This window comes from Limnothrix sp. HT2024 (genome assembly GCF_059138625.1).
In genome coordinates this window covers 2,908,863-2,965,027 of the sequence record NZ_CM181121.1, presented here as the reverse complement: position 1 = coordinate 2,965,027, position 56,165 = coordinate 2,908,863, and the positions used below count along the sequence as shown (strand labels likewise).

Annotated in this window: 55 protein-coding genes and 1 pseudogene; 29 read left to right on the top strand and 27 right to left on the bottom strand. The window is 55.7% G+C overall.

Annotation, left to right across the window (positions count from 1 at the left end; genetic code table 11):
- Positions 1 to 23: 23 nt before the first annotated feature.
- On the bottom strand, positions 24 to 986 hold the full coding sequence (locus AC2IAX_RS12020) for an ABC transporter permease (protein ID WP_494387696.1): 963 nt from the start codon (positions 984 to 986) through the stop codon (positions 24 to 26).
- 131 nt (positions 987 to 1,117) lie between these two features.
- The gene (gene bioU / locus AC2IAX_RS12015; protein WP_494390378.1) at positions 1,118 to 2,122 is read right to left on the bottom strand and encodes a (S)-8-amino-7-oxononanoate synthase BioU; all 1,005 of its coding nucleotides are present in this window, start codon (positions 2,120 to 2,122) and stop codon (positions 1,118 to 1,120) included.
- A gap of 682 nt (positions 2,123 to 2,804) precedes the next feature.
- Between bioU and AC2IAX_RS12010 the strand changes: the two genes are divergently transcribed.
- The 8 genes and pseudogenes from AC2IAX_RS12010 (at position 2,805) to AC2IAX_RS11975 (ending at position 10,465) form a co-directional block, all read left to right on the top strand.
- Positions 2,805 to 3,017 (top strand): DUF2997 domain-containing protein, encoded by a 213-nt coding sequence (locus AC2IAX_RS12010; protein WP_099532398.1) that lies wholly within the window; start codon positions 2,805 to 2,807, stop codon positions 3,015 to 3,017.
- A gap of 127 nt (positions 3,018 to 3,144) precedes the next feature.
- The gene (locus AC2IAX_RS12005) at positions 3,145 to 3,531 is read left to right on the top strand and encodes a DUF1257 domain-containing protein (RefSeq protein WP_099532397.1); all 387 of its coding nucleotides are present in this window, start codon (positions 3,145 to 3,147) and stop codon (positions 3,529 to 3,531) included.
- Positions 3,532 to 3,798: 267 nt separating this feature from the next.
- Entirely contained in the window at positions 3,799 to 4,257 is a 459-nt protein-coding gene (locus AC2IAX_RS12000) for a ferredoxin (RefSeq protein ID WP_494390377.1), read from the top strand.
- A 244-nt stretch (positions 4,258 to 4,501) separates the two neighbouring features.
- Entirely contained in the window at positions 4,502 to 5,056 is a 555-nt protein-coding gene (locus AC2IAX_RS11995) for a GNAT family N-acetyltransferase (protein WP_494387695.1), read from the top strand.
- A 599-nt stretch (positions 5,057 to 5,655) separates the two neighbouring features.
- A complete protein-coding gene (locus AC2IAX_RS11990) occupies positions 5,656 to 6,669 on the top strand; it encodes an ABC transporter substrate-binding protein (RefSeq protein WP_494387694.1) in 1,014 nt (337 codons plus the stop codon).
- The gene (locus AC2IAX_RS11985; protein WP_494387693.1) at positions 6,657 to 9,008 is read left to right on the top strand and encodes an ATP-binding protein; all 2,352 of its coding nucleotides are present in this window, start codon (positions 6,657 to 6,659) and stop codon (positions 9,006 to 9,008) included. The genes AC2IAX_RS11990 and AC2IAX_RS11985 overlap by 13 nt, the downstream gene beginning before the upstream one ends.
- An 89-nt stretch (positions 9,009 to 9,097) precedes the next feature.
- Positions 9,098 to 9,472, top strand: a pseudogene (locus tag AC2IAX_RS11980) (response regulator); the annotation flags it as partial.
- Positions 9,473 to 9,565: 93 nt separating this feature from the next.
- Positions 9,566 to 10,465: a sensor histidine kinase gene (locus AC2IAX_RS11975; RefSeq protein ID WP_494390376.1), complete on the top strand. Its 900-nt coding sequence runs from the start codon at positions 9,566 to 9,568 to the stop codon at positions 10,463 to 10,465.
- 82 nt (positions 10,466 to 10,547) lie between these two features.
- On the opposite strand, the gene tsaD is transcribed toward AC2IAX_RS11975, so the two are convergent.
- The gene (tsaD, locus tag AC2IAX_RS11970) at positions 10,548 to 11,639 is read right to left on the bottom strand and encodes a tRNA (adenosine(37)-N6)-threonylcarbamoyltransferase complex transferase subunit TsaD (protein WP_494387692.1); all 1,092 of its coding nucleotides are present in this window, start codon (positions 11,637 to 11,639) and stop codon (positions 10,548 to 10,550) included.
- A 224-nt stretch (positions 11,640 to 11,863) separates the two neighbouring features.
- Here tsaD and AC2IAX_RS11965 point away from each other — a divergent pair, with 224 nt between their 5' ends.
- The 3 genes from AC2IAX_RS11965 to AC2IAX_RS11955 all read left to right on the top strand — a co-directional run bounded on the left by AC2IAX_RS11965 (position 11,864) and on the right by AC2IAX_RS11955 (position 13,348).
- Positions 11,864 to 12,346 carry a Photosystem I reaction center subunit III gene (locus AC2IAX_RS11965; RefSeq protein WP_494387691.1) on the top strand — a complete coding sequence of 161 codons (483 nt, stop codon included), beginning with the start codon at positions 11,864 to 11,866 and terminating at the stop codon, positions 12,344 to 12,346.
- Between the two features lie 257 nt (positions 12,347 to 12,603).
- Positions 12,604 to 12,729, top strand: a complete 126-nt coding sequence (gene psaJ / locus AC2IAX_RS11960) for a photosystem I reaction center subunit IX (RefSeq protein ID WP_099532391.1) — start codon at positions 12,604 to 12,606, stop codon at positions 12,727 to 12,729.
- Between the two features lie 136 nt (positions 12,730 to 12,865).
- A complete protein-coding gene (locus AC2IAX_RS11955; RefSeq protein ID WP_099532390.1) occupies positions 12,866 to 13,348 on the top strand; it encodes a photosystem I reaction center subunit XI in 483 nt (160 codons plus the stop codon).
- A 172-nt stretch (positions 13,349 to 13,520) separates the two neighbouring features.
- Here the strand turns inward: AC2IAX_RS11955 and AC2IAX_RS11950 are convergent, their stop codons facing one another.
- Together AC2IAX_RS11950 and AC2IAX_RS11945 are read right to left on the bottom strand one after the other, a co-directional pair.
- Positions 13,521 to 15,152 (bottom strand): FAD-dependent oxidoreductase, encoded by a 1,632-nt coding sequence (locus tag AC2IAX_RS11950; protein ID WP_494387690.1) that lies wholly within the window; start codon positions 15,150 to 15,152, stop codon positions 13,521 to 13,523.
- A 218-nt stretch (positions 15,153 to 15,370) separates the two neighbouring features.
- Positions 15,371 to 16,252, bottom strand: a complete 882-nt coding sequence (locus AC2IAX_RS11945; RefSeq protein WP_494387689.1) for an NAD(P)-dependent oxidoreductase — start codon at positions 16,250 to 16,252, stop codon at positions 15,371 to 15,373.
- A gap of 454 nt (positions 16,253 to 16,706) precedes the next feature.
- Here AC2IAX_RS11945 and AC2IAX_RS11940 point away from each other — a divergent pair, with 454 nt between their 5' ends.
- The 3 genes from AC2IAX_RS11940 (at position 16,707) to AC2IAX_RS11930 (ending at position 19,647) form a co-directional block, all read left to right on the top strand.
- Positions 16,707 to 17,075, top strand: coding sequence for a hypothetical protein (locus AC2IAX_RS11940; RefSeq protein WP_494387688.1), 369 nt, complete (start codon positions 16,707 to 16,709; stop codon positions 17,073 to 17,075).
- A 110-nt stretch (positions 17,076 to 17,185) separates the two neighbouring features.
- A complete protein-coding gene (locus tag AC2IAX_RS11935) occupies positions 17,186 to 17,383 on the top strand; it encodes a DUF2283 domain-containing protein (RefSeq protein WP_494387687.1) in 198 nt (65 codons plus the stop codon).
- Positions 17,344 to 19,647 carry a tetratricopeptide repeat protein gene (locus AC2IAX_RS11930; protein WP_494387686.1) on the top strand — a complete coding sequence of 768 codons (2,304 nt, stop codon included), beginning with the start codon at positions 17,344 to 17,346 and terminating at the stop codon, positions 19,645 to 19,647. Before AC2IAX_RS11935 ends, AC2IAX_RS11930 begins: the two co-directional genes overlap by 40 nt.
- 14 nt (positions 19,648 to 19,661) lie before the next feature.
- Here AC2IAX_RS11930 and AC2IAX_RS11925 read toward each other — a convergent pair whose 3' ends face one another.
- The gene (locus AC2IAX_RS11925; protein ID WP_494390375.1) at positions 19,662 to 20,048 is read right to left on the bottom strand and encodes a transposase family protein; all 387 of its coding nucleotides are present in this window, start codon (positions 20,046 to 20,048) and stop codon (positions 19,662 to 19,664) included.
- A 28-nt stretch (positions 20,049 to 20,076) separates the two neighbouring features.
- Positions 20,077 to 20,490 carry a transposase family protein gene (locus AC2IAX_RS11920; RefSeq protein WP_494387685.1) on the bottom strand — a complete coding sequence of 138 codons (414 nt, stop codon included), beginning with the start codon at positions 20,488 to 20,490 and terminating at the stop codon, positions 20,077 to 20,079.
- A gap of 84 nt (positions 20,491 to 20,574) precedes the next feature.
- On the opposite strand from AC2IAX_RS11920, the gene AC2IAX_RS11915 reads away from it, so the two are divergent.
- Positions 20,575 to 20,901, top strand: a complete 327-nt coding sequence (locus tag AC2IAX_RS11915) for a hypothetical protein (RefSeq protein WP_494390374.1) — start codon at positions 20,575 to 20,577, stop codon at positions 20,899 to 20,901.
- A 290-nt stretch (positions 20,902 to 21,191) separates the two neighbouring features.
- Here AC2IAX_RS11915 and AC2IAX_RS11910 read toward each other — a convergent pair whose 3' ends face one another.
- The 3 genes from AC2IAX_RS11910 to rpsP form a co-directional block, all read right to left on the bottom strand.
- Entirely contained in the window at positions 21,192 to 22,148 is a 957-nt protein-coding gene (locus AC2IAX_RS11910; RefSeq protein WP_494387684.1) for a PhoH family protein, read from the bottom strand.
- A gap of 2 nt (positions 22,149 to 22,150) precedes the next feature.
- A complete protein-coding gene (locus AC2IAX_RS11905) occupies positions 22,151 to 22,525 on the bottom strand; it encodes a KH domain-containing protein (RefSeq protein WP_494387683.1) in 375 nt (124 codons plus the stop codon).
- 166 nt (positions 22,526 to 22,691) lie between these two features.
- The gene (rpsP, locus tag AC2IAX_RS11900) at positions 22,692 to 22,949 is read right to left on the bottom strand and encodes a 30S ribosomal protein S16 (RefSeq protein ID WP_099533799.1); all 258 of its coding nucleotides are present in this window, start codon (positions 22,947 to 22,949) and stop codon (positions 22,692 to 22,694) included.
- A gap of 398 nt (positions 22,950 to 23,347) precedes the next feature.
- Here rpsP and bchM point away from each other — a divergent pair, with 398 nt between their 5' ends.
- Together bchM and AC2IAX_RS11890 are read left to right on the top strand one after the other, a co-directional pair.
- The gene (gene bchM, locus AC2IAX_RS11895; RefSeq protein ID WP_494387682.1) at positions 23,348 to 24,052 is read left to right on the top strand and encodes a magnesium protoporphyrin IX methyltransferase; all 705 of its coding nucleotides are present in this window, start codon (positions 23,348 to 23,350) and stop codon (positions 24,050 to 24,052) included.
- A 1,581-nt stretch (positions 24,053 to 25,633) separates the two neighbouring features.
- Positions 25,634 to 25,834, top strand: coding sequence for a replication restart DNA helicase PriA (locus tag AC2IAX_RS11890; protein WP_234406970.1), 201 nt, complete (start codon positions 25,634 to 25,636; stop codon positions 25,832 to 25,834).
- Positions 25,835 to 25,902: 68 nt separating this feature from the next.
- On the opposite strand, the gene AC2IAX_RS11885 is transcribed toward AC2IAX_RS11890, so the two are convergent.
- The 11 genes from AC2IAX_RS11885 to bioB form a co-directional block, all read right to left on the bottom strand.
- Positions 25,903 to 26,394 carry an SH3 domain-containing protein gene (locus tag AC2IAX_RS11885; RefSeq protein ID WP_494387681.1) on the bottom strand — a complete coding sequence of 164 codons (492 nt, stop codon included), beginning with the start codon at positions 26,392 to 26,394 and terminating at the stop codon, positions 25,903 to 25,905.
- Positions 26,395 to 26,612: 218 nt separating this feature from the next.
- Positions 26,613 to 28,124, bottom strand: coding sequence for an AAA family ATPase (locus tag AC2IAX_RS11880; RefSeq protein ID WP_494387680.1), 1,512 nt, complete (start codon positions 28,122 to 28,124; stop codon positions 26,613 to 26,615).
- Positions 28,125 to 28,622: 498 nt separating this feature from the next.
- Complete coding sequence (locus AC2IAX_RS11875) at positions 28,623 to 29,285, bottom strand: ABC transporter ATP-binding protein (RefSeq protein WP_494387679.1); 663 nt, start codon at positions 29,283 to 29,285, stop codon at positions 28,623 to 28,625.
- An 11-nt stretch (positions 29,286 to 29,296) separates the two neighbouring features.
- Entirely contained in the window at positions 29,297 to 30,559 is a 1,263-nt protein-coding gene (locus AC2IAX_RS11870) for an ABC transporter permease (RefSeq protein ID WP_494387678.1), read from the bottom strand.
- 139 nt (positions 30,560 to 30,698) lie between these two features.
- Positions 30,699 to 32,231 carry an efflux RND transporter periplasmic adaptor subunit gene (locus AC2IAX_RS11865; protein ID WP_494387677.1) on the bottom strand — a complete coding sequence of 511 codons (1,533 nt, stop codon included), beginning with the start codon at positions 32,229 to 32,231 and terminating at the stop codon, positions 30,699 to 30,701.
- Positions 32,232 to 32,458: 227 nt separating this feature from the next.
- Positions 32,459 to 33,103 carry a TetR/AcrR family transcriptional regulator gene (locus AC2IAX_RS11860; RefSeq protein WP_494387676.1) on the bottom strand — a complete coding sequence of 215 codons (645 nt, stop codon included), beginning with the start codon at positions 33,101 to 33,103 and terminating at the stop codon, positions 32,459 to 32,461.
- Positions 33,104 to 33,247: 144 nt separating this feature from the next.
- Complete coding sequence (locus AC2IAX_RS11855; RefSeq protein ID WP_494387675.1) at positions 33,248 to 35,014, bottom strand: N-acetylmuramoyl-L-alanine amidase; 1,767 nt, start codon at positions 35,012 to 35,014, stop codon at positions 33,248 to 33,250.
- Positions 35,015 to 35,833 (bottom strand): DsbA family protein, encoded by an 819-nt coding sequence (locus AC2IAX_RS11850; protein ID WP_494387674.1) that lies wholly within the window; start codon positions 35,831 to 35,833, stop codon positions 35,015 to 35,017.
- 177 nt (positions 35,834 to 36,010) lie between these two features.
- Positions 36,011 to 36,490 (bottom strand): signal peptidase II, encoded by a 480-nt coding sequence (lspA, locus tag AC2IAX_RS11845; protein ID WP_494390373.1) that lies wholly within the window; start codon positions 36,488 to 36,490, stop codon positions 36,011 to 36,013.
- A gap of 124 nt (positions 36,491 to 36,614) precedes the next feature.
- Complete coding sequence (locus tag AC2IAX_RS11840; protein ID WP_393011290.1) at positions 36,615 to 37,172, bottom strand: biotin transporter BioY; 558 nt, start codon at positions 37,170 to 37,172, stop codon at positions 36,615 to 36,617.
- 106 nt (positions 37,173 to 37,278) lie between these two features.
- Positions 37,279 to 38,394 carry a biotin synthase BioB gene (gene bioB, locus AC2IAX_RS11835; protein WP_494387673.1) on the bottom strand — a complete coding sequence of 372 codons (1,116 nt, stop codon included), beginning with the start codon at positions 38,392 to 38,394 and terminating at the stop codon, positions 37,279 to 37,281.
- Positions 38,395 to 38,744: 350 nt separating this feature from the next.
- Between bioB and psb27 the strand changes: the two genes are divergently transcribed.
- From psb27 to AC2IAX_RS11810, 5 genes are all read left to right on the top strand, one after another.
- Positions 38,745 to 39,149: a photosystem II protein Psb27 gene (gene psb27 / locus AC2IAX_RS11830; protein ID WP_494387672.1), complete on the top strand. Its 405-nt coding sequence runs from the start codon at positions 38,745 to 38,747 to the stop codon at positions 39,147 to 39,149.
- 146 nt (positions 39,150 to 39,295) lie between these two features.
- Positions 39,296 to 40,873, top strand: coding sequence for an ATP-dependent DNA helicase (locus AC2IAX_RS11825; protein WP_494387671.1), 1,578 nt, complete (start codon positions 39,296 to 39,298; stop codon positions 40,871 to 40,873).
- Between the two features lie 215 nt (positions 40,874 to 41,088).
- The gene (locus AC2IAX_RS11820) at positions 41,089 to 41,304 is read left to right on the top strand and encodes a DUF2839 domain-containing protein (RefSeq protein WP_099532373.1); all 216 of its coding nucleotides are present in this window, start codon (positions 41,089 to 41,091) and stop codon (positions 41,302 to 41,304) included.
- A gap of 815 nt (positions 41,305 to 42,119) precedes the next feature.
- A complete protein-coding gene (locus AC2IAX_RS11815; RefSeq protein ID WP_099532372.1) occupies positions 42,120 to 42,512 on the top strand; it encodes a DUF1815 family protein in 393 nt (130 codons plus the stop codon).
- A gap of 313 nt (positions 42,513 to 42,825) precedes the next feature.
- On the top strand, positions 42,826 to 43,569 hold the full coding sequence (locus AC2IAX_RS11810) for an FHA domain-containing protein (protein WP_494387670.1): 744 nt from the start codon (positions 42,826 to 42,828) through the stop codon (positions 43,567 to 43,569).
- A gap of 57 nt (positions 43,570 to 43,626) precedes the next feature.
- Here AC2IAX_RS11810 and AC2IAX_RS11805 read toward each other — a convergent pair whose 3' ends face one another.
- Complete coding sequence (locus AC2IAX_RS11805) at positions 43,627 to 45,267, bottom strand: Ppx/GppA phosphatase family protein (RefSeq protein ID WP_494390372.1); 1,641 nt, start codon at positions 45,265 to 45,267, stop codon at positions 43,627 to 43,629.
- Between the two features lie 156 nt (positions 45,268 to 45,423).
- Here AC2IAX_RS11805 and AC2IAX_RS11800 point away from each other — a divergent pair, with 156 nt between their 5' ends.
- Positions 45,424 to 47,004, top strand: coding sequence for an FAD-dependent oxidoreductase (locus AC2IAX_RS11800; protein ID WP_494387669.1), 1,581 nt, complete (start codon positions 45,424 to 45,426; stop codon positions 47,002 to 47,004).
- 12 nt (positions 47,005 to 47,016) lie between these two features.
- Here the strand turns inward: AC2IAX_RS11800 and AC2IAX_RS11795 are convergent, their stop codons facing one another.
- The 3 genes from AC2IAX_RS11795 to AC2IAX_RS11785 form a co-directional block, all read right to left on the bottom strand.
- On the bottom strand, positions 47,017 to 47,619 hold the full coding sequence (locus tag AC2IAX_RS11795; RefSeq protein WP_494387668.1) for an ExbD/TolR family protein: 603 nt from the start codon (positions 47,617 to 47,619) through the stop codon (positions 47,017 to 47,019).
- Between the two features lie 93 nt (positions 47,620 to 47,712).
- The gene (locus AC2IAX_RS11790) at positions 47,713 to 48,123 is read right to left on the bottom strand and encodes an ExbD/TolR family protein (protein WP_099532368.1); all 411 of its coding nucleotides are present in this window, start codon (positions 48,121 to 48,123) and stop codon (positions 47,713 to 47,715) included.
- A gap of 51 nt (positions 48,124 to 48,174) precedes the next feature.
- A complete protein-coding gene (locus AC2IAX_RS11785; RefSeq protein WP_494387667.1) occupies positions 48,175 to 48,921 on the bottom strand; it encodes a MotA/TolQ/ExbB proton channel family protein in 747 nt (248 codons plus the stop codon).
- A gap of 436 nt (positions 48,922 to 49,357) precedes the next feature.
- On the opposite strand from AC2IAX_RS11785, the gene AC2IAX_RS11780 reads away from it, so the two are divergent.
- The 6 genes from AC2IAX_RS11780 (at position 49,358) to AC2IAX_RS11755 (ending at position 55,054) form a co-directional block, all read left to right on the top strand.
- A complete protein-coding gene (locus tag AC2IAX_RS11780) occupies positions 49,358 to 49,537 on the top strand; it encodes a hypothetical protein (protein ID WP_494387666.1) in 180 nt (59 codons plus the stop codon).
- A 664-nt stretch (positions 49,538 to 50,201) separates the two neighbouring features.
- Positions 50,202 to 51,179 carry a PstS family phosphate ABC transporter substrate-binding protein gene (locus AC2IAX_RS11775; RefSeq protein WP_494387665.1) on the top strand — a complete coding sequence of 326 codons (978 nt, stop codon included), beginning with the start codon at positions 50,202 to 50,204 and terminating at the stop codon, positions 51,177 to 51,179.
- 174 nt (positions 51,180 to 51,353) lie between these two features.
- Positions 51,354 to 52,280, top strand: a complete 927-nt coding sequence (gene pstC, locus AC2IAX_RS11770) for a phosphate ABC transporter permease subunit PstC (RefSeq protein ID WP_494387664.1) — start codon at positions 51,354 to 51,356, stop codon at positions 52,278 to 52,280.
- Positions 52,280 to 53,221 (top strand): phosphate ABC transporter permease PstA, encoded by a 942-nt coding sequence (gene pstA / locus AC2IAX_RS11765; protein WP_494387663.1) that lies wholly within the window; start codon positions 52,280 to 52,282, stop codon positions 53,219 to 53,221. Before pstC ends, pstA begins: the two co-directional genes overlap by 1 nt.
- 17 nt (positions 53,222 to 53,238) lie before the next feature.
- Positions 53,239 to 54,018 (top strand): phosphate ABC transporter ATP-binding protein PstB, encoded by a 780-nt coding sequence (gene pstB, locus AC2IAX_RS11760; RefSeq protein ID WP_494387662.1) that lies wholly within the window; start codon positions 53,239 to 53,241, stop codon positions 54,016 to 54,018.
- A gap of 115 nt (positions 54,019 to 54,133) precedes the next feature.
- Positions 54,134 to 55,054 carry a hypothetical protein gene (locus tag AC2IAX_RS11755; protein WP_494387661.1) on the top strand — a complete coding sequence of 307 codons (921 nt, stop codon included), beginning with the start codon at positions 54,134 to 54,136 and terminating at the stop codon, positions 55,052 to 55,054.
- A gap of 77 nt (positions 55,055 to 55,131) precedes the next feature.
- On the opposite strand, the gene AC2IAX_RS11750 is transcribed toward AC2IAX_RS11755, so the two are convergent.
- Together AC2IAX_RS11750 and queF are read right to left on the bottom strand one after the other, a co-directional pair.
- On the bottom strand, positions 55,132 to 55,545 hold the full coding sequence (locus AC2IAX_RS11750) for a peptide chain release factor 1 (protein ID WP_494387660.1): 414 nt from the start codon (positions 55,543 to 55,545) through the stop codon (positions 55,132 to 55,134).
- A gap of 21 nt (positions 55,546 to 55,566) precedes the next feature.
- The gene (gene queF / locus AC2IAX_RS11745) at positions 55,567 to 55,980 is read right to left on the bottom strand and encodes a preQ(1) synthase (RefSeq protein WP_494387659.1); all 414 of its coding nucleotides are present in this window, start codon (positions 55,978 to 55,980) and stop codon (positions 55,567 to 55,569) included.
- Positions 55,981 to 56,165 lie beyond the last annotated feature (185 nt).

Here is a 56,165-nt window from a genome sequence, read left to right as displayed (position 1 = left end):
AATCGGGTTGGGATGACAGCGGCCTAGCGATCGAGCCGCACCCTCGGATCCAAAACCCCATAGAGGCCATCCGCAATCAGATTGAACAGCACAATCAAAATCGCATAGATAAACGCGATCGCCATCACCACGGGCGTATCGTTGCGCTGGATGGAGTCCACCAGCAAGGAACCAATGCCCGGCACACGGAACACCTGCTCCGTCACGATCGCCCCCGTGAACACCGCTGGCACATCAAGCGCCACCAGCGTCACCACGGGAATCAAGGCATTGCGCAAAATATGCCGCCCCACCACAATCCATTCCGGCAGTCCCTTCGCCCGAGCCGTTCGCACATAGCCCTGATAAACCTGCTCCAGCACCGAAGCGCGGGTGAACCGCATCAGGCCAGCCGTTTGAAACAGGGCCAACACCCCGATCGGCATAATGGACTGCTTGAGCTGCTCTCCCAAGCTAGCGAAATCCACCACTTGCAGGTTGCTGTCATAGATAAAGGGCAGCCAGCGCAGTTGCACACTGAACAGCAAAATCACCAGCAAACCCGTGAAAAAGGGCGGCAGGGAAAAGCCAATGAAGGAAATGAGCGTGGCCGTGCGATCGACCCAACCATGGCGCTTGAGGGCGGCAATTAGCCCCAAGGGCAGGGCAATGAGGGCGCTGAATCCGTAGGCCACTCCCACTACGGCCAGGGTGGTGGGTAACCGTTGGCCAATCAGTTCCAAAACGGGCACTCGGCTGACGAAGGAGTAGCCCAAATCGCCCCGCAGCAGAGACAGCAGCCACTTGACATAGCGGATGTGAACGGGTTGATCCAGCCCCAGGGAGGCGCGAATTTGCGATCGAACCTCGGGGGAGAGGGCCCCGTTGGCGGCAAATTCACCCAAGGGGTCGCCGGGAGCCAGGGCCAGAATGCCAAAAATAATCAAACTGATGGCGAGCAGCGTTGGAATTGCCACCCCAATTCGTCCGAGGAAGTAGCGCCCCATGGGTTTAATAGCGGTTGATCCGGTTGCTGGATCAAATGATTGATCAAACTGATGATAGGCCGTTGGAATCGATCGCCCCGTAGCCAGCGAGACCCGCCTTGCAAGCGGTTTTGGGCGGGTATCGCTTGGCCTTAACGAACAAATTGGGGCATGATTTCGGCGGCGGTGAACAGGCCAAATTGCCCGCGCCGTTGCAGGGAAACGCCGGCCTTCAGGTAACCAAAGGCGGGGCCGCAAACATTGGCAGCCATGCTGGTTTCGTCACCGAGGGTGAAGGTGTGGGTGGAGATTTTGCCCTCGAAGGTGCGGCCCGTGACTTGCACGTTGGTGCTGAGGGGTTTTTTGGCGTTGCGCGTATCCACCACACCACCGACGGTGACCCGATCGCGGCTGCAAATGCCCGCCAACTCCAGCATCAGATCATCGGCATGTTCCATGTTTTCCAAGGCTAGGATGCCGTTGGTGGTGTCGAGGAGAGCTTCGACTTCCGCATCGGTCATCAGCCGGGCCCGCTCGGTGTCATAACCGGGCATGTGGGCGATGTCTTCGCGGATGGTGGCGCGGTAGGCTTCCCAGTTGGCGATGCCGACTCCGAAGGTAATTTTGACGCTGTGAACTTCCGCGTAGCTTTGGGCGGCGATCGTGGCGGCGGCGGTCAGCAGGCCGGGGGTGGCTCCGCAACCGGTGAGGTAGGTGATGCCGGCGTTGGCGAGCCGATCGCCCAGGGCCAGGATCTGTTCCATGGCGCTGGTGCGTTTGAGGGCATCCACCAACACGCCGCGCCAACCGGAGGCGATGATTTGTTCGACAACTTCGGCCATGAAGGTGTTGGGCAGGTTGGGCAGGGCCAGGAAGAAGCCATCGACGTTACCCTTGGCGGCTTCGATCGCCTCCAGGATGCTGGTGGGGCTGAGGGAGCCACCGGGCAGATGGCCCACGGAACCCCGATCGCGGTAGGTGGCGATCGCCCGATCGGGATCTAGCCCTTCGGGGTTGTAGGCAAAACCATCGCGATCGACCGCTGCCACCAGCAGCATTTCGCGCTTGGGAGCCAGCACCCGCGCTGCCGCTTGGCCCAAACCGCCAAAGCCCATCACCCCAACCCGAATTGCACCGGCCTTGTCCGAATTCACCATTTGCGCCGATGCCAAGTCCACAACCGAATGACTCATAACGGAATCCCCAAACTGAACGGGTCAATCAACTTCCAACAAATTCCAACAAACAGATTCCAACCAATTCCCAGCGCGGGAAAACGCGGGAATAAAGATAACCCCCAATCATTGCAGTGATCGGTAAATCTCAGCAATCGCGATCGCCGGGTCACCGGCCCGGACTCGGTGGGTTTTGATCGATATTGCTTGGGTGGTGGGTTGCCCAAACCAGTAGCTGACAATACTTTCGAGCGATAAATGCTGGGTGCTCAGTGACCGATCAATTGCCCCAAACCCTTGCCAATGCGTCCCTTGACTGCGATCGGAAGTTACGCCACACTATCAAAAAGGCAAAGTCAGCGCTCCTATCCAATTTAAACAATTGTCAAGAAGCGTCTCGAAATGGATCGTTTTTGGGCGATCCGCATCGATCGACCCTCGATCGACATTTCAGACCCTCGGTAACTCGGTGAAATCCCGATTCTAAAAAGACCATGGTTTGCTCGGTTGGCGCTTTCCGCCGCCCGGAACTCCCCCGTTGGGTTCTCCGTTGCGGAGCGATCGCCCGAGTCAGTGCTCAAACATCTGTACGAGTTATCCCCGATTGGGGACTTGTGCAAAGGCCTTGAGACCGCCTGTTGGCCGCCTAGTCTGGAAACCCTGCATGGAAACCCTGGAATTCATCATTTACCCCGATGGTCGGGTACAGGAGAAAGTCACCGGTATCATCGGGGCCTCCTGTGCCGAAGTGACCGCCGCCATTGAAGCACAACTGGGGCGGGTCATCAGTCGCGAGGTAACTTCCGAAAACTTTGCTCGGGCCCAAGCGGATCGCGAGGCCTCGATCGAAGCCCAAACAACCTTCAGCGAGTGGTAGCACTCTGGGATTTCTAAGGCGCAGCTTTCGAGCCATTCGGGAGCGGCGCTTTAAAAATTTCAGCCGCGCTTGCTCCGGGGGGTCTGCATCGTTCAACCCGTTCAGATCGCTGTTAACGAAAACCACCATGTCGCACTTTAGCCAAATCAAAACGCAACTTCGCAACCTGACTTCCTTGAAAGCCGCCCTCACGGATCTGGGCATGGATTGGAAAGAAGGCCCCGCCACCGTGCGTGGTTATCAGGGGCAAACGGAAACCGCCGACGTGGCGATCGAACAGCCCAACGGCTACGACATCGGCTTTGCCTGGAACGGCCAGGAATATGCCCTGGTGACCGATATGCAATTTTGGCAACTGAACGGCTCGGTCGATCGGTTCCTGAAGCAAGTGACCCAGCGCTACGCCTTCCACACCGTGATCAACAGCGGTGCTGAACAGGGCTTCCAGGTGGCCGAACAGGTCAAGAATGAGGACGGATCGATCCGTCTGGTGTTGCAACGCTGGAATGGTTAAGGTTCGTTAAGGGAGAGGCTTTGATCCTTTCTACGCAACGACTCAACCGGCCGCGTCGTCTCCATTGTCTAGCGCTGGCTTTGCCCAAAGCAGTGGCGATCTCGCCAGATTTTCTCGCTTGCGATCGGGGCAGGTTCTCAGAGTCCACAAACTCAGAACTTGCCCCGATTTGTTTTTTCCGATTGTCGGCTTGCTATGCCACTAGAGGCAGGAAAAACCATGGATCAGGAACCACAAGCACCAATGGAATCCGCAATGGGATCCGCAATGGGATCCACCGAGCCGGGGGCCGACCATGACGCGGGCCCAGGGTTTGCACCAGAACTGGGCGGATCATTGCGCGGCCTGGGCGATCGCACCGGATTTGAACCGGAGCTGGGCGGTCTGGTGCGCCAAAAGGGTGTCTATGTGGACGAAATTACTTGCATTGGCTGCAAAAACTGCGCCCACGTGGCTCGCAACACCTTTTACATTGAGCTGGAATATGGCCGGGCCCGAGCCATTCGCCAAGACGGCGACCCCGAGGAGCTAATCCAAGAGGCGATCGACACCTGCCCGGTGAACTGCATTCATTGGGTTCCCTTTGCGGAACTGAAACGCCTCGAAGAAGAGCGACGATATCAAGAAATTCCCACGGCGGGCTTCCCGATCGATAAATCCGTGATTGCGGCTAATTTGCGCCGTCGCAAGGAAGCGGCCAGAAAACGGCGATCGGAACAGGCTTAGAGGATGTCTGAAAAGTGTCTTTTGGCACGGGCAATGCACCAATAGTCGTGGGGGCAAGGGGCTTGAGCATCTTGTCTTCGTCGATCGATGAGGCGTGCAGAGTATCGATTTTGGCTTTTCAGACATCCTCTTAGACAACAGCTAGGCCAAAACTAAGCCCAAGCTCAACAGTCGATCGCCCCTAGCCGATCGGCCAACCCCGTTTCCCGAATTGATGGTTCCCGAGCCGAAAGCAAATTAACCCATGGCCGATCAACCCATGGACGATCGCCCCATGGCCGCGCGGCCGATGGCGATCGTCATTCGCCCCAGCTTGCCCAGCGATGCAGCGGCAATTGCCCGACTTTTTCACGATACGGTGCGAGAAATTAACAGTCGTGATTACAGCTTGCGGCAGGTGAAAGCTTGGGCCCCGGATGATTTGTCGTTTTGCAACTGGGCTGAACGCAGCCAAACCCGCTGGACAATCGTGGCGGAAGATCGGTCAACCCCCGATCGCTACCTGATCGCGGGTTTCTGTGAATTGGAACCCGATGGCCATATTGATTGCTTCTACTGCCACAAAAACTATCAACGCTGTGGTTTGGGTCGGCAGCTTTACCAGGCCCTAGAAACCGAAGCACTCGATCGTTCTCTTCAACAATTGCAAGTTGAATCCAGCATCACAGCGCGCTCTTTTTTTGAAGCGATGGGCTTTGTTATGCTCTCTCCGCAGACTGTAAGTGTTCGAGGCGAAAGTTTTGTGAACTACAAGATGGTTAAAGCACTCAGCCCAATTCCCAAAAGCAGCATAACCTAAGATTTAAACAAGCAAGATTTGCATCTTTATCATGCAATTTTTCTTGATGAAAATTCGAGAATTAATCACTAACCGGCTTGTGATTGAAAAATACGTAATCAGTTAATTAATTTCAATTAAGTCAATTCAGTTCTAGCCTGAGAATCATGGAGCAAATGTTGATTGTTGATTCCTGAATTGAGAACTTAGTTATAAATTTTGTCAACTGCTGGGATGAGATTCTAGCAATGGAGAAACGGGCGTGCTACCTTGAAAGTCCGGAAAAACTCGGAAATTAGTTCGAGGATTTTGAAGCACTACCCTTGCTGATTTCCTGTCTCTGTCACGATCTTGCCCCCTTGATCCCGATATGTTGGTATCAATTTAAACCAGAAAATCTGTATTGATCAATCCTGGTTCTTCCGGTATTGCTTGTAAAGCGGCCTGTGAAAGCTAAATCCTAAGGCTATGAATCAGAGAAAACATAAAATAATCCTAAAAAACTTGAATTGCCATCTGTTGTTGTGGTTCGGTCTGAATGACCGATCGGCCCTCGGCTTAGAGTGAGCCTGCCACTCACTGCGCTTTTCCTCTTCACTGCTGAAACTGATGGCTCCAAAATGATGGCTCTCCAAAAATTTCGACCCAAACGGTTCCCACAATTTCTGTTGGTTTGTGCATTCGTTCTGAGCTTGGTGATCCATGGCTGCTTAGCCGGTGGAAATCGCGAGCTGCCGACCTTGCGAGTGGGGATGAATAATTGGCCCGGCTACATGGTTGCTCTTTACGCCAAAGAAGCGGGCCTCTTCCAAAAGCGCGGTCTCCAGGTGGAGTTAGTGCGCTTCACCAATCAGCAAGATAATATTCGAGCGACCATTCGCGGTTCGTTGGATGCCAGTTTTGTGCCCCTCTGGGAGGCAATGCAGGTAGACCCGGGAAACGATCGCCCCGCCTATGTGATGGTGGCGGATATTTCCCATGGTTCCGATGGGATTGTGGCGAGATCGTCCGTGCTCTCAGTGAAAGATTTGCGGGGCAAAACCGTGGCGGCCAAGTTGGGAACCGTCAGCCATCTGATCTTGCTAGAGGCTTTGCAGTCTCAGCAACTGAAGCCAACGGACGTGAAAATTAAAGATGTTTCCAACGATATTGCCGTGCAGTTGTTGTCCAAAGGTGAAGTGGATGCGGCGGTGGTTTGGGAACCGTTGCTGAGTGAAACGGCGGCCAAAATTAAAGGCAAAGTGATTTTTACCACCAAAGATGTGGACAGTTTGGTGATTGATGGATTGGCCACGCGGGCTAGCTTTGCAGCGGATCATCAAGCGGAATTAACCCAACTCATGTTGGCTTGGTTGGATGCCATTCATGCGGTGGATACCCAGCCCGATCGCGTGTTTGCCAGCATTGCGCGTCAGTTGGGCCAAACGCCAGAATCCGTTGCTAAGGACTACTCTGGCCTGCTCAAGGGAGGAGTTGAATTGAATCGCCGGATGTTTGAGGGTCGTCTTGAAGCGGCTAAAAATGAAATTGTGCAGTTGCTGAAGTTAGACCCGCGCCATCGCCAGGTTATTCGTGAAGATATTGAATTCGATCGTGGGCCAATGATGACTGCAATTGAACAATGGAAACCCTAATTTCAAGCCAAAACCCAGACCAAAAGTCCAGAACAATCATCATTGGCCCCTTGCCCAAATCTCCCAAAGTGGTTGCTCCTGCCCGCAGCCTGGCTCGGCAGCTCCTCAGCAAGCTGGGAATTTCCCTGATGGCAATTGGGGTGACCATTTTGGGCGTGAACTATCATCTCATTTCGGCCCAACTGCAAAACCAAATAGGCAAGCGGGCCTTTGCTATTACCCAAGGGTTGCAGTTTGCCACGGAAGGACTGCTGGAAATTAGCCAAGAGAGCATTTTGCGGCGAGTGGTGCAAAATTATGCCACCCTGCCAACGGTGTTGGAAATTGCTATTTTGCGACCCGATGGCACGGTTTTAACCCATAGTTCCGGCTTCCTAGAAAACCAATCCTATGCTGCGAAATACCCCGCCCTGGCGGAACCGATTCAAGGTGCGTCTGCCTCGGGAGTCGAAGCCAGTTACCCTCTGCAATTGCAGGGGAGATCGGTGTTGGTAAGCCTGATGCCCTTTAGCAGCACGCTCTTTCAGGTGCAAGGGAAGCGAGGTTTGGCCGTGGTGATGCTTGATCAAGAGCAAACGGCCTTGGAAATTCGCCAGAGTTTTCTGACTTCCATGGTGACTTGGGGGGCCGGCATCATTGGCATTTTGGGTTTGGGAACTCTGCTGTTGCAGCGCTTGGTGTTGCGGCCTTTGAATCAGCTTCAGCGGGCGATCGGGGTCAGCCAGGGGGGCATGACTTTCACCTTGCCTCCGCAAATGCCTGACCACGAGATTGGCTTTTTGGCAAAGACATTTGAGCAGATTTTTACCCAAAATATTGCTTTGCTAAATCAAGCCCAACAGCAAACGGTGGATTTAGCCAAAGCCAAAGAAGCGGCGGATGTGGCCAACACGGCCAAGAGTGAATTTTTGGCCAATATGAGCCACGAATTGCGAACACCACTGAACGGCGTTTTAGGCTATGCCCAAATTCTCCTGCGATCGCGCACCATGACCGAAAAGGAGAAGCATGGGTTAACAGTGATTTACCAATGTGGCTCTCATTTGCTGAATTTGATTAATGACATTTTAGATCTGTCCAAAATCGAAGCACGTAAGCTGGAAATTTTGCCGGCTCCGGTGAATTTTCCGGCCTTTTTGCAAAGCGTGATCGAAATTTGCAAAATCCGTGCTGAACAAAAGGAACTCAATTTTATCTATGCAGCCGATCGCCCTTTACCGGAAGGGTTGTTGCTGGATGAAAAACGCCTGCGTCAGGTACTGATTAATTTGTTGGGAAATGCGATTAAGTTCACCGATGCGGGGTCGGTGACGTTGCAGGTGCAATGGGTCGATCGACCCTCGGAATCCACTGCGCCACCCCACAACTCCCAACAGCTTTGCTTGCGGTTTGTGGTGCAAGACACGGGCATTGGCATGAGTGTTGATCAGTTGGGGCGCTTGTTCACCGCGTTTGAGCAGGTGGGCGATCGCCGCAGAAACGCGGAAGGAACCGGTTTGGGCTTGGCCATCAGCCAGCAAATGGTGCAGTTGATGGGAGGCAATATTCAGGTACAGAGCACCTTGGGGGTGGGGAGTATTTTTTCGTTCCAGTTATCATTCCCGGCAACCGATCGCTGGCAAGTGCCGTTGCTGGAGTCCCGCAATCAGTTGGTGGTGGGCTATGAGGGGGCAAAACTGAACCTGTTGATTGTGGACGATCGCCCTGAGAATCGATCGGTTCTGGTGGCATTTCTAGAGCCATTGGGATTTGGTGTGACCGAAGCGGAAAATGGAAAAGTGGCTTTGAATGATTTGCGATCGCGGCTTCCCAATCAGCTTCCGGACTTGGTAATCACAGATTTAGCTATGCCTGTGATGGATGGCTTTGAAATGCTGAAACAAGTTCGTCAGGATCCGCTGCTTTGTCACCTAAAGATCTTGGTTTCTTCTGCTTCCGTGACGCAACTCGATCGCCAAACCAGCATTGAAGCGGGCGGTGATGATTTTTTGGTCAAGCCCGTGTTAATGGCCAATTTGTTGGAAAGTTTGCAGCGCCATTTGGGCGTGGTTTGGCGCTATGAATCGGAGGATGTTGCTGCGGGTTCTCAGCCCGAGGTAGCCCATTTAACAAATGAATTTGCCGAACAAAAAGCAATTCATTTACCCGATCGCGCAACCCTAGAAAACCTGCTAGATCTGGCCCAGCGGGGACGCTTAAAACAGCTCTTAGCTGCCATTGACCTTCTGCAAACGCAAGATCCGCAAATGCAATCCTTTTTGAGTGAACTGCGATCTTTGGCGAAAACCTTCCAAGCGGAACGGATTGAAACTATTTTGCAGGCGGCACTGGCCAGTTAAGAGCAATCGTTGCCCAGCGAAGATCATACTGAGCTGACCATTGCTGGGTCAGCAATTACCAGTCAGCCATCAACCTTTGGAGAGTTCTCATGACCAATATGCTATCGGGTTTGATTTTGATTGTGGATGATACGCCCACAAATCTAGATGTGGTTTGTGAAGCGTTGAGCGATGCGGGATTTGAGGTGGCCATTGCCACTAGCGGTGAACGGGCGCTGCAACAGGTGCAGCGGGAACTGCCGGATTTGATTCTTTTGGATGTGATGATGCCGGGAATCGACGGGTTTGAAACTTGCCAGCGTTTGAAGGCCGATCCCTTGACTCGATCGGTTCCGATTATTTTTATGACCGCGCTTTCGGATACGGATAGCAAAATTAGGGCCTTAGATTTAGGAGCCGCCGATTACATCACGAAGCCCTTCCAAGAACAAGAAGTGCTCGCAAGGGTCAAAACCCATCTACAAATTCGATCGCTGACCAAAGAATTAGAACAGGATCTGGATCAAAAAAATGCGGCTCTGCAAGCTTCCCAGTTGCACCTGATTCAAAGCGAAAAAATGTCTGCGCTGGGAAACCTGGTGGCCGGAATTGCCCATGAGATTAATAACCCGATCGGGTTTTTACGCGGCAGCATTGAGCATATTCAAGACTATTTGGAAGATTTGATGGAGCATTTGGACTGTTATCAACAAACCTACTCGGAGGCGAGCGATAGGATCTTGAATCATGCGGAAGATATTGAGCTGGACTTGATTCGCGAGGACTTACCAAAAATTCTGGATTCTATGAAATCCGCTAGTCATCGAATTGCGGAAATTAGCACCAGTTTGCGAACCTTTTCGCGATCGGACAGTAATAACGAAGATGCGCAGGTGATGGCGGATATCCACGAGGGTTTGGATAGTACGCTGTTGATTTTGAAATATCGCCTGAAAGCGAGCGATCACCGCCCAGAAATTTTGGTTCAAAAACTGTATGGGAACTTGCCGGAAGTGCCTTGCTTTCCGGGACAGCTCAACCAGGTTTTTATGAATTTGTTGGCCAACGCGATCGATGCCTTCGATGAAGCCACCCATCAACAATCCTTTGTGGAATTGGCAACTCGGCAGCCCGCCATCACGATCGAAACCCTCCTAGCACCCGATCAACAATCGGTGGAAATTTGGATTCGTGATAATGCCTTCGGGATGAGCGAGGCGGTGCGGCAGCGAGTTTTTGACTGGGCCTTCACCACCAAAGGGGTGGGGCGTGGCACGGGGCTGGGCTTGGCGATCGCCCGTCAAATTGTGGTCGATCGACATCAGGGCGAGCTGACGGTGAACTCAACCTTGGGAGAAGGCACTAGTTTCTGTTTGCGGTTGCCGCTGTCCTCAACACTCTCTGACTTGACTCGGGAAAGTGGCGTGACGATGGGGATATTGTCGCCCAGCCCGTTGGTAGAGTCCCATTGTTCTTGAGGGCCACCGTTCTTGCTCAATTAGCCGAAAATCGTCCCTGTGGATCTGGCTCAGATTGTTCAACGGGAATTGCCCAACCTTCCTAGATCTCCAGAGATTCCAACACCCAGGGAGATTGCTTCGGGGGTTCCACCTGCGGATAGAGCGTTAGCACTTGCTCCAAGCCCAGACGCGATTGAGCAGCGGTGCTGAGGGGTGATTGTCGCTCCCGATCGAAATGTTCACCGGCCGCACAGGCAATCATGGCCGCATTGTCTGTGCAGAACTTCATGGGCGGGAACAAAACCCGTAGCCCCAAGGGTTCCGCCGCTGCCGCCAGGGTTGCCCGCAAGCCCCGATTGGCCGCCACCCCACCCCCGATCGCGATCGTTGAAAACCCCAAATCCTGGGCCGCTGCGATCGCCCGCTTGGTGAGGGCATTCACCACCGCCGTTTGAAAGCTGGCGGCCAAATCCGCCAAAGGCAATTCAGGGGATTCCGCTTGCAGTTTTTGCACCAATCGCAACATGGCCGTTTTCAGGCCGCTGAAGCTGCAATCGTAGGGATGAAAGCCCCCGTCCGGCAACGAAACGCGCCCTTCTGGCAACTTGAAAGCCTTGGGATTGCCTTCGGCGGCCAGGCGATCGATCACGGGCCCGCCCGGATAGCCCAAGCCCATCAGCCGCGCCACCTTGTCAAAGGCCTCTCCCGCCGCATCATCCCGGGTTTGGCCCACCGTTTCATAGACACCCGAGTCGCGCACCGCAATCAAGCTGGTGTGGCCCCCAGAGACCAACAGGCACAGGAACGGCGGCTGCAACGTTGGCTCCATTAAATAGGAGGCGCAGATGTGACCTTCCAGGTGATGCACCGCCAAAAAGGGTTTTTGGTGCAGCATGGCCAGAGTTTTGCCCGCCGTCAACCCCACCAACAGGGCCCCAACCAAACCGGGCGCACTGGTGGCGGCCACCGCATCGATCGCCCCCCAGTCGAGACCCGATTCCTGGAGCGCTTGGGCGATCGTCCAATTAATCGTTTCCACATGGCCCCGGGAAGCCACCTCCGGCACAATGCCGCCGTAGGGCTGGTGGAGGGCAATTTGCGACGAGACCACATTGGCTAGCACTTGACGATTCTTTACGATCGCCACCGCCGTCTCATCACAACTTGTTTCAATTGCTAAAGCAGTCGCCATCGTTGGGAATTTGGCTGATATGGTGAGGGGCAGTATTGGCCATTTGTTGAAGTCTAACTGGTTTCGGCCGAAGACTTCAAACGCGCCCTCTGCCTAGCCTTGCGCGGTCTGGTGTTCCTCCTTAAAGGGATCCAAACCCACGGGGCGATCGGGCAAAGTTCTCGCGACAAATTGCCGTGATTTGTAACAGAAACGTATTGTTTCATAAAGAAAGGAAACAATCTATGCGTCAGTTGTTTGCAATTGCGCTAGCGGTTTGCCTCTGGTTTGGGTTTGCTGCCCCGGCTAAGGCAGATTACTACGCTAACCTGACCCCCTGCGGCCAGAACGCTGCCTTCGTGAAGCGCGCCAAAGCAGCCACCACGCCCGAGGCGAAAGCTCGTTTTGAAAAGTATTCCACCCTGCTGTGCGGTGAAGAGGGTCTGCCTCACTTGATCACCGATGGCAACCTGTCTCACCTGGCAGAATTCACGATTCCGAGCTTGGCTTTCCTGTACATCGCTGGCTGGATTGGCTGGGCTGGTCGTTCGTACCTACAAGCCGTCAAGAAGGGTGACAGCCCCGAAGAAAGCGAAATCATCATCAACGTGCCTTTGGCTGTGAAGTGCTCCTTGGGTGGTGCGGCTTGGCCCGCAGCGGCCTTGGCTGAATTCGGCAGCGGCAAGTTGTTGGCCAAAGAAAGCGAAATCACGGTTTCGCCTCGCTAAACCCGGTTGGTTTACCGGGGTGCGGTAAGGGCACAGGTTTTATGGTGACAAATCGGATGACGACCCCGATCGGTCAGCCTCCGTTGCTGGCAAACAACTGATTCTGTGAGCGATCGCCTGGGGCTGGGAGGCACAACCAACCGGTCCGGTGATCGCTTCCCTGTTATCAGCGATCGCCCCGTTTCCGTTCCCGCCTGGGCCATGGCCGATCGACCCCCACTCCCCTGTTTTTAGAGATCTGGATTCGGAGACCATCCATGAAAGACTTGCAGCGCTATTTGTCCTCGGCTCCCGTGTTGGCAGCCGCTTGGGTTACCTTCACCGCTGGCCTGTTGATTGAATTCAACCGGTTCCATCCGGATTACTTGGTGCCGCCCTTCTAAACAAAGGGCGATCGCGGTTTGGGCGTTGGGTTGGGTCTGCCAAAGGGCAGCCAGAACACCGGCCCACGATCCAAACAACCAGTTTTGAAAATGCTTTGTCCCGCTGATTGCACGCTTAACCTCTAGAGGGAAAACTATGGCTTTGGACGTGGTTTCTCATAACGGCGATCCCCAGGTCGGCGATCTGGTGACTCCGATCTCCGGTTCTGGTTTTACGAAGGCTTTGATTCAAAATCTGCCGGCCTACCGCAAGGGCCTGTCGCCGATTCGTCGTGGTTTGGAAGTGGGCATGGCCCATGGTTATTTGCTGTTTGGGCCCTTTGCCTTCACGAGCCAATTCCGCAACACCAGCTACGGCACCTTGGTGGGCTTGATTGAAGCAATTATTTTGGTGACGATTCTGTCGCTGTGCCTGTCGGTCTATGGCAACGTGACGACCAAGGCTCCTTTGGCCTCCGTGGCCGTGTCCGAAGTGCCCGCTGAGTTGGGTACGAAGGAAGGCTGGAGCGAGTTCGCTGGCGGCTTCACGATCGGTGGCATCGGCGGCGCAGCCTTCGCTTACGCGGTCTATTCCGTGGTGCAGTCGGGCGTGTTCCAAACCTTTGCGAACGGTCTGTAATTGACCCGGCCCTTGGTTTTCAACCTGAACTTTTAAGCCCAAAAAGGCGGTGGTCTCAATGGCCATCGCCTTTTGGTTTTGGGTGGTTATTGAATTTTGGGCCGCTTTTCTGGGCGCTGATTTCTGGATTTTCTGGATTTGGGTTTTCTGGATCTTTGGGTTTTCTGGATCTTTAGGAGTCGATCGCGGCGGGCAAATCCGCCAGCCAGCCGGCCGCCTGTTGCCCATTGCTGGGGCCGCTGGCCAACCCCCAAGACCCGGTTCCCGTAATCACAAACCCATTGGGGCCACAGGGAGCCACCGTCGATTGGCCATCGGCATGAACCGGCCGCGCCCCCACCCAGGGTTGCAGAGTCGCCAACGCCGCCCAATCCAGGGACTCGGAGTCTAAACCAGGGCAGCCATGGAGCACCCACAGTTCCGGAAAGAACTGCGCCGCCGCCCTCAGTTGCGATCGCAGGGCCCACCGTGCGCCGGGATGTTGCAAATTGAGGGGCCGATCGACCCCGGGATAGAACTTGCAGCCGCCGATCCGAATTTCCCAATCTCCAGCGGCGGCTCCCAGGGCTTCCGGCTGGAATCGATCGAGCCGACGCGGATCCAAAAGATCCAGGGGAATGAGCCGATCGCCCCAGGCCGCGGCCCAGGTGCGATCGAGCCAATCGGTGGCCTCCCCGCTCATATCCAACGCCAGGCGATCGAGCGCCCGCTGCTGATCCAACCAATCGAGAAAAGCCGCCGCCGGAATCAGGGTGGGGCTGATCACCAACGGCCCGGCGCTGCCGTCCTGTTTCCAGGCCCGGCGGGGAAAAGTCAGGCCCTGGGCGATCGCCGATCGGGGAATGGCAAAGGTAATCGATGTGCCCGCGATCGGGAAGAGCGGTTGGCTCACCGCGCCGCTTTGCTCCAGCAGCGGATCAAACCCCGTGGCAAAGATAAACCGATCGGTGGCGCGGCCGAGGGTGATCGCCTTGCCCCCTTGGTGGGCCCGCAATTGCTGGATTTGCCCGCTCGCATCCCGATCGATGCCGGTAATGTCCGTGTTTAGTTGCCACTGAATCCGCCCCATTTGATTCAGCCGATCGGTCAATTCCGCCACCAGCCGTCCCGCATGGATCGCGCCCCCCGGTTGGCGGGTGATTTGGCCCGCAAAATCCGCCGCCCCCAAGAAAGGAGCCAAACCGGGATTCAGGGTCAAGGCCTCCGCCACGGACACCAGGGCCGCCAGGTCGCGATCGCCCGTGGCCCGATGCAGCCGCGCCACTTCTTGGCTCGCTTTGACAGCGGCTTGGGAACCCTGATAAACCCGCAGTTTTGCCCCCAGTTGCAAGCCGGTGCGAGCCGCCAAAGCGGGATCCTGTTCCGCCAGCTCGCGCCAGAGGTGCAAATTGCGGAACCCCAATTGCAGCATCGCCCGCTCCCGATCGGCTGCTGCGGGTTCCTGGGCCCGGGCCCGCTCCAAAAATGCCCCGATCGCCGTTCGATCGGCCCCTTGGGCCACAAACCCCGGATAGGCATAGCCCCCTTGATCCACGGGTGTTTCAAAGGCTTGGGCCAATTGCGTGGCCGTGAGACCCCCGGCCACCAGCCCTTCGGTGGCCGTCAAGCTGCGCCCATTGCCGGCCGTCAAACCAGCCCCCGGCGTGGCAGCGCGATCAACCATCACCAGGGGCAGTTCCGTTTGGCCCGCTTGGCGAATGGCCCAAGCGGTCAACAAACCCGCCACGCCCGCACCGACGATGTAGACACGACGGGCGCGGGGCCCGGTGGTGCGATCGACAGGATTCAACAGAACAGAGGACATGGCAACGGCTTGAGGTTTAGGGGATGGGAGCAGACAGGTCGATCGGGCGGGCGATCGAGTGTAATAAATTTAGAATAACTATTCAACGATGAATCGATGAAAGCTTCAAGGGCTAAACAGCGGTCACCATGACCGTTGGCAACGGCCGCTGTAGCCCGAAACTCATTTTAAAAACGATCGCCCCAACGATCGCCCATTCGCGCCGCTGCCCGATCGGCCTAAGGTTCCGGTTCCGTCGCCGGAGCGATCGCCGCAAACAGCGCCGAATAGTCCGTGTTGCCCAACCCCAGGGCGATCGCCCGTTCCACCACTGCCCGCACCGCCTGCACCGGAGCCGTATCAATTCCTTGGGCCCCCGCCGCCTGGGCAAACAAGTCCAGATCCTTCAGCAGATGCTTCGTGGGGAAATTGGGGCGATCGAAGTCCCGATCAAGCATCCGTTGCAGCTTCTTATCAAAGGTCGGCGCATAGAGGGCGCTGGGGCGCAAAATCTGCAAAAAGGTCTCCACGGCAATCCCTTCCCGTTGCACCAGGGCCAAACTGGCCGCAAAGGCCGTGGTCAACGACCCAATCAACTGATTCATAGCCAGCTTCAACGCCGCCGCCGACCCCACGGGCCCCACCAACAGCGGCTCGGGGCCAAAGGTTTGCAACCAAGCCCGATCGCGCTCAAACTGGGCCGGCGTTGCCCCCACCATCAACAACAACTTGCCTGCGCTCAGTTCGGGAATGCTGCCCAGGACGGGCGCTTCGTAATAGTCACAGCCCCAAGCGGTTAACTCAGTGCCGATCGCCCGGCTTTCTTCCGGAGCGATCGTGCCCATTTGCACCACGGTTTTGTCCACCAACAGCGACCCGATCGCCCCCTCCAGCAGCACCGATCGAATGGCGGCCCCATCCGCCAGCCACAACACCACCCGATCGGCCGGGGCGATCGCCGCCGCCAAATCCGTCGTGGTGTTCAGGCGATCGATCCCCTGCAACAGTTCCAGGGCCTCGGGCGATCGGTTCCAAGCCACCACGTCTTCGCCCGTGGCCGCCAGCCGCCCGGCCGCGGCCCGACCCATTAACCCCATGCCCAACACGGCTACTACAGTCATTGCGCTTACTTTTGTTCTGAGCGATTAGTTTGCATGATCCTTAAGATCGCATCAAACTGCTGAGAAAATATGAATCCTTAAATGTCAATTATCAACTGAATCGATCATCCCGTAGGTTGAATGGAAGTAAGGCTAAATTGTTATGAAATGGTTGATTTATCTCCCATATACCGAAAATTTTGACCACCCAACCGATCGGGGAAAGGGTTGGTTTGATCGATCGATGGCGGTGCATGGGAGATAAGGGAAAAGGGTTGTTGGCAATCGAAAAACCCGTTAATTTTCGGGAGCGGTAGGGTTTGTGGGAGAACGCTTTCGGGGTAACGATTTGGCTTTTTGGTACTCCCACGCACCGTCGATCCCCTCTCGGGATCACGAGATCGTTTTTCTGCGTCCATGGCAGATGATTTCCCCGGTTAAATTGGAAGGGTTGATCGGCCCTGCTCACAAATCTATGCTGTTAACCGCTGCCGAACTCGTGACCATGATCGTGGATGGCTTCATCGCCGCCGGAGCCGGAAAGTTGACCGAAGCGGCCCTGCCCAAGCTGCGAACCCTCTGGAGCAAAATTCGCGATCGCCTAGCCCGTCGCCCGGAGCTGCCTGCCCTGCCGGAAACACCAACGGGGGCGATCGATCCGCAAGTGCTGCCGATCCTCGATGCGGAATTGGTGAATGATCCGCCCTTTGCTGAGGAAGTGCGGGCGATCGCCCAGGAATATCAACAACTGATCCAACAACAAGCGCAAATGACTCAAAACAACTACGGCAGCAACAACAAAAATTATCAAATCGGCTCAATCAACGAGGCAAATTTTTCCTAGCTCATCATTCAAGTAGGTTGGGTTGAAGCATGAAACCCAACACCGACAAAGTTCGCATTGATCGTGTTGGGTTTCGCACAGCTCAACCCAACCTACTGAGGAAAGTTTCTATGCAGATTCGTTATGACCCTGAAGCTGATGTGTTGATTTTGATTTTGCGGGATTTGCCCCCAATTGATTCGATCGCAGAACCCGGCGGAATGATTGTTAGCTACGGGGAAGGTGGGGAACCCGTTGCGATCGAGTTATTGAATGTATCCAAAAAGCAATGGATGCAGCCGATGTCGCCAAAACCCAATCGCCCATGACGCAAAATAACTACGGCTCCCACAACAAAAACTGTCAAATTGGCTCGATCGGCACTGCAAAGGTTGACATCGAAACTGCAATTTTTGGTGGCAATCCGATCGAGCAAGCCTTTGACCAGTCGGATTTGTTGCCGGGGCGATCGGAGGAGGAGATTGAGCGGACGGCGGAGTTGGTGCAGCTCGATCGGTGGCGGCAAGAGTCGGGCGATCGCTGGGCGGTGATTGTGGGGCCTGGCGGGGCGGGCAAAAGTACCCTGGCTTCTCAATGGTTCAAGCGCTCCCAAAAGTCTCAAGCATGGGCGGGGCGACTCTGGACGGATTTGGGGCGGGGGCCGAGCTTTGGGGAAGTGGCGCGGCGGGCGATCGTCCAGTTTGGCGCGGCCAGCCAGGAGCAGGCGGAACGGCTGGAGGAGTCGGAATTGTTGCGGCGGCTGTTGGTGACGTTGCAGCAAAGCCCCTGTCTGTGGGTGCTAGACAACCTGGAAACGGTGCTGGAGGCGCGGGAACTGCCCGCAGACTATCAGGCGTTTTGGCGGCAGTGGCGATCGTTGTGCCGGGGGGCGGCGGGTTGGGTGTTGTTTACCAGTCGCGATTTACCGACGGAGATGGCGGCGCGGCGGCTCGACTTGACGGAGGGCTTTACGCCTGAGCAGGGAGCCGATTTCTTGCAAAAGCGGGGAATTCGGGGCGCTGAGGCGGATTTGCAGGCATTTTCCAAGCGGGTGCATGGCTACCCCTTGGTTTTGGGGTTGGCGGCGGGTTTTCTGTGGGCGCAGTTTGGTGACGATCCGCACCTGTCCAAGCTACCGGCGGATTTCTTTGCGATCGCGGATCAACACCGGGACGATCCGCAAGCGACGCTGGAAACGGTGTTGCGGTGGAGTTTTGAGCGGTTGTCGCCGGAGTTGCGGGATTGGTTGGGGCGGCTCTGTGCGTTGCGGGTGGCGTTTGCCTTTGAAACAGCGGATGACCCGCAGCTATTGCAGACGTTGGCGGGGCGATCGTTCCTGATTCAAGACGGTTTGCCGCTGACCGATCCCGATGCGCCGCGCCAATTTGTCTACCGTTGGCAACCGATCGTCCAGCAATTTGTGCAGCGCCAACAACCCGATCTAATTGAGGCCCATCGATTCGCGATCGCCCATCACGATCAGCATTATCTGGGCTTGGGCAAATGGCAAACCAAGGCTGATATCGACAACTACATCGAAAAGTGGCATCACGAGGGCGAACTGGCAAAGTTGACGAGCGATCGAAAAAGAGAAGCTGTATCTCTGGGCAATCTAGGTGTTGCCTATGATTCTCTCGGACAAGTCCAGCGAGCAATTAACTTTCACGGACAATATTGGGAGATCGCTCGCGAAATTGATTTTCGGAGAGGAGAAGCTGCTGCTCTAGGTAATTTGGGCATCAGCTACGATTTTCTGGGACACCACCAGCAAGCAATTAACTTCCATAAACAGTCCTTGGTAATTAATCACGAAATCGGAGACCGAGGAGGAGAAGCCGCCTGTCTCGGTAATCTGGGAAATGCATACCACGCACTTGGTCAGTACCAAACAGCTATCAGCTTTCACCAGAAACATTTAGAAATTGCCTATGAAATTGGAGAGGCACGAGGCACTGCAAATGCTCTAGGCAACTTGGGAAATGCGTACCATGCCCTTGGTCAATATCAAACAGCTATCAGCTTTCACCAGAAACATTTAGAAATTGCCTATGAAATTGGAGAGGCACGAGGCACTGCAAATGCTCTAGGCAATTTGGGCAATGCATACCACGCCCTTGGTCAATATCAGTATGCGCTTAACTGCTTTAAGAAATCTTTAGTGATTGACCGTGAAACTGGTGATCAACGAGGAGAGGCTAGATCTCTCGCCGGTATTGGTGCTGCTTACGATGCTCTTGGTGAGCATGAGCGAGCGATCAACTTTTATCAGTGCTGTCTATCTATGATGCGCGAAATTGGTGATCAGAAAGGAGAGTCAGACTCCTTAATTAGTCTCGGTCTTGCATATGATTCTCTAGGACAATATGAGCAGGCGATCAACTTTTATCAGCTGTCTTTGAGAATCAAAGATGAGATCAGCGACCACATAGGAAAGGCTATTGCTCTAGGTAATTTAGGGGCTGCTTATGAAGCCATGAGTAAACATGAGCAGTCAATTACCTATCATGAGCAAGCCTTAGCAATTGACCGAAAGACTGGTAATCAGCGAGGGGAGGCTAGTTCACTAAGCGACTTGGGTCGATCCTATCAATAGACCTCTTGCACGAATCAAATTGGATGTGCCGCTTGGTAGTTGAGCAACCCAGCTAACAGATGGAGCCTCAAGCCAAAACGGCGACGACGATTGCGATAGCGTTCTGAGAAGATCCGAAATCGCTTCAAGCGACGAATGGCATGCTCAATCCGAATGCGCACCGCCGCTAACGCCTGATTGCAGGCTTTTTCCTCGTCAGGCAGGCACTTTCGAGGTGGTTTCCGTTTCGGAAGGATCGTGGCTTCATGGTGACGAGCTAGCCCTTGATACCCACTATCCGCTAGACACAGCCGGTCTGGGGCTAGGCGAAACGCGCTCTCACGCCAAAGTCGCAGGTCATGGGTGCGACCTCGACCGATTGCCACCGCTAGGAATTGACCGGAGCGCCAATCAATCACCAATTGCCCTTTCAACGGATGCCGCTTTTGCTTACCGCTGTAGTAAGCTCGCTGTTTTTTTTGGGCGTTCAATGGCGACTTCGGTCACATCAATCACCACCACTGACTCGTCGGTTTCGGGGTCTAAGAGACGGCGTTTGCCGGGCAAGGCAAACCGACCACTTTTGACCAAGACGGTCTCAACACGGTTGATGATCCGACAGACGGTGGCTTCTGAGACCCCGAAATCGAGACCGATGTGGAATTGGGTGCGATACTCGCGCCAGTATTGCAGGGTTAGCAGAAGCTGATTCTCAACACTCAGACTATTTTGGCCCCCGCGTTTGCCACTCCGGTCTAGGGCGGGGCGGAGGACTTCCAGCATGGCTTGGAAGGTGGAGCGACTGAAGCCACAGGCACGGCGAAACTGTGATGGGGGCAGCGAGGCGAGGCTTTCGTAGAGCATCTCCCGATCATGGTGACAACGACTTTCTACACTACTGCTTTATTCGTGCAAGAGGTCTAATCTCTTGGGAAATACCGGCAGGCGATCAACTTTTACGAGCAATCCCTGGAGATCCAACGCGAGATCGGCGATCAAACAGGCGAAGTTCAATCTATCTATAACCGTGGCGTGGCACTGGAAAGCCTCGATCGCCTAGCAGAAGCCCAAACAGACTTTGCAATGGCTCGGGATTTATTTCGCCAACTCGATCAACATCACTACGCCGAAATAGCCGAGCAAAATTACCAGCGAGTCACCCAAGCTCTGCAAACACCCCCACCCATCCCCGCCGAAAAGCCCCGATCTCCCTGGTGGGTACGGCTGTGGCAAGCTTGGCGGCGCTGGCTCCGTCGCCTCTTCGATCAATCGTAGGGTGCGTAGGGCAACGCTCCCTTAATTCCCGATGCTCCCCTCATGCCCTACGCACCGCTGCAATGTCGCGGCCCAACGAACTCGTGGGGATGGTCGTCGATCGCGTGGCGGTTGCGGTGCGTGGGAGATGAGCGGTGGATTGTCGTTAATGCGATCGCGTGCTCCCACACACCCTACGAAATCATCGGCCCAACGAACTCGTGGGGATTATCGTCGATCGCGTGGCGGTTGCGGCGCGTGGGAGATGAGCGGGAGATTATGGTTGCGAAGGTGACTTGCTCCCGCGTGCCCTACTGGCCGGATTCGTGGCGTTCGTAGGCGGTGACGATCCGTTGAACCAGCGGATGGCGCACCACATCGGCGCGGGTCAGTTCACAAAAGGCGATGCCCTCAACATTTTTGAGGATCCGCTGGGCGATCGCCATGCCCGAGGTTTGGTGATCCGGCAGGTCGGTTTGGGTAATGTCGCCAGTCACGACCATGCGCGATCGAAACCCCAGCCGCGTCAACACCATCTTCATTTGGGCCGGCGTGGTGTTTTGGGCCTCATCCAAAATCACAAAGGCATTGTTTAGGGTGCGACCGCGCATATAAGCCAAGGGAGCCACTTCCACGATGCCCCGCTCCATCAGGTTGGCCACTTTTTCCGGGTCGATCAGTTCGTACAGCGCGTCGTAGAGGGGGCGCAGGTACGGATCAATTTTTTGTTGCAGGTCGCCGGGCAGGAACCCCAGCCGCTCACCGGCTTCCACGGCGGGACGGGTGAGGATCAGGCGCTCAAATTCGCCCGCCAGCAACGCTTGCACAGCGATCAGAGCGGCGAGGAAGGTCTTGCCCGTGCCCGCCGGGCCGGTGCAGAAGATCAGGTCGTGATTGCGGATGGCTTTGATGTAGCGCTGTTGGCGAAAGGTTTTGGCGCGGATGTTGTCGCCGCGTCGGGTGCGGGCGATCGAGTCCTGGTGCAAATCCGCCAGCTCACCGAGCCGATCGGTTTCAATCGCCCGTTTCGCCGTCAGCACATCCGCTTCATCAATCCGCTGACCGGCACTCCAATAGATTTCTAAGGCTTTGACGATTTGTTGGCACAGGGCGATCGCCTTGTCGGGCCCGGTAATCACCAGTTCTTGGCCGCGCATCACCAGGGTTGTGCCCGTGTGTTTGGCCAGGGCCTTGAGGGTTTCCTCGCGATGGCCCGCCAGGGTGACGGCGCTGGTGCTGTTGCCCAGGTCGATCGACAGGGGAGACACCGCTACCGCCCTCGGTTGGGTCGATCGGGTCGCGATCGCCGCCGGTCACCCCCGCGATCGCCCCGGCCTCGACCGTTACCCTCTTCCGAGGGGCCATCGCCCAAGCTATAGCCGCCATACACATCCAGGAAGGCCGCCCGGCCTTCGTGGTGGGCCGCCAAGTCCAAAACCGTGCGAATTGATTGAATAGTTTTGCCGCTGCGCCCAAACACTCGTCCCCGATCGGCCGGGTCAAAGGCCACCCGCAGCCAAACATTGTTGCCCGTATGCTCGCAGTCAATCCGCAAAGCGTCGGGCACTTCCAGCAACGGTTCAATTAGGTATTGCACAAGCCCCTCGTAGTCGATCGAGGGGCTGGGATTCGTCGAAGTTGTCAAGCGGAACTCCGGCTACTCGAAAATGATTAGGGGCAAAGCCACCGGGGCGATGAACGCGATTCAGTGGGGCGATCGCCCGAGCCTTGCCAAACAACAGGAGCAGGCTGCCGGCCAGTCGGGAAGGGAGAGGAATCTCGACAGACCAGAAAACTGCACCTCCAACCCACTAGGCGTTAGCGGCCTTCAGTTGCTCAAAAATGTTGGCCTTTTCAAAGATGCTGCGCACGGTGTCGGTGGGTTGAGCACCAGACTTCAGGCGCTCGATGATCCGAGGGACTTCTAGGCGCGTTTCGTTCGTGCGGGGATTATAGAAACCCAGTTCTTCCAGGGCGCGACCATCGCGGCGCGAGGTACTTTGCATCACCACGATGCGATAGCTGACTTCGCGTTTTTTGCCAAGGCGCTTGAGGCGAATCTTAACCATGGGGGCTGTTGCAACCGAATCGAGTGTAACGACTGTCGTTTTTGGGAATAAACGACAAAAGACAAAACTTGATTCTACGCGCTGAAGCCAGATCGAGGCTAGGGGGTGGCCAGGATTTTTTCAGCGATCGCGGCTGCGGGTCTCCCTATAATCAAATGCGGCAATAAATTTTGCTCATTTGCGGCAATGAATTCGGTTCAGCCGTCGCGCAATGCAGCGGTCAATGATGGCAATCCATAACAGTCGCCATCCGGCCGCCTTGCCCATGAGCGCCAATGGGTAACCACCAGCGCCACTGGTGAGGATCCACGCCGACCCATGGCCAGGCCCTGGCGACCATCCTGGCCCTTAGCATCCAACTTTTGAGATCACGCTACCCAAAATTTACGCAATCCCCTATGAGCAGCGCCACCAGCAACAAGGGCAACGACAAAGCCATCGTCAAGGACTATTTCAACACCACCGGGTTCGATCGCTGGCGGCGCATCTATGGCGACGGCGACGTAAACAAAGTGCAACGCGACATCCGCGAAGGGCATCAACGCACGGTGGATACGGTGGTCTATTGGCTGAAGCAAGGAAGCAAACTGGCGGGCCAAACCATCTGTGATGCGGGTTGCGGTGTGGGTTCCCTCAGTGTGCCGTTGGTGGAGTTGGGGGCGATCGTTGCGGGTAGTGACATTTCCGAGGCGATGATCGGTGAGGCCAAGGAGCGTGCGGCCAAGCTGAACTTGGGCGATCGCCTAAGTTTTGAGGTAAAGGATCTTGAGGCGATCGAGGGTTCCTACGACACCGTGATTTGTTTGGATGTGTTGATTCACTATCCCGACCAAGACATCGAAAAAATGATTGGGCATTTGGCCGGCCGTGCCCAGTCGAAGCTCATCCTCAGCTTTGCGCCCAAGAGTCCGGTTTATGTGCTGTTGAAAAAAATTGGCGAGCTGTTCCCCGGCCCCAGCAAAACCACGCGCGCCTATTTGCACCCGGTGCGGGATGTGGTGCGGATTTTGCGGGCCAATGGGTTTGAGGTTAATCGGCGGGAGTTCATTGGCTCCCAGTTCTATTTCTCGCAAATTCTAGAGGCTGTCCGCCCACAGGAATAGACGTGAGGATGTGATCAGTAGGCGTGATTGATCAGTGGGGTCACGGAATCCAATGCGGATCGATCGGGATGTGATTCACCAGTTACATCCCACCCAGTGGCGTTCCAGCCGCTCAACCCCACCACCTACAACCCAGCAACCCGATCGTAAATCGAAGTGGGGCAAGGGGCTGAGGGCTTGTCGTCCAATCGTCTGCAACCCTGATTTCAACCCGATAATCTCGTGAGGGACAAGGGGCTGAGGGCTTGTTGTTCAATCGCCTGCAACCCTGATTTCAACCCGATAATCCCATGAGGGACAAGGGGCTGAGGGCTTGTTGTCCAATCGCCTGAACCCCTGATTTCAACCCGATAATCTCGTGAGGGACAAGGGGCTGAGGACTTGTTGTCCAATCGCCTGAACCCCTGATTTCAACCCGATAATCTCGTGAGGGACAAGGGGCTGAGGACTTGTTGTCCAATCGCCTGAACCCCTGATTTCAACCCGATAATCTCGTGAGGGACAAGGGGCTTAAGCCCCTTGTTACAACGACCGTGAGTGACGACTGCGGGCATGGAAAATCAACCGTCTCTCACTGATTCCAAGTTGCAAACTTTTTGCCAAAAACTGATCATTCGTTCACAAAATGCTTCGTGACCCTTTTGGGTGGAAATTCCCTAGAAAAGCTTAAGAAAACCAAAACTTTTAACAGAGATAAACAGAATTGAAGTTTCATCAAAAGTAGGTAAAACAATATTAAGTAGAACACCGATCCCAATCTTGATCAGATCTCAACATTGCATTGACCCAGATCACAGATTTTTAGCTGCACCTTTGCCATGACGACCCGATCGAGTCAGTCATAGTTGCCGTCTGAACAGTTGCAGGCCGCCACTTCTCTTCAGGGAAGAGTTTGCCGAAATGCCGTCTGAGTTTTGAGTGGGACTCACTTGGTATCAGAGGTAACCAATTAGGGATCGCGCCATTCGGAGGAACCGATGTCTTTAAATTGAAAGGAATTGTTGCTAAATTCCCCCGATCCCCGATCGGCTATTCCATAATGCTAAGAACGAGAATGAATTAGCCCCTCGATTCCATGATTGGTTTTGATCACCCCTATTCCCTGCTCTCAAAACCAGTCGCATCGCCTCTGAAATTGCTTTTTAAGGCATTCTTCCGTTGAGGTTTATGGTCGGTTGGCCGCCGGCTATTCACTGAATTTGTTGAAGTTATTGACAGTGCTATCTGCAAGGTCGTGAGGAGTCGAAAACGACGGAAATGCTCGAGAACAGCCCTTTCAGTCCCCTACCGCTTGAACTGGACTAATTGAATTGGGCTAATGGATATCGCACTCAAATGGATTCCGTCGTTTTTTGAGTTTTCTTGGTTAACGGGATGACTCGGCTCATATCGGTGTTGTTTTTCGTTGTTTTTCGTTTCTGATCGCGTTTTTTTATCACTGGATGTGAAGGATCGATCGCCCAGATCCGGTGCTCCCGCCGCAAATGCTCCTTGCATTGAGGGGGCGATCGCACCTTCAGCCCATCCGCCGTTTAGACAAGCCAGTCGATGCCTCGGTTTAGTTCCTCAAATTTTTGCCAGATGGTGACCACAATGCTGACCGTAGAAACGATTTACTGCCCCAACTGTGGTTCGCGTGCAGAGCGTCATCGAATTCGCACGAGCAACGTGATTCGGACTCAGTGCCATGCTTGTGACTACTTGATGGTGACCTGCTCGCTCACGGCTCGGGTGCTGGAAGCCTACGCGCCAGGCATCGCGATCGCCCAACGATCGGCTTGAGTTTTTGCCCAATTCATTCCAAAACTTGGTGAATTGGGCTTGTTAATTGGAAGGGTTAATCTAGCTCGTTAATCTAGTCGGCGGGTGTTGCCGCTGCGAACCCAGCCCTCGGGGCCGCTTTCGCCCAGGCGCACCCGCTGCCAACGTCGATCGGGACTGTCTCCCAAGACAATGACTCGATCGTTGTAGTCCACGCTGCCCAGCCTTGCGCCCGATCGATTGGGAGTCGATCGCAACACCAGCCCGATCGGTTGGGTTACCCGGGCCCGATAAGCACCGGGAGGCAAGGGCGACGGCGGTGGCAAAACTGGGGCTGGGGAAACTGCGCTGCTGGGCGGTGGGGGCGGGGTCACCACTGCGCCGGGCTTGGGATCGTTGGCAAAGCTGGGGCGCGGCGGGGCCGTGGCAATTTGGGTGACGATGTAGCGAACGGCAATCACCCCTCCGGCAGCCAAAAAGGCGATCGCGATCGCGATGCCACTAATGAGGCTGACCAGCCCGCGCAATAGTTTCCACAGCCAACGCACGATCGTTTGCGACTCCCGATGAGGATCAACCACCAACCTGTCCAAAATATTTTGCTAACCGATCTAGCCCAGAGATTTAGCCAGCCTATTTAGCCAGAGATTTCGCCAGATATCTAGCCAGGATATCCTGCGATTCAGCCCGTATTTTCCCCTAGAACCTGTTCTAGTCAGGGCGAAAATTTGGCTAATGCAGCTCGTTCAGCCCATTCAGCCCGATCGATCCAGAATTAGCCCGAGAATTAGCCCGAGAATTAGCCCGAGAAAGAAGACAAGCCGCCCAAGGTGGTCGATCGGGACGCTAACCGCGCTTTGCCCGCAGCCGCCCATTGTTGAAGGGCTTCGATTTGCTCGCGGGCCGTGCGAGCCAGGGGCACAATTTGGCTAACGGCGGCCACGATGTCATCGGTGGTGAAATCGCGGTTTTCGCTGAAGCCAATGTGCATCGCTTCCACGATCGACTGTTCAATTTCGGCTCCGGAAAAGTCCGGCGTTTCGTAGGCCAGGCGATCGAGGTCGTAGGTCTTGAGGTTGTGGGGGCGCAGTCGGCTTAAATGCACCTCAAAAATTTCGCGGCGCTCTGGTTGGCTGGGCAATCCCACAAAGAAGATTTCGTCAAATCGCCCTTTGCGCAACAGTTCTGGCGGCAAGGACTGGATATCGTTCGCCGTCGCCACCACAAAAACCGGCGATTGCTTTTCCGCCATCCAGGTGACAAACGTGCCAAAAACCCGCGAGGCCGTGCCGCCGTCGCCCTTGCTGCCCAATCCGGCGAAGGCCTTGTCAATTTCATCAATCCACAGAATGCAGGGGGCGAGGGCTTCCGCGAGCTGAATGGTTTGGCGCGTGCGGGATTCAGACTCCCCCACCAAACCGCCAAACAAACGCCCCACATCCAACCGCAGCAAGGGCAAGTGCCAATGGTGGGCGATCGCCTTGGCCGTTAGGGATTTGCCAGTGCCTTGAATCCCCACCAACAGCAGCCCCCGGGGATGGGGCAGGCCGTATTGGCGGGCCCGCTCCGAAAATGCGCCGCCGCGCCGCAGGAGCCAGGCTTTCAGGTTGTCTAGCCCGCCAATATCAGACATCTGTTCCGTGGCGGGGCAAAAGTCCAAAATTTGGGTTTGGCGGATCGATTGGCGTTTTTCTTCCAGGATCAGATCCATGGTTTCGGGGGGCAGGTTGCCGTTTTGGGCGATCGCCCGGCCCAACACTCGCCGTACCCGATCGAGCGAGAGGCCTTGGCTCGATCGCACCAAGTCTTCTAAGTCTCGTCCTGCCAGGGTTTGGCCCGTGGCGGTCGCTAGCCGTTGCACCTCCTGGCGCAGTTCATCGGCGGCGGGCAGGGGAAATTCCAGCACCGTCAGCACTTCGCTAAGGTCTTCGGGAATTTGCACCTGCGGGGAAAGGAGCACGATGTTTTTGGGTTGGGCCTTGAGCGATCGCGCCAAGTTACGCAACTTTCGGGCGATCGCAATATCATCCAAAAATCGATGAAAATCCCGTAAAACAAAGACTCCCGCCGCCGAATCGGGGAATTTTTCTAGAAACTCCAGGGCTTGCAGCGGATTGCGCTTACCTGCCCCCAAATCATTGGGACTGCCGCTGTAGCCTTCCACAAAATCCCAAACATAAACCCCGCGATTGCCCTGGCTTTGGGCACATTGGGCGATCGCCTTTTCCACCCGCTCCTCTTCGGCGGTGGGGATATAAATCAGCGGATAGCGGGCCCGCAGGAGCAGCGAAAATTCCTGAAAAAAATCCATATTAATGACCGAATCACCAGCGGCCGAGTCCGAAATGCTGAAATTGGCTCTAGGGCGTATAAACGGCTTCTCTGCCCGCAATTCAGCATACCGCCTCTCTTGTTGAGGCGTGTGTTGCGGCCTGGGCAGGCGGCCAGATTCTGAGGTTGATTGTCAGATGATCCGAAACCCAATTCCACCGTTAGCAGATCGTGAGGGCATTAGCAGATCAGATCATGGGGGTGTTAGCAGATCAGATCATGGGGGTGTTAGCAGATCAGATCGTGGGGGTGTTAGCAGATTAGATCGTGGGGCGTTAGCAGATCAGATCGTGGGGCGTTAGCAGATCAGTCAGATCGTGGGGCGTTAGCAGATCAGATCGTGGGGGACAAGGGGCTTAAGCCCCTTGTCTTTATCAGTCGCTGGGGTAAGCTGCGTATCAACTTTGGCTTTTCAGACATCTTTTTAGAAAGTCAATTCAATCTTTCAACCGTTGAGTTTACTTAAACTTGCTATCAGCTAGTCCACAATTAAACCATCTCGAACTTGAATTTTGCGCTGGGTGCGATCGGCGATCGCTAAGTCATGGGTAATCAACACAATCGCGATGTTTTGTTCATGCAATTGATCAAATAAAGCCATCACCTCTTGGGTGGTTTGGCTGTCGAGGGCCCCGGTTGGCTCGTCCGCTAACAGCAGCGATGGCTGATTGATCAACGCTCGGGCGATCGCCACCCGTTGCTGTTGTCCACCCGACAGTTGATTAGGCCGGTTATGGAGTCGATCGCCTAACCCAACACTCACCAAGGCGGCTTCAGCACGGGCCCGGCGATCGGCCTTGGGAATGCCCGCATAGACGGCCGGTAGCATCACATTTTCAAGAGCCGTGGCGCGGGGCAACAGGTTAAATTGCTGAAAAACAAAGCCAATGCGCTGGTTGCGAATGTAGGCCAGCTCAGCAGGATTCAGAGCAGTTAAATTGCGATCTTCAAAAGTATAGGTTCCTTCTGTGGGGCGATCGAGGCAACCAATAATATTCATCAGGGTTGACTTGCCTGAACCCGAGCTACCCACGATCGCCAAGTAGTCATTGGCAGGAATATCCAAATCAATCCCCTTCAAAATGGGCACGGTGTTTTCGCCCAGTTGATAGGTTTTGGTGATGTTTTTCAGGGTAATCATGGCAGGTCACCTCACTCACTACGCAGGGCGGCGATCGGGTCAAGTCGAGCGGCATTGCGCGCAGGAATGACCCCAGCCGCCAAACCCACCGCCGTCGATAATCCAACCCCAACTACCACCGCACTGCCCGAAATCACTAAGGCAAATTGAAAGACCATCGATGCCACCACGGTCACGCCAATGCCCAAAATGATGCCGACGGTTCCTCCCAAAACAGAAATAGCCACGGACTCAACCAAAAACTGACTGAGAATGGCACGATCCGTTGCTCCTACGGCTTTGCGCACACCAATTTCGCGGGTGCGTTCTACTACGGAAACCAACATAATATTGGCGATGCCAATGCCGCCGACTACTAAAGAAATCGCCGCAACAGCCACAATCGTAGTTGTCAGTAATCCCAAAATCGTGGTCAAGGTTTTGAGGATGTCAGCTTGGTTGGTAACGCGAAAATCATCATCGGTAGGCGACATGATTTTGTGGCGCAATCGCAGAATATTCGTGACTTGAAATTTCAGGGTTTCTAACTGGGATTCGTGCTGACTTTTAATAAAAATGCCATTCACAGAAATACCCGTGAGGGCGTTCCTACCGATCGTGCGGGCTGACATGGTGGTTAGGGGAATATAAACCGCATCATCGCGATCCTGTGGCCCCTGGGAACCCTTGGCTTCCATCACGCCAATCACTTTGTATAGTTCACCGCGAATGCGAATTTTTTGACCAATGGGATCGACGGTGGCTGGAAACAAATTTTTCTGAACCGTGGGGCCAATCACGACTACCGAAGCTGTTTCATCGAGTTCTGATTGGCGAAAAAAACGTCCCACTTGCGGATAGGTATTGCGTGCATCCGGAAAACTCAAATCAGCACCATAGGCTGTGGTGGAGGTGTTGGTTTGGTTGTAAACCACCTGCACAGGTCGTTGTAAATAGGCGGCAACCACGGTGGCTGAGGGCGCTTGTTGGGCGATCGCCTTGGCATCTTCCCAGGTGAGGGTGCTCACAGACCCCATGGCTTGCACCACGCCGCCACTTTTCGCCGAGCCAGACATCACTTGCAACACATCAGTTCCGAGGCTGCGAATGCTGTCTTCCGTAGACTTCTGCACGCCCTGCCCGATCGAGGTAATCGAAATCACCGATGAAATCCCAATAATCACCCCCAACATGGTTAAGGCGCTGCGGAGTTTGTTATTCCAAAGGGATTCGATCGCCATTTCCATAATGTCGATCGTTGAAATCGTTAAGCGGTTAGGCTTTGCTTGGGTCATGGCAATATTCACCAGCCATTGGATAGGATCAGTCGCTGTCGGTTAGTTGAGACCGGCCGAATTTCATTGAATAGAATCAGTCGTTGTCGGTTGGTTGAGAACTGTCGAATTTCAGCAGCCGAAATCGCAGCCAAAGATCCTAGGGAGGTGGTGGTGCTTTGGGCAGAATACTGAAGCCTTTTGAGCCAGAATCTAAATTGCTGGGCGGACTGACTAAGACTTGCTCATTGCCCTGTAACCCAGTCTTCACTTCGGTGGAACCTTCGACCGTCAAACCCGTTTCAATCTTGCGAAAAACAGGGTTGCGATCGGCTCCCAAAATATAAACACCTTCACCCTCGGCTCGGCGCACCACAGCCGCATTAGGCACGAGCAAAGCACTGGCAAGTTGCCCAATTTCAAACTCTGCTTCGACATTCATGCCTGCTTTTAACTGGTTCGACTGGGCATCATTAATTGCAATATAAACTTCAAAGCTCGTCACATTTTGCGAGACCGTTGCCTTTGGTGCAATTCGAGCAACATAACCCCGAAATTGCTGCTTGGGAAAGGCATCTACTTGAATGCTCACGGGCTGATTGAGGCGAATATTGCGAATTTGCGCTTCGGCTAAATTCACGACGACTTCTTGGCGATCGCTGGCCAAAATTAAAATTGAAGAAGAAGAAGCCGATTCGCTACCGCCCGCCACCGATGGGCTAACGAATGAACCCACATCGGCATATTTTTTAATCACAATTCCATCAAAGGGAGCGGTGATTTTGGTGTCTTGCAGTTGGGTTTGAATCGATCGCAAATCGCCGCGCGCCGACTGCACTTGGGCCTTGGCTTGGGCAACATCCTCCACACGACTACCCGCTTTGAGTAGGGCAACAGCTTGTTGCTGCTGACGTACTCGGGCGATCGCTTGGGCGATGTCTTCTGGGCGATTGCCAGCCCGTTGTAGTGCCAGGGCTTGGGCCGCCTCGATCGCCTGTCGTTGCGCCACCTCATAGTCCGTGCGCTTTTGGTCGAGGGTCTGCGCCGAAATTGCCCCATCCTGGAATAGCTCTTGGTAGCGCTGATAGTCGGATTCGCGCTGCTTGAGGGTGGCCTGGGCTTGCTGCGATCGCGCCACTGCCTGGGCAATTTCCTGGGGGCGATTGCCCGATCGCAGCATTTGTAACTGAGCTTGACTTTCCGCCAGTTGGGCCTCAGCCCGGGCAATTTCTTGGGGGCGATTACCCGCCGTTAAACGTGCCAAGTTGGCCTGCTGTTGGGCGAGCTGGCCTTGGCGCTGCATGAGCTGGCCTTGTAAATCCGCATCGTCCATGAAGGCAACTACTTGGCCCTGACGCACCCGATCGCCCTCCTTTACGAGCAGCGATTTGACGATGCCCGCCGTTTTGGGCCCGAGGTTAATCGATCGCTCCGCCGCGATCGTGCCATTGGCCGCGATCGTCACGGTCACGGTTTGCCGTCGCACCGGCTGCGTCAACATCACCGTGGTGGAGCGATTGCCCCCCGTGAGTTGAGCCGCCACAGTCCCGCCACCAAAGAGCAGCAGCGGCACGATCGGCAGCCCCCACTTCAGCCAACGCCCGAGATCGCGAGTCTGCATCACCACACCTGCTTGGCCAGAATGGGAAGCACCAGAGAGCCGAGACCAAAGGTAGGAAAGGGAATTGGGCATGGGTGTTTTCCTCCACAAAAATGCCTGGTGAATGTCACGAGTTGGCAGCGATTGGACGGAGCGATCGCCAATGAACGAACAACAGAATGAACAACAACGGACATCGATCAAGGGCGATCGCCCAGTCTTTTGATCAAAAAGTTAGTACTTACTTATTAATTACCTAAAAAAATTCCACCAAACAGACGCGATCGCGGACGGCCACATGCTCGATCGCTTTCCCGACTTCAGCCCGACGGCCGACCCTCTGGCGCGATCCCTGGCCAAAGGATGTCGATTAGACTGGCCACAAACTGTGAAGGTTCGATGCGGTGGCTCGGTCTTGGATCTGATGACGGGCCGAGCTGCGGCCCTTGGGAAGTGGGTCGCAGTTCATTGGCAATGACGTAGTTGATGATGCTGCCCACCAGCAGATGCGCCAAAGCCGTTGGGTCGATCGCCCGTAACCAGCCCCCCGCCACGGCCCGCTCCAAAAACAGGGCCAACAAACGACTATCGCGCACCGGAGGCGGTGGCAAGTGAGGGGAGTGCGGCGGGTGAGGCATTTTTTTCTGCGCCATCATCATGAACACCCGTGGCAAGCCTTCTTGATAGAACGCCAGCATTTCGTCACAGATTTCCGTCAGCTCTGCTTTGATATTGGCGGTCGGCTGTCGGTCTTGCAGGCGCTTCACCCAGTCGGGCGTTTCCGTCACCCCCATCGCCGCCAAAAACAGGGCTTGTTTAGTGGGAAACCGCTTAAACACCGAGGCTTCGGAAATGCCAGCACGCCGGGCAATTTCCACCGTCGAAGCCTTCACGCCCTGCTCTAAAAACACCTGACGAGCGGCGGTCAAGATGGCTTCGTTAGTGATTTTGGGCGGACGAGGCATAAAAAGTAAGCACTTACTTACTCAAGAGTTTGCGCAATTCTCCCTGGCTCGTCAAGGCCCATGGGCGATCGCCCCCTTGTTGCCCGGGGGGATCCATCCTGATCGCCCGGGTGTCGCCCAGGTGATCGGGATGGATCTCAAGGATCAATTGGCCAGGGTTCGCTCAAACCAGGCCTGGATAGTAGCAGCGATCGCCTCGGCCAGTTTGTCCTGTTCCTGCGGATTGCTGATCCACTCCGACTCGGTGGGGTGGCTCATAAAGCCCAATTCCATCAAGACGGCAGGGGCGATCGTGGGGCGCGCTAGGGCCAAGTTGCCCCAAAACACACCGTAGGAGGGTCGATCGAGCCGGCGGGTCAGCTCGTCATGCAAAAACTGCGCGAGGCCTTGGGCTTGGGGCTGATACCAAAACATGCCAATCCCCTGGGTGGTTTCGGCATTACCGTCATCGGGTAGGGCGTTGTAATGCACCGAGAGGGCGATCGTCGGCTCCAGTTCGGCAATTTGGGCCAGGCGATCGGGAATCGGTAAATCTTGATCGGTCGATCGGGTCAGCACCACCCGCGCCCCCCGTCGCTCCAAGGCGGCTTGGAGTTTCAGGCTGGTTTCCAAGTTCGGGGTCTTTTCGGGGATGCCGGCCGCATTAATTGCGCCCGATTCCCGGCCCCCATGGCCCGGATCCAACAAAATCGTGATCCCCGCCAGAGGAGCCGACCCCGATCGCAAGGGGGGATGCTTGATCCGCCAATGGAGCACGTTGCCTTCATAGCGCAAAGTCCAGCCCCAGGCCTGGGCGGTGGCCAGTCGGGCCCGATATTCCAAGCGATTCCCCGGCAACACTTGCCAAGTGAGTTGACTAATGGCCGGGTTGCGCTGCAAAAACAGGGTGTCCGTTTGGGCGATCGCCTGATGCAGCGTCAAGATCAAATCCTGGCCTTCCTGGCGCACTTCCACGGGCACGGGTTCGCTGAGGGGAAACTGCACTTCCACCGCCGTTCCCTGATTTTGGGCCCGAATGCCTTGCACCACCGCTTGTAGGGGGGTTGAGCTGGGTTCGATCGCCACTTCGCTGGCCTGGATCCAAGCCCCATAGTCGAGGCGCAACCAATCACCCCGACGGCCAGTGATCGTGGCTTGGCTGCCTTGGGGCAAGGGGGTGAGGCGGCTGTGGTCAGTGCTGGGGCCCGTGCGGGCCACGCCCCAAGGAACCGTCACCCGGGCCCGATCGCGGCGATCGCGCGGCCAAACGGTGATTCGGCCGCGAGGGGTCATGGGCATTTCGCCATCGATGTAAAACCGCACCTGACCCCAATCGTCGGGGCGATCGGGCGTGAAGCAGCCCTCATAGGTCGTCAAGGACGAAGGCGGCGGGAGATCGCTGCCCGTCAGTACCGAAGAGTTGGGCAACGGCGATCCACCCGATGGCCGGGGCAACATCCGAAAGGTCTGTTCTGCCACCCGCGCATCAATGGTCAAGTTGGGCCGCCCCGTCACCCGCAGGCAAATTGGCTCCCCGATCGGCCAGCCCCAATCGGCCATCGGCTCCAGGGTGGCCAGGGGCGTGCTCAACAACGGCTGATTGGAGATGCGGTTGATGGTGCGAATTTCCGTGCGATCGGCCCAGCGGATTTCAAACCGGTTGGGGCCCAGTTGCAACGGAAAACTGGGGGCAAAATGCCCAAAAGCACTGCGATTCACCCCTTGGCCATTGATCGTGACCGAGCCGGTGGGTGGCGCAGTGCCCAGGAAAAAAATTCGATCGCTCGTAGTTTGGTGGCCATCGGGCGGATAGACCAGCCGCAATTCCGGGGAACTCGGGGCCGGTTGGGCGATCGCCACCCCCGCCCACAGCAACGGCGCGATCGCCCCCACCATCAGCCGGGAAGCGCCCCCCAGTTCCCACGGTCTCATTTACTTGCTGGCCCGCTCAAAGGCGGCCTTGAACGCCTCAGGGCTGGGCGCACCCTGCACCGGCTCACCGGCCATCAAAAAGGTGGGAGTCCCTTCCAAACCCAAGCTTTCCGCCAGCTCTGCATCGGCGGTTACGGCTTTTTTGGCCGCCTCGCTGTTGCGATCACGCTCAAACCGGCTCAAATCCAATCCCAACTTCTTCGCCAATTCCCCATACAAGCCATCGGCCAGACGCGATTGGTTGGCAAACAGTTCATCGTGATATTCCCAGAACTTGCCCTGTTGCTGGGCAGCCCAAGCGGCCTGGGCGGCGGGAATCGCCTGGGGATGGATGCTGGTGAGGGGGAAATGCTTAAAGGTCAGAATCACCCGATCTTGATAGTCCTCCATGAACTGCTTCAGGGGAGCCAAGGCCCGGCCGCAGTAGGGACACTGAAAATCGGAGAACTCCACTAACAGCACTCGACCTTTGCCAAGGGTGGGAGAGTTGCCAATCACCTTTTTTGGGTCAGATTTGGCATCACGGGCGAAATTTTGCCGCAATTCCCGCTGCTTTTGGGACTGCTGTTGGTTATAGTCCGCCACGGATTCCAAAATCACTTGCGGATTTTTGCGGATTACGTCCAGCACTTTGGCTTCAAAATCCGCATCCACATTGCCCCCGGCGGACAGGGCGATCGGCTGGCAGGCCACCAAGAAGAGGGTGGTGGACAGGGCTAAGGCTCCGGCTCCGGCCCAAAAGCGCAGGGAAGAGGCCCGAAACAACCAATGGACCAGGGTTTGAAAAAGAGTTTGGAGGGTCTGGAATGCCTTGAGCATGGGCCTGAGCCTAAATGAAAGATCCTGAGAGCGATTAAAAAACAAACAGAGAACCGAAAAACGAGGGCCGAAAATCTCGACAGGGGCACGGTGACCCCAAATCAGTGGTCTAAGCAGCACCTGAGGGCGATCATCTATCCCCGCAAGGACTGACAGGGGAGGCCATTGGCCAGTTCCTTAGTCGGCGGCGTTGGGGCGATCGGGTCGTTGCAACATAGCAATCAACAGACAAATGATGCCCACATTAATCGACACATCCGCCAGATTAAACACCGGGAACCGAATCAGCCGGAAATCCAGAAAGTCAATGACGTGGCCCAGGGCAAAGCGATCGATCCCATTGCCCAACGCGCCCCCCAGCACAAACCCGTAGCCCCACTGTTCCCAGCGGTTCATGCGCGGGCTGCCCAGGGCCAGGGCCATCAGGGCCGCACTGACCGCCAACGAGAGCCACCGCAGCCAGCCGCTGCCCTGGAACAGGCTGAAGGCCGCGCCGGAGTTGACTACGTAGGTGAAGTGAAACCAACCGGGGATCAGCGGGATGGTCTGGGGCGGAATCGTGAGAGCGAAGGTGCTGGCCACCCAGGCTTTGGTGATGCGATCGACCCCGACGCTGGCAACGGCCACCACCCAAAACCAGCCATTTTTGGAGACCAGGCGGCCACAGGATTTGGCCCAGGCGGGAATCGGTTTGGATCGAGACTCTGGCACCGGACTATCCACAAAATTCAACGGTGGCGGCTCTCTGGGGGTGATGGGATTCCCGCAGGATCGCCAACTTTCAGTAGAACACGAGATGTCGAAAAACTGAAGCGATCGTGGCGGCGGCGCAGGCGGCCACCAGTTGCCCCGGCAAGGCCGCTTGGGAATAGGTGGTGGCGATCGCCTCAAATTCGTTGGCTCGCAGGGCCATGGCATACACCAGCCCCACCCCATGGAGCACCACCAACCCGATCGCACAACCGATCGCCAACTGCTCCACCTTGGGCGGCCCCAAAAAGGCCCAGCGCCCGCAGAGCCACCCGGCCGGCACAAAGCCCAAGAGATAGCCAAAGCTGGGTTCTTGGATATATTGCCAACCGCCGCCCCCTTCAAAGATGGGCAACCCTGCCAAACCCAACAACAGGTAGGCAATTTGCGAGAGGGCTGCTGCCGTCCCTCCGCCCAAGCAGGCCACCAGCAACAGTGCCGCCACTTGGTAGCGCGTGCCCAAAGACACCACCCGCACCCCCTCCTGGAGCCAATCCCAAGGGGCCGTGGGCACAAAAACTTCCACAAAGGAGGCGGCGATCGAGAGTAAGACCCCGATGGCCGCCCAAAGCAAGGTTTCTAGGCGCATGACGATCGCCCCATTAACGCCCCATGAATGCCCAAGGGAGCGCAACCGCCGGGGTCACCCCCCGAGCGATCGCACGCCCGATCGTTCACTTAACCCGATCGCCCATTTAAATCGTTGCGGCCGTTGCGCCGACGACGGGCGCTTCGCCACCCACCAGGCCCAATTCCGCCAACATTTCATGATCCTTCTCGGGCGGTTGCCCCATGGTGGTCAGGTAATGGCCAATCAGCATGGCGTTCAATCCTGCTTTCAGGCCCAGGGCTTGTAGCTCACCCATCACCACTTCTCGGCCGCCCGCATAACGCAGGATTCGATCGGGCAAAATCATCCGAAAAATGGCGATCGCCTTGGCCGCTTCATAGGGATCCAGGCGATCACGATCGCCCATCGGCGTGCCTTCGCGCGGGTTCAACAGGTTCAGCGGAATTGATTCCACCTCCAAATCCCGCAGCGCCAGGGCCAAATCCACCCGGTCTTCCCAGGTTTCGCCCATGCCCAAAATGCCCCCAGTGCAGGCCTGGATGCCCGCCGCCTTCAGGGTTTTGATGGTGGCAACGCGGTCTTGCCAGCTATGGGTGGTGGCCACGTTCGGGAAAAAGGCCTCCGACGCTTCCAGGTTGTGGTTATAGCGCGTCACGCCCGCTTCCTTGAGGGCTTGGGCCTGATCCGCGTTCACTTCGCCCAAGGCGCAGCAGGGCTTGATGTTGGTTTCGGCAATGATTTGCCGCACCGTTTCCAGAATTTGTTCAAATTCGCTTTCTTGGCGGCCACCGTACTTGGGGCCGCGCCCTTGGCTCACCAGACAAAAGCGCTTGGCTCCGGCGGCTTCGGCGGCCTTGGCTTGGGCCAAAATTTCTTCGGGAGTCCGCAAACCATAGATCGGGGAATCCTGACCGGGGTGGTGAGCCGACTGGGCACAGAAGGAGCAATTTTCCGAGCAGGAGCCGGATTTCACGTTGCCGATGCTGCACAGGTCAACCACGTTGCCGCAACGGGCTTGGCGCACGCGATCGGCGGCGGCGCAAAGGGCCAAAATATCTGCCTGATCATCAATTTGGGTCAGGATCAGGGCCGTGGCTCGCTCGATCGCCTCGCCGGCAATGACTCGATCGGCCAATTGATCTAACCACTGGCCGAGCGCCGCACCCGTGAGACCCTCAGACGCAGCAGACGGCTGCCAAGGGGTGGCCGATCGAACCGAAGACGGAAGCGCTTGAACCACGGCTGACTCCTCCAACAAAGAAACCCAAAGAATTCCCAACGGCCCCATCCACCACCAGATCCATTTCGCCAGATCCATATTCGGAGTCGGTCATCAGCACAGGACGGCCGATGCCCTTCTCGAGTGGCGGAAAACAGGCCAGGGGTGACTCCAAATTGTACACGGTTGATTCGCTGCCCACCCTTGGCCCTCCGGGGCGATCGCCTCGATGGGGCGATCGGGCTGGCCATCCAGCACGGTAGGATAGGGCTTAGTTTGTCAAGCGCTCGGTCTGTGGCAATGGCTACCATCGATTCAGCCCGTGGCTCAAAGTCTTGGCATTAAAAGCACTAGCAGGTTTTTAACGTTTTATGAAGCGATTTCTCTCTGGGCTACTGGCGCTGGTGATGGTGGTGTCGATCGGCCTGACGGGCTGTGCGGCGGGTGACTCGGCTAACGGCATCAGCGGCAACTACCAAGCTGATACCCTCGCCTTGGTCGGCAGCCTGCGGAACGCCATCACCCTGGCCGATAGCGATCCCGCAAAACGAGCAGCCCAAGCCGATGCTCGCGCCAAAATCAATTCCTATGCCTCCCACTACCGCCGGGATACCCGCGTGGCTGGGCTAAATTCCTACACCACCATGCGCACGGCTTTGAATTCACTGGCTGCCCACTATTCGGCCTATCCCAACCGCCCCGTGCCTGAAAAGTTGCAAAAGCGTTTGGAAACTGAGTTCCGGCAGGTGGAAGCGGCCCTGAATCGAGGCGCTTAGGGAAGTTTCGATACACTCAATACACTGAGCATGGGGCGGTTCGATCGCCCCATTTTTATCGCCTTCGTTGGCCTAGCTCAATTAAATTCCCCCTAGTTTCACCCTTGGGGGGGTAGGAAGCCCGCCCTTGGTCGTGGGAGCTGAGAATGCTGGAAGTTGAAGTCCACCAACAGTTACGCGCGTTTTTGCGGGCCTGTGGCGATCGCCCCTGGCTGCATCACCTAACCTTGGCGCGGTTGGTGGCGCGGGTCTTGCGATCGGGCCGCAGTTCCCTGATCCAAGGGGGCACAGCCGTGGCCGCCGGCCGCCATCGCCTCAGTTATCTGGCTCCGGCCCTGCTCTGCGAGCAGGCGGTGGTGTTGGTGGTTCCTCCGGCGGTGCAACAGCGGCTTTTAGAGGTGGACTTGGCTCGGTTGCGGCTGTGGCTGGCCCAGAGCGATCGCCCCTTGCCTCCGGTGCATTGCCTAGTGGATCAGCCCCCGGAAGCCGCGCAGGCCTTGGCCGCCAGCCTGCGGGCCGATCAACCGGGCCTCTGGATTTTGTCCCCCACCCAATGGCTGACCGATCGCCTGGAACTGTCGGGCCAGCAATCGCGCTTGGCCGGCCTGCCCACCCTGATTGATGGGGCCGATGATTTGGAGCGCTGGACCCAGGAAACCCTGCGACTGGACATTAGCCCGGCCGATTGGCATCGGTGGCGTTTGGCCTGTCCCGATCGCGCCCAGGTGATCCATGACCTGGAAGTGGCGATCGCCCATGGACTGCTGCAACATCCCCCCAATCCCTACGGCGCTTGGCTGTTGGATGAACCGGAAGCGGCGACCTTGCTGCAAACATTGCGATTATTGGCGGCCCAACTGCCGCCCCTGTGGCGAACGTTGCTGCACCGGGCCGGAGACCAGCAATGGCCGATCCTGGCCCAGCCCGATCGACAAACGGGGCAATTTCACCTGCAATGCCAACCGATCGATGTGGCCGAAATTTTGCGCCCCCTCTGGCAAGCCCAGCCGATCGCCCTGATTGGCAGCTTCCTGGACTTGGAAGTGGAGGCTCCCTTATATCAAGCGCGGTTGGGGCTGGATAACGGCGATGAGCAGCGGCTGACCTGCTTGAAATTCACGCCCGATCGACATCAAGAGGCGATCGGTTTCTACTTACCCGAACAGTTGCCCCTGCCCAACACCCCACAATTCCAAGCGGCCCTCATGCAACAGCTCTATGCCCTGTTGGCTTGGCAGGGGCCCACCGGCTTCACCGTGGTGTTAGTGGGAGATGTGCCCCTCAAGGGCCGGCTGGCGGCTCAATTGGCGGCGGAATTTGGATCCCGCGTCCAACTGGAACGCACCGCCCCCGATGACAACGGCATTTTGGTCACCGGGTGGGACTTTTGGCGCAACCACAGCGATCGGCTGCCCGCTCCCCACCTGCTGGTGATTGCGGCCTTGCCCATTCCCTCCCTTGAAGATCCCCTGGTGGCCGCCCGGGTCAGCGCCTACAAGCGCCAGCGGCGGGACTGGTTCCGCTGGTATCTGTTGCCCTCGGCCCTTAGTGATCTGCAACGGTCGATCGCGCCGTTGCGGGAGCGATCGACCCCTGATCCCAATGCGCCCCCGCTGTTGGCCCTGCTGGACACCCGGGTGGTGCGCCGCAGCTATGGCTCCCAGGTGCTGGCGGCCTTGGATCCCGTGGAGCGGATAAACGACCTCGAACCCCGTTGGCTTTAAGTTTCCAGGGCAACGCTGACGGGCTAGAAATCTGAATCCAAAGTTGAAGAATTCTTGCGAAATGTTCGTCCAGGCTCATTTCTCTCGGGGGCGATCGGGCGAATTTTTGATCGCTCTGCTCCCCCATCGAACGGCCAGCCCAACCATTTCGCGATCGTTTCAGGGTTAATTAACAGATATCCTTTATCTACAAAAAAACTGGGTGGAGATGAACAATGGGTGAATCCAAACGCCGCAAATCCCTCCTTGGGGACGACTACGGCAAGGCTCAAGAAACGATTTTGCCCAACGTGCCAATTACCAAACAGCAAGCCGATCGGTTCGTGAAGATCACCAGTCGCGGGGCTTGGATTGGGATCGGTACGCTGTTGGCCGCTTGGCTCACCATTCGATTTGTGGGGCCGGCCTTTGGCTGGTGGCAGGTTAACTAAAATCAGTGGGGGCGATCGCCCCAGAATCGCGTCATCATTGCGCCATTATTGATACCCTTGGGAAATCTTTGGGAAACATCTGCTCTGCTCCATTGGGCAGCCGGCCCCTGTGACCTGTTGCGATCGAATCCTAAGAATTCTCAACGGTTGTTCCTATCCCCCCGGATCCGAATCAAACCATGGGAAGATCGCAATAGTCCCCATCATGCCGGACTTTGAGCGCTTCCTTGGCTCAAAATATCTGTGCCAAGATCCGCGCCAATCCGTTGCGAAGAAGCCCTCAGGCAGTTTCGCATCCACTGCCATTCCCCCCTAACCTGCCATCCCCATCATCCATTCCTCGGGGACGGTCAATGTAACAATCCGAACAACGTAGACAAAAGTTTGGATCAGGGTTTTCAGGGGCAATTTCTAAGGGCCCAAGTTCTAGGATCCTTGGGAATTGATGAGCGTTTCTTCAGTGATTTTTCCGGAAAATCTGCTCAATGCTGACCAAAGTTTGATCCCGAAACCACTCGAAGCACTGTGTTCTTTCATACGGACTGGTGACACCGATTAGTGGGATCTTGCCAGCAGTTTACAGGTCACCGATGCCGCCCTTGCACTAGGGATAACCATCCCAAGCCCGGCATGGGGCAGACTAGGGCCTTTGTCGTCTTCCATTGTTAAGGGGCAGCCCCGGGCGATCGCCCCAAGCATCACATCAATCGAATCAGCGAAACCAATCAATCCGTTGATTGCTTGCTGAAATTCTTAAGAGACTATAAAAATCGTAATCAGCCTCTACAATGAAACCAGAAGATCGAGGGTAAGCCGTGTTTCTCAGACTTGCCGAGCAACATCGCCAGTTTGTCAGGGATCTCGTCATGAGCCTGCAGGCTTTGGCCAATGTTCTAGAACGCCGGGGCTATTTGGCCTCGTGCTATACCTGTGGCGATCGCATGAACAGCGCATCGTTTATGGTTAGTCTCGGCGATAATCACCTGATCCGGTTCCTGGTGTCCGACTATGGAATTACCTGGACGGAGATGCGCGATGATCGCGAACTCATGAAAATTGAAGGGGCTGAGGCGATCGGGCAGCTCCAGGAACTGGCCAAGCTGCTGAAGGTTTCTGAAAATTCCCCATTGGCCGATCGTTCCGTTCCCCAATCCCCCGTCATGGGCACAACGGCTCCAAACGCTTCAACCCAGATGTTGGTGGGCTAAGGTAAAACAGCAAACCGCGCTTGGTGGCCCGTACGCTGGGACGCTGCAAACGTTGCACCATGCAAACGTTGCACAATGGATGAGTCCAATTTCCCTCAGCGCGCCATCAAGACCGGTGGCCAACCTGCGCGATCGCCCAGTCAGCACGCAGTCATGACTCAGTAATCACTCGGGTCGCTCAAGGTGCAGGTGGCAACTCAGGGGTGGTTGTGTGTATCGTTGGAATCCTCATGCCCCTAAGCTGAGGAGGGTGTCAAGTGTCTACCTCAACCTCTGCTCTTCGCGGTTGATTGCGTTTTAACATCCTGCCCCTATGAACCCCCGCGCTGTCGATCCTCGCACTCCCGATCGCCCCCCGATCGATGCTGACGAGCATCGAGAGCAAGCCTATGAGCTGTTTCTAAAGCTTTACAACAACCATCGCGACTTCTTTGATGAGCTGCTTGATGCGGATCAGCAACAGGTGGGTGAACACCTCCGCAGCAGTCGTTATGTCCAAGGCATGGTGCGCGGTCAGCAAGCCTATCTGATCTCCAATCTGATTAACGGCAAAAGCCAATCCCTGCTGCAATACCAAATGATTTGGATGATGGGGCGCGATCCCCAAGCAGCATTGCCGATTCCCGATCAGCGCCTCTCCCGTCGTCATGCGGTGATTCAATATATTCCGCGCCGGGGTTTTTATTTGGTGGATCTGGGCAGCACCAACGGCTCTTTCATTAACGGTCGGCTGGTGCGGGGTCGCCACCGGCTGCGGGATGGCGATCGACTGCGGTTGGGGGGCTTTTCGTTTGATTTCTTTATCTGCTATAGCTCCCAAACGGTGAATTCGGCCCCGGCCGATTTGATTGCCCAACTCCAAGCCATGCCGATTCCAGAGGAAACGGATTCCAGCTTGCGCTACAAGGATGCGTTATCCGTGCCGCTGGCGGAGAAGTTGGCGGCGGAGGAAACAATGCTGGCCAGTGGCGAAGGGGCCCGCGAGAACGATGCCCCGGTGGACAGTGAGGATGATTTAGGGCCGCCATTGCCGGATCCCGAGGGATTTGCGTTTTAAGTTCTTGTTTTCGGTTTTTTCGGCTGGTTGGTTGGATGGGTTGCGGCGGCCCCAAGGCTAGCAACCGCTAGGTTCCATGATTGTCACCAGATCCACGCTGAATTGGGTCTCGAAGATCGGACATTCACAGTCCAAACTCCACCGCTCGATCGCGCAGTCATCGTTGCGATCGGCCGGTTCCAACAGCAATCGAAATTCGCGACTGGGGGGCCGAAACTGGCATTGCACCCGGCGCACCGCTTGAATTTGACGGCGATCGAGGGCGGCGGCCAGGCGCAAAATGGCGCTCAGCTCGTCCACCATTTGCCGATAGCGCTTGCCGGCCAGGGCCTGATAGCCCTCGTGGCGTTTTTTGGGAGCGCTCTTGCGGTGGTAGCGGGCCAGGTTGGCAATCACTTCAATTTCCGTTTCCGTGTAGCCCAGCAGTTGCCCGTGGCGGATCAGGTAATAGGCATGTTTGTGGTGAGCATCGTGGCCCACGTGGTGGCCGCATTGGTGCAGGATAGCGGCGGCCCACAACAGCTCGCGGCTATTGTCATCCCAGTTGTGCAAGAGACCTTGGGTTTGGTCAAACAGCGTGAGAGCCATGGCGGCCACATGCTCGGCGGAAGGTAGGTTCACCTGATATTTTTTGGCCAATGCCAGAACGCTGCGTTCGCGCACGGAGCTTTGGAACCGCAGGCGATCGTCAATCAGTTGGTGCTGCAACATCCAGTCAACGATTACGCCTTCCCGGAGCGATCGCTCGCACACCACCAGTCGATCGACCCCCAACAAATCCATGGCCTCTTGCAACACCACGGCTCCGGCCAGGATAATTTCTGCCCGCCGATCGCTCATTTCCGGCAGGGCCGATCGCTCCTCAATGTCCATTCGGCGCAGGCGATCAACCCATTCTCGCAAGGCCGCCAACGGCAACTCACAGCCCTGCAACGGGGAGGGAACATAGCCCGTGGTGTCCGCCGCATGGATGGCCGCCAAGCATTCCGCCGTGCCCGACGTGCCCACCAGGGTCAGTTGATCCGCGAGGGGATGTTTGGCCAGTTCCCCATGCAATTCTTCCACCGCCCGCTCCAACATGCCCCGGGCATAGGCCCGCAGCGCCTCGTAGTCCATGTCCGTGATCGGGTCGGTGCGGACAAATTCCGTGGTGAGCCGCACGGCCCCCACCTTGGTGCTGCTGAGATAAAGGGGTTCGCGCCCATCCCCCAGAATCAACTCCGTGGAGCCACCGCCAATGTCGATGATGGCGTGGGGCTTGCCATCCAGTTCCATGGCCGACAACACCCCCAGATAAATGCGGCGGGCTTCTTCGGGCCCGGCGATCGCATTCACCTTCATGCCCACATCCCGCGCCACCCGTCGCAAAAAGTCCCGGCCGTTGGGAGCTTCCCGCACGGCACTGGTGGCCACGGCAATCACTTCATCCACCTGCAGGCTCAGGGCCAGGTCATAGCACCGTTGCAGGGCGGCGATCGCCCGGTTCATGGCCGCCTCTGTCAAGTCACCGGTTTTAGGATCGCGCTCACCTAACCGCACCGTACTTTTCTCGCGGGAAATGATGTCGAAGGCGGGCAAACTGGGATCCACCCGCACAATCGCCATGTGAATGGAGTTTGTGCCGATGTCGATGGCGGCCACAACGGGGCGGCTCGATCGAAAAGCGAGCGGGGCAGGCGAAGGAGACAGGGTTTGCATGGTTTGCATGGCGGGTCTAGGCCGATTTTAATACCGCAGTTGATCAGATGCGCATTCCAGTTCGTGGATTGGCTGAACAGCAGAGAAACTCCGGATTGGGCACTTGATTTTGCGAAGTGTATTGCAACGCTGCTTTACACCCTGCGAGTGCGTCCGATGCTGTTGTCTACTCTTCGATCGATTACAGCCCATAGCCAATTGTGGATGAATCCGATGATGGATCAGGCGGCGGCCACCCACTCGCAGCCCGATCGCGCCATTGTCCTCGGCGGAAGTTTGGCGGGTCTGTTGGCCGCCCGAGTTTTGGCCGACCGCTTCCAAACCGTCTTGGTTTTAGAACGAGATCCCCTGCCCACCCCCTGGGAACGACCGGAAACCCCGGACGAAACCTGGTGCAATCGTCGCCCTGGCACGCCCCAGGCTGATCACGTACATGTGCTGTTGGCTCGGGGACAGCAGATTTTGGAATCGCTCTTTCCTGGATTCGCCAATGACTTGGCCACATCCGGAGCCGTGGAGGTTAACTGGACAGCAGACTGCGCCATGATGGGCCTCGGCAGTTGGAATCCAAGGGTTTCGTCGGATTTGGTGACCCGCACCAGCAGCCGATCTCTCCTGGAAAGCCTGGTGCGGCGACGGTTACAGGCAATTCCCAACGTGATCTTTATGTCGGGGGTCGCGGTTCAAGGGTTAGTGGTGGCGGGCGATCGGGTCACGGGAGTGCGCCTAGAAGGGAACTCTGCCCAAAACCTGGTGAGCACCTTGGCCACGGAAACCCTCTTGGGGGCCCAATTGGTGGTGGATGCCATGGGGCGCAATTCCCAAATGCCCCGCTGGCTGCAACAGTTGGGCTATGGCTCCGTTCCAGAAGTGACGATCGATGCCAAGTTGGGTTACGCCAGCCGTTGGTATCAAATGCCCGCCGACTATTTGGCCCAGGTGGCTCAGGATCCGGAAAACACCTGGAAATCAATTTTGCTGTGGGCCAAGCCACCCCACCAACCCCGCGCCGGGGTGCTCTATCCGGTGGAGGGTAACCGCTGGGTGGTGACGGTTTCGGGAACTAATGGCGACTATCCGCCGGCCGATGAGGAAGGGTTTTTGGCCTTTGTCCGCAGCTTGCGGGATCCGGCCATTGCGCGGGCGATCGCCTCGGCGCAGCCGATTTCAGACATCAAGCTCTATCGGGGCACGGCTAACCGCTGGCGACATTACGAACAGTTGGCCACGTTCCCGATCGGGCTGGCCCTGTTGGGGGATTCGGTTTGTACCTTCAACCCGCTCTATGGCCAGGGGATGACCGGAGCCGCGATCGGCGCGGTGACCTTGGGTGATTGTCTCGATCGGGCCCAATCGGAATTGGGCCTAGATTGGGGACAATTTACCCACCTGTTCCGACAAGAGTTGGCCCGTGTGATTCAGTTGCCTTGGTTGATGGCCACGGGGGAAGATCTGCGTTGGCCCGCCACCGAAGGGCCGCGACCCGATCGCCCCACGCGCTGGATGCAAGCTTATCTGGAGCGAGTCTTGCATCTCACCGATGCCCACAAGGACATCCATGAGATCGTCTGGAAAATCCAGCACATGATCCTCTCGCCCCAAGCCCTGTTTCATCCCTCGATCGTGATGCGGGTGGGGGGCGCTTGGATCTATCAACGGCTGCTGGCCAATTGGTTTCCCACCTGGGGGCCCGAAAACCTGAACCTCACGCCCTCGTTCTTGGGGGCCCGGCGTTAGGGGCCGATTTCCCTAATCGTTCGTTACGTCCGGCACATCCGAGAGCACTCGGCCGGGAGTCGATGCCGCTGGGGCTGTTTCTGCCTCGGCGGCTTCGTTGTTGGGGGCATCGTTGGTGGCATCTTCCGCCGGGGCGGCATCTTCCGCATTCGACGCGGCCTCGCTTTCCGGAGCATTCTCCGCAGGCGTTGCCCATTCCTCCCCGATCGCCAGAGTGACCCGATCGGGGCCGGCGGCCCGCAGCTCACTGACCAACTGCAACACCTTTTCGTAGGGCAAGTTGCGATCGGGCTGAATCAGCACCACGCCCTTGGGATTCTTGAGGTAGTTCTGAATATCCGCCTTGAGTTGATCCTTGGGAATGGCGCGATCGAGCACCACCGTTTGCCCCTGGCGATCCAGCTTAATCAACAAAGGCGGTGGCGGCGGCCCCTGGTCGGGTTCCGCAGGCGCATCCTCACCGCTGGCGGGCAGGTTCACCTCCAAGCTGTTTTGGCTGCCCAACACCATGGACAAAATGATGAAAAAGGTAAGCACCGTCATCAACACGTCCAGCATCGGCACAAGGTTGACTTCCGGGGGCTTGTGGTGAGTCTGTCGATTGCGCGATCGCATGGTTGAGAATCCACTCCGGTGAGGGGGGCAAGAGTGCCGAGGACAAGGGTTAATCAACGGAAGCGACAGGCAGCGGCCGGAAAAACCAACCGGCTAACCCTGCTCGAAGGAGAGACCGACCCGATCGCCCCCCACGGCTTTCAGGAGCGTCAAGACTTCTTCAATCGATCGAAACGGCAAGGTGCGATCGGCCTTCAACACCACCATCCCATCCGGCTGTTTGGCAAAATAGTCCGCCACGGCTTGATCCAGTTCCGCCGGGGTCACCGGTTTGTCATTCAGCAAAATCTGTTTTTTTTGGTCTAGTCCCACCAGCAGCGGATCCTTGGGAACCGTCGCCGCCGCTGAGGTTTTGGACTTGGGCAACTGCACGTTGGGCATCTGCGCCCCGGTCAGGGTCATCGACACCAAAATAAAGAACGTGAGCACCGTCATCAACACGTCCATCATTGGCACGAGGTTGACATCTGGGAGCTGATTGGCCGATCGGGTTTTGGGTCGCATGGGGCCTGGTTTCCTGTCCTAATCCACTCCTAATCCACTCCTAATCCACTCCTAATCCACCAACGACGGCGGGCGATCGGCATAGGGTAAAGGGTCGAACCCATGGGTTGGCCGTTCACCACCGGGCGATCGACCGCCACCGCTAGGCAAGTCCGGCGTGGGGAACAGGGGTTCATACCAAACCTGGCGATAGATCAGCTCCAAGCGACTGCCCACCTCGGTGAAATAGTCGATTTGCTGAGATTGCAGCACCACCAACACCCGAAACACCACCAGGGCCATAATCGCCACAATCATGCCAAAGGCCGTGGTCAACAGGGCTTCACCGATCCCCGCTGCGGCGGCCGTGGCGGCCTTGGTGTCGCCGCCCCCACCAATATTCAAGTTATTGAAGGTGGCAATTAGCCCCGTCACCGTTCCCAGCAGTCCCAGCAGGGGGGCAACGGCCACAATCGTTTCCAGCAATTTATCGCCCCGTCGCATTTTCACGAATTCCCGTTCGGCGGCCGTTTCCAGCGCCAAATTAAACGTTTCCGGGGTGGCTTGTTTCAACATCAAGGGAGCCAACAAAAATCGCCCGATCGGGAGGGTTTGGGCCTCGCGAGCCGTGATCGCCGCATCCTCTAGGCTATACTTCGCCGCCGCCAATACGTCATGGACAATCCGATCTTCCTGGGCCATTAACCGCACCCAAAACACCGTCCGCTCCAGGGTCACGGCCACCGTCGCGATCGACATTCCCAGCAGGGGCCACATGACCGGCCCCCCTTTCACCAGCAAATCAAAAACCTGAGACATGGCCGCCCTAAAACCCAAAAGCGTTGTGATACTTAGCGTTGCCGATTCCCATTGATCCCGCTCGATCTCCCCCACCAGCCCCAAGCATCCCATTGGTTAGTCGATCGATGCCCTAACCGATCCCTGGGTAGCTGCAAGGTTCGATCGCACCCTTAACTCAAGACCATCGCTTGATCAGTTCAGCACGATGGCAGAGTCCGTAATCAATCACAAAATATCAGAAAACATCAATCCTTCATCAGTTCATTCATGTCGTTGATTCACAGATCAATCAATTCACTGATCAACTCATCAACCAATGCAAGGAAAATCAAGAAATGAATGCGAGAAAAATCAGAAAATAAAATAAAAAATAATTGAAATTGATCCGAATTTTACCAGCACTGTTAAATGGACTTCTTAAATAAATTGACTTCTTAAACTAGTTTGCAATTTTTTGGCAATTCTTAGAAGAGAGATTTTTGAAAAAATGCTCTCTAGAATACCTCTTAAAATATTTTCTGAAGTGCCTTCTAAGAATCGTATGAAAGCTTTAGAAGTGCTCTGGCTTGGAAAAGTCTTGGAAGAAGCTCTCGAATCTGCTTTGATAGTTGCCCGTGAAATGCTCTTAACTTAGGCGATCCTATTCTGTCTTGCAGATTTTTAACTTGAAATGTGAATGTTGAGAGCTAATTAAGCACTTTGATCAATTGATTTAGACGTTCAGAGCTATTTATTTAGACGTTTAGAGCTGTTTTTGATTGCTCCTGCCTAAAGTCAATCTTGTTTAAATTAAGAAAAGTTTAAATGCAATTAAATTTTTGAATAAGACGCAAAATTGCGTAGCTTTAGTCATTTTGTTAGGGGTTCACAACGAATCAGAATGATTTAAATTTTCTTTAACCCATTCTTAATTCAATAGCAGACTTCTAATAACCGATTTCCGAAATAATGAGGCTGCTAAGTTGGAATTTTTTAACAACTTCTTGAAGTTTGCTTGCCTCTGATCACCCGCTTCAGACAGACAAGTGTTGAGTCGGTGATCCAACTGCCAGCAAATTTTCAATGAATCGCAAGCCAATCCAAGGCAATGTCGATGCTCTGTTGGCATCACACAAAATACTGAATCGATTCCGCACCAATTGAGTGCGGCCAAGATCTGGGCCAGCAGTTTCAATCGGCAATGGTTTTAAGGTTTCGCTATTGGGCCAGAGCTTGAACATTGACTGACGGCTGCGGGCCGGGTCTTGGGATGGGTTGCTGGTGTTCGTCATCAATCTTTGTGCTGGAGTGAAGTGTTTATGATCTCTACGAAGTTGCGTCGTCGGAGCGCGATTTTGGCCGGAGCAGTGGCAGCGCTGGCATTTGTTACGAACTGGGGCACCCAAGCCGCTCAGTCCCAGAACAACACGATCGCCATTGATGGGTCGAGCACGGTGTTCCCCATTACGGAAGCAGTGGCCGAAGAGTTCCAAGCTTCCAAGCGGGGAGCTGTGCGGGTGACGGTTGGGATCTCGGGAACCGGCGGCGGTTTCAAGAAGTTCTGCAACGGTGAATTGGATATCAGCAACGCATCGCGGCCAATTAAGGAAAGCGAGCAACAGGCTTGCGCCGCTAAGGGAATTGAGTACGTGGAGCTGCCTGTTGCCTACGATGCGCTGACAGTGGTGGTGAACCCCCGCAACACTTGGGCCGCCAGCATGACCACCGCAGAATTGAAGGCCATGTGGGAAGGGGCTGCCGAAGGAAAAATTACGAAGTGGAGCCAAGTTCGTCCCGGCTGGCCGGATGTGAAGTTCACGCTGTTTGGCCCCGGTGCAGATTCGGGCACGTTTGACTATTTCAATGAAGTGATTTTGGGCAAGGACAACAAGAGCCGCACGGACTACACGCCCAGCGAAGATGACAACGTGTTGGTGCAGGGCGTTTCGCGCGATCAAAACGCCTTGGGCTATTTCGGCTTCGCCTACTATGACCTGAACAAGAGCCGCGTGAAGGCGGTGGCCATTGACTCGGGCAAGGGTGCTGTGATGCCGGCCGTCGCAACGGTGAATGATGGAACCTATACGCCGCTGTCGCGCCCTATCTACATTTACGTGAAGAAGTCGGCGCTCGATCGCGCTGAGGTGCGCGAGTTTTCGGAGTTTTACCTGAAGAATGCAACTCGTCTGGTGCGGGAAGTGGACTACGTGCCGCTGCCGGATGCGGACTACCGAGCGGCGACCCAGCGCTTGAGCCAACGGGAAGTGGGCCGCAAGCCGCTGCGGGCGGGCCTGTAGGCCCAATCGCTGAGATAGCAAGCGGCACTGGGCAACTGTGGATCGATCGAACCCCACTGGGGATCATGGGTCGATCGCGACGGTGGCCCAGCGCCTGAGCTAATCAAACTGAGTGAACTGGGGCAAGCGGTCTGCCAATGGGGTCGATCGCTTGCTCCTTTGATATCAAGACCTATGGCTTTGCGAGATTCAACTCCCCTCAACCCTTGGCGGCGATCGCGCGATCGACAGCGCTGGACTGAACGGGCGATCGAACTGTTGCTGTTGCTGGCGGCCCTCTCTTCGATCGCCACCCTGCTCGGCATTCTTTACGTTTTGGTGGGTGAATCCCTACAATTTTTTCAGCAAGTTTCCCTTTGGGAATTCATTACTGGAACCCGCTGGACACCGCTGTTTGGCGATCCCAAATATGGCATTTGGCCGCTGCTATCTGGAACCTTAACAACCACCTTTGTGGCTTTGCTGATTGCCATTCCCTTTGGCACTGCGATCGCCATTTATTCCAGTGAATTTGCACCCACCATGGTGCGCGAAATTCTGAAACCGCTGCTGGAATTGTTAGCCGGTGTGCCCAGCGTTGTTTATGGCTACTTTGCCCTGTTGGTGGTCACGCCCCTATTGCAACAGGTGCTTCCTTGGCTCCCCGGCTTCAACATGATCAGCGCAGGCGCAGTCATGGGATTAGCCATTATTCCGTTGGTTAGTTCCATCAGTGAAGATGCCATGCAAGCCGTGCCCAATACCCTGCGCGAGGGATCCTATGCCATGGGGGCAACCAAGCTCCAAACGGCGTTGAAAGTGGTGTTTCCGTCGGCCATTTCTGGGATTATGTCCGCCTATATTTTGGGCACATCCCGCGCCTTGGGGGAAACCATGATCGTGACGATCGCGGCTGGTTTGCAACCCACCCTCACCTTCAATCCCTTTGAGCAAGCTGCCACGATCACGGCCTACATTGTGCAGGTCAGCATGGGCGATTTGCCCCACGGCACTTTGCAATATCAAACCATTTTTGCCGCAGGATTAACGCTGGTTCTTTTAACCCTTGTCCTGAACATTATTGGTCACTTACTGACAAAACGTTATCGCGAGCGTTACTGATGTTAGCTGCCAAGTTTTCAGACCTCATTACACCCCAACTGGGTCACCAACTCCATCAACGTAAGCTGCTGAATTTGGGCTTTATGGTGATGGGCTTGGTGGCAATTTTGGTGGCATTGTTCACCCTGGCAGCCTTGATTATTCATATGGCCATGAGTGGCTGGCCAAGACTCAGTACCTGGGAGTTTTTCACGGCTTTTGCCAGCCGTCGCCCAGAACGCGCCGGTATTTTAGCCGCTTGGGTTGGCAGTTTGTTGGTGATTTCGGTTACTGCCATTGTTGCAGTGCCGATCGGGGTGGCCGCGGGTATTTATTTGGAAGAATATGCTCACAAGAATTGGCTTTCAGAATTGATTGAGATCAACGTCACCAACTTGGCTGGAGTTCCTTCCATTATTTATGGACTTTTGGCCTTGGGTGTGTTTGTTTATGAGTTCAAGTTTGGGCGTAGTGTCTTAACGGCTGGTTGCACGCTGGCGCTGTTGATTTTGCCGATCGTAATTGTGACCACGCGAGAGTCCTTGCGATCGATTCCGCAAATGATTCGTGAGGCCGCCTATGCGGTGGGAGCCACCCAATGGCAAGTCATTTGGCATCATGTTTTGCCCTACTCGATCGGGGGCATTTTGACGGGAACCATCATTGGTTTGTCGCGGGCAATTGGTGAAACCTCCAGCTTGATTACGATTGGTGCTTTAACCTTTATTGCCTTTTTGCCCGAGTCTCCTTTTCAAGGCAAACCACCTTTTGTGTCCTGGGAATGGTTGAATTCTCCCTTCACCGTGATGCCAATCCAAATGTTCAATTGGGTTTCTCGGCCCAATCCTGAATTTCAGATCAACGCAGCAGCGGCAGGCACAGTGTTAATGACCATGACTTTGCTGATGAATGGCTTTGCAATTTATCTCCGCTATCGTCTGCGTCAAGGAATCAAATGGTAACCAGCAGCTCAGAGACTATGCAGCGACTTGATAGCCAATTTCCCATTAAAGCCGAAGTACGATCGCTTGATTTTTACTACGGTCAGTCCCAGGTGCTGAACGATATCAACCTTGCGATTCCCGATCGGCAAATTACGGCCCTCATGGGGCCATCTGGGTGCGGTAAAACAACCTTATTGCGGTGTTTTAACCGAATGCATGACCTATATCCTAACAATCGCTATCGGGGTGAAATTCTCTTAGATCAACGACACAATATTCTCAGTCCCACCATTGACCCGATCGAGGTGCGGATGCGAATTGGGATGGTTTTTCAAAAACCAAATCCTTTCCCAAAATCGGTTTATGAAAATGTAGCCTACGGTTTACGGGTTCAGGGTCGCACTCAGCGATCGGACTTGGATGAAAAGGTGGAAGCGGCCCTCAAGTCAGCCGCCCTCTGGCATGAGGTGAAAGATCGCCTAAAAGAACCAGCGTTTAATCTTTCCGGTGGCCAACAACAGCGACTTTGTATTGCTCGTGCCCTCGTAACTAACCCCGATTTAGTGTTATTCGACGAGCCAACCTCTGCGTTGGATCCCATGTCCACAGCCCATATTGAAGAATTAATGCGGCAACTGAAGGCCCAAGTCACGATTTTGATTGTGACCCACAGCTTGCAACAGGCAGCACGATTTTCAGACTATGCCGCTTTCATGTATTTGGGAAAACTTGTGGAATTTCAAAGAACGACAAAGCTGTTTGCTGAACCACAAGATCCACTCACCCAATCTTATTTATCAGGCAGTGTTGGCTAAAGAGTTTTGAGATCCGAAGCATTCATTGCTCAACGGTTAATTAGCGTTGATTTTGATTTTGACTTTGATTGCTATTTAGACCGGTTGCCATTACTCATTTGGACGATCGCCTCCCATGGGTTCTTCACCAATGCTGAACTTTAAACTTGATTCCCTACCCTGGGCTGCCAACCAGTGGAAACAGATTCAGCGATCGATTCCTTATTTGCTGAACCTTTGCAATCGGCCATTGCTGTTTGTGGCGATCGGGCTGCATGTGGCGGTGTTGATGTTGCCCACGCCCGATCGCACTGAAACCGAAAAACAGCCCCCCAAGGAAGTGATTAAGGTTTCCCAATTAAGCGCCGCGCCGCCAAAACCCAAGCCTCAAAAACCCAAAAACGCCAAGCCCAAACCCCAAAAACCCAAACCCCAAAAACCCAAAGCCACGCCCCCCAGGCGATCGCCCGCGTTGGTAGCCACGCCGCCCAAACCCAAACCCACGGAACCAGCCAAGCCCACCCCCACCGCAAAGCCTGAACCCACTCCCAAGCCCGATCCCCAAGGCGAAGATCCCTTAGCCAATACGCCACCGGTCAACACGCCCCCCGTGAATCAGGCGGGCGGCGACAGCACCGGCAGCGGCAAGGGATTGGTGGATGAATTAAGCAAAGAAATTCTGGCTAAATTGCTGGAAAGTGGCACTAATGATGAAGCCACGCTTCAGGAATTTATGGTCAGTATTCCTGAAACCATTCCTGAGGGAATTTATAGTGATTTTGTGGGAGCCGATGGCCAAATTTTGGTCGATCGCGGGGCCTTTGCCTCGTTGGCGATTCCTCAAATGTCTGCCAGTGCCGCCTACTCGGACTACATTGAGCCAACCCTATCGCAAAAACTGGGATTTGAAGTCACGGAAATGGATCCCAACTACGGTAGCTCTAAATTGTTTATGGCTAAAAATACCGGTGGCATTACTTTCTTTTTTAGCCTTGTGAAGCTGACCAATAGTAGTGGTGCTTTTATGGTGCTTTGGAAAACGGATCCAAGAACTTAGAGGATGTCTGAGAGGTTACTTGGGATACTGGCAAAACACTAGTATTTGTGGAGACTGAGGGCCGGTCGCCAGTTCGGTTAAAAGCGTTGCCAGTGGGCACGGCCCCGCCAAAACACACCGACTAAAATTGCCATCACCATCGGCTCGCTGAAGGAAATCAGCAACACCGGCAACGGCAGCAGGCTCAAAAGACCCAGTTCGCCCCCCACACAGGCCACCAACGTCCACAGGCTGCCCCCATTGAGTCGCACTTGCGGAAACAGCCGCTCGGCACAATGCACCGCCAAGGCTCCCAAGCCCAGCCCGATCGCCAGGATTAAAAAAATTGACCAGGATCCCAACCCCATCAACCCCGCTGCGAGGGGCGGCCAGGCTTCGGCCAAGATAATTACCCCTTGGTCGATCGCCATGGCCAGGGCGAGGCTGAGGGCCGCCGCACCGGCCATGGATCCCCAGGGTTGTTGGGTAATTTGTCGCCAGGGTTGGCTCACGCGATCGACTCCGAAATGGGGCTAGGCTTGGGCGGGTTTTTGGTGGCGCACTTCCACCACGGTGTGGACATTGCCACGGGGGTTAAAATCACCCACGATCGTCGCTTCCAACGGATCGGCGGCTGCCACAAAGTCGTCCAAAATTTGGTTAATGGATTCTTCGTGGGAAATGTAGCGATCGCGGTAGCTGTTGATATAGAGCTTGATCGCCTTCAGTTCCACAATTTTTTGATCGGGCACATAGTCGATCGAAATTTTGGCAAAGTCGGGATAGCCGGAAAAGGGGCATTTGCAGGTAAATTCCGGCAAGCTAATTTGCACATGATAGATCCGACCCGGCCGCGGATTGGGGAAGGTGATCAGTTGTCCTTCTTCGATTTGGCGCTCACCGTACTTCACGGGTTCGTGGGCGGTGTCGGCGGTGGCTTGGCTCATGGCTGTGGCTCTGTGAGGTTGCGAGACTGGAGAACAGTTTACAAAACTTGATGGATTCACTCCAGCCAACCAGCCCCATTTAGGCCACGGGCGATCGGCCGCGCGATCGAGCCAGTCCCGATCGGGAAATCCAGATCACGTGAGTTCGCAACCCAGATTGGGGAGTCGATCCTAAGGGCGATCGT

Excerpts from the sequence above, each read along its gene's own strand:
- AC2IAX_RS12020 (WP_494387696.1), bottom strand. The coding sequence starts at position 986 with ATGGGGCGCTACTTCCTCGGACGAATTGGGGTGGCAATTCCAACGCTG.
- bioU (WP_494390378.1), bottom strand. The coding sequence starts at position 2,122 with ATGGTGAATTCGGACAAGGCCGGTGCAATTCGGGTTGGGGTGATGGGC.
- AC2IAX_RS12010 (WP_099532398.1), top strand. The coding sequence starts at position 2,805 with ATGGAAACCCTGGAATTCATCATTTACCCCGATGGTCGGGTACAGGAG.
- AC2IAX_RS12005 (WP_099532397.1), top strand. The coding sequence starts at position 3,145 with ATGTCGCACTTTAGCCAAATCAAAACGCAACTTCGCAACCTGACTTCC.
- AC2IAX_RS12000 (WP_494390377.1), top strand. The coding sequence starts at position 3,799 with ATGGGATCCACCGAGCCGGGGGCCGACCATGACGCGGGCCCAGGGTTT.
- AC2IAX_RS11995 (WP_494387695.1), top strand. The coding sequence starts at position 4,502 with ATGGCCGATCAACCCATGGACGATCGCCCCATGGCCGCGCGGCCGATG.
- AC2IAX_RS11990 (WP_494387694.1), top strand. The coding sequence starts at position 5,656 with ATGATGGCTCTCCAAAAATTTCGACCCAAACGGTTCCCACAATTTCTG.
- AC2IAX_RS11985 (WP_494387693.1), top strand. The coding sequence starts at position 6,657 with ATGGAAACCCTAATTTCAAGCCAAAACCCAGACCAAAAGTCCAGAACA.
- AC2IAX_RS11975 (WP_494390376.1), top strand. The coding sequence starts at position 9,566 with ATGTCTGCGCTGGGAAACCTGGTGGCCGGAATTGCCCATGAGATTAAT.
- tsaD (WP_494387692.1), bottom strand. The coding sequence starts at position 11,639 with ATGGCGACTGCTTTAGCAATTGAAACAAGTTGTGATGAGACGGCGGTG.
- AC2IAX_RS11965 (WP_494387691.1), top strand. The coding sequence starts at position 11,864 with ATGCGTCAGTTGTTTGCAATTGCGCTAGCGGTTTGCCTCTGGTTTGGG.
- psaJ (WP_099532391.1), top strand. The coding sequence starts at position 12,604 with ATGAAAGACTTGCAGCGCTATTTGTCCTCGGCTCCCGTGTTGGCAGCC.
- AC2IAX_RS11955 (WP_099532390.1), top strand. The coding sequence starts at position 12,866 with ATGGCTTTGGACGTGGTTTCTCATAACGGCGATCCCCAGGTCGGCGAT.
- AC2IAX_RS11950 (WP_494387690.1), bottom strand. The coding sequence starts at position 15,152 with ATGTCCTCTGTTCTGTTGAATCCTGTCGATCGCACCACCGGGCCCCGC.
- AC2IAX_RS11945 (WP_494387689.1), bottom strand. The coding sequence starts at position 16,252 with ATGACTGTAGTAGCCGTGTTGGGCATGGGGTTAATGGGTCGGGCCGCG.
- AC2IAX_RS11940 (WP_494387688.1), top strand. The coding sequence starts at position 16,707 with ATGCTGTTAACCGCTGCCGAACTCGTGACCATGATCGTGGATGGCTTC.
- AC2IAX_RS11935 (WP_494387687.1), top strand. The coding sequence starts at position 17,186 with ATGCAGATTCGTTATGACCCTGAAGCTGATGTGTTGATTTTGATTTTG.
- AC2IAX_RS11930 (WP_494387686.1), top strand. The coding sequence starts at position 17,344 with ATGGATGCAGCCGATGTCGCCAAAACCCAATCGCCCATGACGCAAAAT.
- AC2IAX_RS11920 (WP_494387685.1), bottom strand. The coding sequence starts at position 20,490 with ATGCTCTACGAAAGCCTCGCCTCGCTGCCCCCATCACAGTTTCGCCGT.
- rpsP (WP_099533799.1), bottom strand. The coding sequence starts at position 22,949 with ATGGTTAAGATTCGCCTCAAGCGCCTTGGCAAAAAACGCGAAGTCAGC.
- bchM (WP_494387682.1), top strand. The coding sequence starts at position 23,348 with ATGAGCAGCGCCACCAGCAACAAGGGCAACGACAAAGCCATCGTCAAG.
- AC2IAX_RS11890 (WP_234406970.1), top strand. The coding sequence starts at position 25,634 with ATGGTGACCACAATGCTGACCGTAGAAACGATTTACTGCCCCAACTGT.
- AC2IAX_RS11880 (WP_494387680.1), bottom strand. The coding sequence starts at position 28,124 with ATGGATTTTTTTCAGGAATTTTCGCTGCTCCTGCGGGCCCGCTATCCG.
- AC2IAX_RS11875 (WP_494387679.1), bottom strand. The coding sequence starts at position 29,285 with ATGATTACCCTGAAAAACATCACCAAAACCTATCAACTGGGCGAAAAC.
- AC2IAX_RS11870 (WP_494387678.1), bottom strand. The coding sequence starts at position 30,559 with ATGACCCAAGCAAAGCCTAACCGCTTAACGATTTCAACGATCGACATT.
- AC2IAX_RS11865 (WP_494387677.1), bottom strand. The coding sequence starts at position 32,231 with ATGCCCAATTCCCTTTCCTACCTTTGGTCTCGGCTCTCTGGTGCTTCC.
- AC2IAX_RS11860 (WP_494387676.1), bottom strand. The coding sequence starts at position 33,103 with ATGCCTCGTCCGCCCAAAATCACTAACGAAGCCATCTTGACCGCCGCT.
- AC2IAX_RS11855 (WP_494387675.1), bottom strand. The coding sequence starts at position 35,014 with ATGAGACCGTGGGAACTGGGGGGCGCTTCCCGGCTGATGGTGGGGGCG.
- AC2IAX_RS11850 (WP_494387674.1), bottom strand. The coding sequence starts at position 35,833 with ATGCTCAAGGCATTCCAGACCCTCCAAACTCTTTTTCAAACCCTGGTC.
- AC2IAX_RS11840 (WP_393011290.1), bottom strand. The coding sequence starts at position 37,172 with ATGCGCCTAGAAACCTTGCTTTGGGCGGCCATCGGGGTCTTACTCTCG.
- psb27 (WP_494387672.1), top strand. The coding sequence starts at position 38,745 with ATGAAGCGATTTCTCTCTGGGCTACTGGCGCTGGTGATGGTGGTGTCG.
- AC2IAX_RS11825 (WP_494387671.1), top strand. The coding sequence starts at position 39,296 with ATGCTGGAAGTTGAAGTCCACCAACAGTTACGCGCGTTTTTGCGGGCC.
- AC2IAX_RS11820 (WP_099532373.1), top strand. The coding sequence starts at position 41,089 with ATGGGTGAATCCAAACGCCGCAAATCCCTCCTTGGGGACGACTACGGC.
- AC2IAX_RS11810 (WP_494387670.1), top strand. The coding sequence starts at position 42,826 with ATGAACCCCCGCGCTGTCGATCCTCGCACTCCCGATCGCCCCCCGATC.
- AC2IAX_RS11805 (WP_494390372.1), bottom strand. The coding sequence starts at position 45,267 with ATGCAAACCCTGTCTCCTTCGCCTGCCCCGCTCGCTTTTCGATCGAGC.
- AC2IAX_RS11800 (WP_494387669.1), top strand. The coding sequence starts at position 45,424 with ATGCTGTTGTCTACTCTTCGATCGATTACAGCCCATAGCCAATTGTGG.
- AC2IAX_RS11795 (WP_494387668.1), bottom strand. The coding sequence starts at position 47,619 with ATGCGATCGCGCAATCGACAGACTCACCACAAGCCCCCGGAAGTCAAC.
- AC2IAX_RS11790 (WP_099532368.1), bottom strand. The coding sequence starts at position 48,123 with ATGCGACCCAAAACCCGATCGGCCAATCAGCTCCCAGATGTCAACCTC.
- AC2IAX_RS11785 (WP_494387667.1), bottom strand. The coding sequence starts at position 48,921 with ATGTCTCAGGTTTTTGATTTGCTGGTGAAAGGGGGGCCGGTCATGTGG.
- AC2IAX_RS11775 (WP_494387665.1), top strand. The coding sequence starts at position 50,202 with ATGATCTCTACGAAGTTGCGTCGTCGGAGCGCGATTTTGGCCGGAGCA.
- pstC (WP_494387664.1), top strand. The coding sequence starts at position 51,354 with ATGGCTTTGCGAGATTCAACTCCCCTCAACCCTTGGCGGCGATCGCGC.
- pstA (WP_494387663.1), top strand. The coding sequence starts at position 52,280 with ATGTTAGCTGCCAAGTTTTCAGACCTCATTACACCCCAACTGGGTCAC.
- pstB (WP_494387662.1), top strand. The coding sequence starts at position 53,239 with ATGCAGCGACTTGATAGCCAATTTCCCATTAAAGCCGAAGTACGATCG.
- AC2IAX_RS11755 (WP_494387661.1), top strand. The coding sequence starts at position 54,134 with ATGGGTTCTTCACCAATGCTGAACTTTAAACTTGATTCCCTACCCTGG.
- queF (WP_494387659.1), bottom strand. The coding sequence starts at position 55,980 with ATGAGCCAAGCCACCGCCGACACCGCCCACGAACCCGTGAAGTACGGT.